Annotated in this window: 54 protein-coding genes (2 of these 54 running past the window's edge); 30 read left to right on the forward strand and 24 right to left on the reverse strand. The window is 57.2% G+C overall.

Features of this window, described 5'->3' with window-relative positions:
- Positions 1 to 228, reverse strand: the 5' end (the start) of a protein-coding gene (gene scpB, locus IEW09_RS11215) for an SMC-Scp complex subunit ScpB (protein WP_188554205.1). Its footprint begins 801 nt before the window's first position; the window shows 228 of its 1,029 coding nt (coding positions 1-228); the start codon lies at positions 226 to 228; its stop codon lies beyond the left edge, outside the window.
- A 76-nt stretch (positions 229 to 304) separates the two neighbouring features.
- Between scpB and IEW09_RS11220 the strand changes: the two genes are divergently transcribed.
- Positions 305 to 811: an O-acetyl-ADP-ribose deacetylase gene (locus IEW09_RS11220; protein ID WP_188554206.1), complete on the forward strand. Its 507-nt coding sequence runs from the start codon at positions 305 to 307 to the stop codon at positions 809 to 811.
- Positions 812 to 941: 130 nt separating this feature from the next.
- Positions 942 to 1,943 carry a choice-of-anchor A family protein gene (locus tag IEW09_RS11225; protein ID WP_188554436.1) on the forward strand — a complete coding sequence of 334 codons (1,002 nt, stop codon included), beginning with the start codon at positions 942 to 944 and terminating at the stop codon, positions 1,941 to 1,943.
- 61 nt (positions 1,944 to 2,004) lie between these two features.
- Here the strand turns inward: IEW09_RS11225 and IEW09_RS11230 are convergent, their stop codons facing one another.
- Entirely contained in the window at positions 2,005 to 3,609 is a 1,605-nt protein-coding gene (locus IEW09_RS11230; protein ID WP_188554207.1) for an inorganic phosphate transporter, read from the reverse strand.
- A 175-nt stretch (positions 3,610 to 3,784) separates the two neighbouring features.
- Here IEW09_RS11230 and IEW09_RS11235 point away from each other — a divergent pair, with 175 nt between their 5' ends.
- Positions 3,785 to 4,489, forward strand: coding sequence for a hypothetical protein (locus IEW09_RS11235; protein WP_188554208.1), 705 nt, complete (start codon positions 3,785 to 3,787; stop codon positions 4,487 to 4,489).
- 22 nt (positions 4,490 to 4,511) lie between these two features.
- On the opposite strand, the gene IEW09_RS11240 is transcribed toward IEW09_RS11235, so the two are convergent.
- Together IEW09_RS11240 and IEW09_RS11245 are read right to left on the reverse strand one after the other, a co-directional pair.
- Entirely contained in the window at positions 4,512 to 5,876 is a 1,365-nt protein-coding gene (locus tag IEW09_RS11240; RefSeq protein ID WP_188554209.1) for an MATE family efflux transporter, read from the reverse strand.
- A 66-nt stretch (positions 5,877 to 5,942) separates the two neighbouring features.
- The gene (locus IEW09_RS11245) at positions 5,943 to 7,025 is read right to left on the reverse strand and encodes a pyridoxal-phosphate dependent enzyme (RefSeq protein ID WP_188554210.1); all 1,083 of its coding nucleotides are present in this window, start codon (positions 7,023 to 7,025) and stop codon (positions 5,943 to 5,945) included.
- Positions 7,026 to 7,062: 37 nt separating this feature from the next.
- On the opposite strand from IEW09_RS11245, the gene IEW09_RS11250 reads away from it, so the two are divergent.
- The 12 genes from IEW09_RS11250 to IEW09_RS11305 all read left to right on the forward strand — a co-directional run bounded on the left by IEW09_RS11250 (position 7,063) and on the right by IEW09_RS11305 (position 18,821).
- Entirely contained in the window at positions 7,063 to 7,989 is a 927-nt protein-coding gene (locus IEW09_RS11250) for an HAD-IIB family hydrolase (RefSeq protein ID WP_188554211.1), read from the forward strand.
- 57 nt (positions 7,990 to 8,046) lie between these two features.
- Complete coding sequence (locus tag IEW09_RS11255) at positions 8,047 to 8,775, forward strand: lytic transglycosylase domain-containing protein (RefSeq protein ID WP_229739248.1); 729 nt, start codon at positions 8,047 to 8,049, stop codon at positions 8,773 to 8,775.
- 42 nt (positions 8,776 to 8,817) lie between these two features.
- Complete coding sequence (locus IEW09_RS11260) at positions 8,818 to 9,876, forward strand: lysylphosphatidylglycerol synthase transmembrane domain-containing protein (protein ID WP_188554212.1); 1,059 nt, start codon at positions 8,818 to 8,820, stop codon at positions 9,874 to 9,876.
- Between the two features lie 76 nt (positions 9,877 to 9,952).
- Positions 9,953 to 10,426 (forward strand): transcriptional regulator NrdR, encoded by a 474-nt coding sequence (nrdR, locus tag IEW09_RS11265; RefSeq protein WP_188554213.1) that lies wholly within the window; start codon positions 9,953 to 9,955, stop codon positions 10,424 to 10,426.
- 12 nt (positions 10,427 to 10,438) lie between these two features.
- Complete coding sequence (locus tag IEW09_RS11270; protein WP_188554214.1) at positions 10,439 to 11,479, forward strand: isocitrate/isopropylmalate dehydrogenase family protein; 1,041 nt, start codon at positions 10,439 to 10,441, stop codon at positions 11,477 to 11,479.
- A 26-nt stretch (positions 11,480 to 11,505) separates the two neighbouring features.
- A complete protein-coding gene (locus IEW09_RS11275; RefSeq protein ID WP_188554215.1) occupies positions 11,506 to 12,315 on the forward strand; it encodes a carboxypeptidase regulatory-like domain-containing protein in 810 nt (269 codons plus the stop codon).
- Between the two features lie 112 nt (positions 12,316 to 12,427).
- Positions 12,428 to 13,537, forward strand: coding sequence for an aspartate-semialdehyde dehydrogenase (gene asd, locus IEW09_RS11280; protein WP_188554216.1), 1,110 nt, complete (start codon positions 12,428 to 12,430; stop codon positions 13,535 to 13,537).
- Between the two features lie 26 nt (positions 13,538 to 13,563).
- Positions 13,564 to 14,967, forward strand: a complete 1,404-nt coding sequence (gene lysC, locus IEW09_RS11285; RefSeq protein WP_188554438.1) for a lysine-sensitive aspartokinase 3 — start codon at positions 13,564 to 13,566, stop codon at positions 14,965 to 14,967.
- 10 nt (positions 14,968 to 14,977) lie between these two features.
- Positions 14,978 to 15,664, forward strand: a complete 687-nt coding sequence (gene dapB, locus IEW09_RS11290) for a 4-hydroxy-tetrahydrodipicolinate reductase (protein ID WP_188554217.1) — start codon at positions 14,978 to 14,980, stop codon at positions 15,662 to 15,664.
- 23 nt (positions 15,665 to 15,687) lie between these two features.
- Positions 15,688 to 16,953, forward strand: coding sequence for an aminopeptidase (locus IEW09_RS11295; RefSeq protein WP_188554218.1), 1,266 nt, complete (start codon positions 15,688 to 15,690; stop codon positions 16,951 to 16,953).
- 56 nt (positions 16,954 to 17,009) lie between these two features.
- Positions 17,010 to 17,930, forward strand: coding sequence for a 4-hydroxy-tetrahydrodipicolinate synthase (dapA, locus tag IEW09_RS11300; protein ID WP_188554219.1), 921 nt, complete (start codon positions 17,010 to 17,012; stop codon positions 17,928 to 17,930).
- 39 nt (positions 17,931 to 17,969) lie between these two features.
- Positions 17,970 to 18,821 (forward strand): 2,3,4,5-tetrahydropyridine-2,6-dicarboxylate N-succinyltransferase, encoded by an 852-nt coding sequence (locus IEW09_RS11305; protein ID WP_188554220.1) that lies wholly within the window; start codon positions 17,970 to 17,972, stop codon positions 18,819 to 18,821.
- A gap of 98 nt (positions 18,822 to 18,919) precedes the next feature.
- On the opposite strand, the gene IEW09_RS11310 is transcribed toward IEW09_RS11305, so the two are convergent.
- From IEW09_RS11310 to IEW09_RS11340, 7 genes are all read right to left on the reverse strand, one after another.
- Positions 18,920 to 19,810 (reverse strand): undecaprenyl-diphosphate phosphatase, encoded by an 891-nt coding sequence (locus IEW09_RS11310; RefSeq protein ID WP_188554221.1) that lies wholly within the window; start codon positions 19,808 to 19,810, stop codon positions 18,920 to 18,922.
- A gap of 43 nt (positions 19,811 to 19,853) precedes the next feature.
- Complete coding sequence (locus IEW09_RS11315; protein ID WP_188554222.1) at positions 19,854 to 20,348, reverse strand: GNAT family N-acetyltransferase; 495 nt, start codon at positions 20,346 to 20,348, stop codon at positions 19,854 to 19,856.
- A gap of 53 nt (positions 20,349 to 20,401) precedes the next feature.
- Positions 20,402 to 20,953, reverse strand: a complete 552-nt coding sequence (locus IEW09_RS11320; RefSeq protein ID WP_188554223.1) for a DinB family protein — start codon at positions 20,951 to 20,953, stop codon at positions 20,402 to 20,404.
- 86 nt (positions 20,954 to 21,039) lie between these two features.
- Positions 21,040 to 22,077, reverse strand: coding sequence for an outer membrane protein assembly factor BamD (locus IEW09_RS11325; RefSeq protein ID WP_229739249.1), 1,038 nt, complete (start codon positions 22,075 to 22,077; stop codon positions 21,040 to 21,042).
- Positions 22,078 to 22,157: 80 nt separating this feature from the next.
- Positions 22,158 to 23,804 (reverse strand): sensor domain-containing diguanylate cyclase, encoded by a 1,647-nt coding sequence (locus tag IEW09_RS11330; protein WP_188554224.1) that lies wholly within the window; start codon positions 23,802 to 23,804, stop codon positions 22,158 to 22,160.
- A gap of 175 nt (positions 23,805 to 23,979) precedes the next feature.
- Positions 23,980 to 24,966 carry a threonine ammonia-lyase gene (locus IEW09_RS11335; protein WP_188554225.1) on the reverse strand — a complete coding sequence of 329 codons (987 nt, stop codon included), beginning with the start codon at positions 24,964 to 24,966 and terminating at the stop codon, positions 23,980 to 23,982.
- A gap of 16 nt (positions 24,967 to 24,982) precedes the next feature.
- The gene (locus tag IEW09_RS11340; RefSeq protein ID WP_188554226.1) at positions 24,983 to 27,211 is read right to left on the reverse strand and encodes a patatin-like phospholipase family protein; all 2,229 of its coding nucleotides are present in this window, start codon (positions 27,209 to 27,211) and stop codon (positions 24,983 to 24,985) included.
- Between the two features lie 157 nt (positions 27,212 to 27,368).
- On the opposite strand from IEW09_RS11340, the gene IEW09_RS11345 reads away from it, so the two are divergent.
- Entirely contained in the window at positions 27,369 to 28,031 is a 663-nt protein-coding gene (locus IEW09_RS11345) for a DUF6629 family protein (protein ID WP_188554227.1), read from the forward strand.
- Between the two features lie 525 nt (positions 28,032 to 28,556).
- Positions 28,557 to 28,781: a hypothetical protein gene (locus IEW09_RS11350; protein ID WP_188554228.1), complete on the forward strand. Its 225-nt coding sequence runs from the start codon at positions 28,557 to 28,559 to the stop codon at positions 28,779 to 28,781.
- Between the two features lie 74 nt (positions 28,782 to 28,855).
- Here IEW09_RS11350 and IEW09_RS11355 read toward each other — a convergent pair whose 3' ends face one another.
- Together IEW09_RS11355 and IEW09_RS11360 are read right to left on the reverse strand one after the other, a co-directional pair.
- Entirely contained in the window at positions 28,856 to 30,520 is a 1,665-nt protein-coding gene (locus IEW09_RS11355; protein WP_188554229.1) for a ribonuclease J, read from the reverse strand.
- Between the two features lie 166 nt (positions 30,521 to 30,686).
- Positions 30,687 to 31,151, reverse strand: a complete 465-nt coding sequence (locus tag IEW09_RS11360) for a PA2169 family four-helix-bundle protein (RefSeq protein ID WP_188554230.1) — start codon at positions 31,149 to 31,151, stop codon at positions 30,687 to 30,689.
- Positions 31,152 to 31,502: 351 nt separating this feature from the next.
- On the opposite strand from IEW09_RS11360, the gene IEW09_RS11365 reads away from it, so the two are divergent.
- Complete coding sequence (locus tag IEW09_RS11365; RefSeq protein ID WP_188554231.1) at positions 31,503 to 34,142, forward strand: DNA translocase FtsK; 2,640 nt, start codon at positions 31,503 to 31,505, stop codon at positions 34,140 to 34,142.
- Between the two features lie 12 nt (positions 34,143 to 34,154).
- Here the strand turns inward: IEW09_RS11365 and IEW09_RS11370 are convergent, their stop codons facing one another.
- Entirely contained in the window at positions 34,155 to 35,441 is a 1,287-nt protein-coding gene (locus IEW09_RS11370; protein WP_188554232.1) for a DUF3999 family protein, read from the reverse strand.
- On the reverse strand, positions 35,438 to 37,267 hold the full coding sequence (locus tag IEW09_RS11375; RefSeq protein ID WP_188554233.1) for a DUF2339 domain-containing protein: 1,830 nt from the start codon (positions 37,265 to 37,267) through the stop codon (positions 35,438 to 35,440). Before IEW09_RS11375 ends, IEW09_RS11370 begins: the two co-directional genes overlap by 4 nt.
- 70 nt (positions 37,268 to 37,337) lie before the next feature.
- On the opposite strand from IEW09_RS11375, the gene IEW09_RS11380 reads away from it, so the two are divergent.
- The 4 genes from IEW09_RS11380 to IEW09_RS11395 all read left to right on the forward strand — a co-directional run bounded on the left by IEW09_RS11380 (position 37,338) and on the right by IEW09_RS11395 (position 40,203).
- Positions 37,338 to 38,078: a response regulator gene (locus IEW09_RS11380; RefSeq protein ID WP_188554234.1), complete on the forward strand. Its 741-nt coding sequence runs from the start codon at positions 37,338 to 37,340 to the stop codon at positions 38,076 to 38,078.
- Positions 38,079 to 38,112: 34 nt separating this feature from the next.
- Entirely contained in the window at positions 38,113 to 38,820 is a 708-nt protein-coding gene (locus tag IEW09_RS11385) for a response regulator transcription factor (RefSeq protein ID WP_188554235.1), read from the forward strand.
- A gap of 41 nt (positions 38,821 to 38,861) precedes the next feature.
- Positions 38,862 to 39,875, forward strand: coding sequence for a YpdA family putative bacillithiol disulfide reductase (locus IEW09_RS11390; protein WP_188554236.1), 1,014 nt, complete (start codon positions 38,862 to 38,864; stop codon positions 39,873 to 39,875).
- A 79-nt stretch (positions 39,876 to 39,954) separates the two neighbouring features.
- Complete coding sequence (locus IEW09_RS11395; protein WP_229739250.1) at positions 39,955 to 40,203, forward strand: hypothetical protein; 249 nt, start codon at positions 39,955 to 39,957, stop codon at positions 40,201 to 40,203.
- A 20-nt stretch (positions 40,204 to 40,223) separates the two neighbouring features.
- Here the strand turns inward: IEW09_RS11395 and IEW09_RS11400 are convergent, their stop codons facing one another.
- The 4 genes from IEW09_RS11400 to IEW09_RS11415 form a co-directional block, all read right to left on the reverse strand.
- Positions 40,224 to 40,997, reverse strand: a complete 774-nt coding sequence (locus tag IEW09_RS11400) for an SDR family NAD(P)-dependent oxidoreductase (protein WP_188554237.1) — start codon at positions 40,995 to 40,997, stop codon at positions 40,224 to 40,226.
- 69 nt (positions 40,998 to 41,066) lie between these two features.
- A complete protein-coding gene (locus tag IEW09_RS11405; protein WP_188554238.1) occupies positions 41,067 to 42,677 on the reverse strand; it encodes an OmpA family protein in 1,611 nt (536 codons plus the stop codon).
- 156 nt (positions 42,678 to 42,833) lie between these two features.
- The gene (locus IEW09_RS11410; protein ID WP_188554239.1) at positions 42,834 to 43,571 is read right to left on the reverse strand and encodes a GvpL/GvpF family gas vesicle protein; all 738 of its coding nucleotides are present in this window, start codon (positions 43,569 to 43,571) and stop codon (positions 42,834 to 42,836) included.
- A 558-nt stretch (positions 43,572 to 44,129) separates the two neighbouring features.
- The gene (locus IEW09_RS11415) at positions 44,130 to 44,288 is read right to left on the reverse strand and encodes a hypothetical protein (RefSeq protein ID WP_188554240.1); all 159 of its coding nucleotides are present in this window, start codon (positions 44,286 to 44,288) and stop codon (positions 44,130 to 44,132) included.
- Between the two features lie 42 nt (positions 44,289 to 44,330).
- On the opposite strand from IEW09_RS11415, the gene IEW09_RS11420 reads away from it, so the two are divergent.
- A complete protein-coding gene (locus IEW09_RS11420; RefSeq protein WP_188554241.1) occupies positions 44,331 to 45,536 on the forward strand; it encodes a DUF481 domain-containing protein in 1,206 nt (401 codons plus the stop codon).
- A 95-nt stretch (positions 45,537 to 45,631) separates the two neighbouring features.
- Here IEW09_RS11420 and IEW09_RS11425 read toward each other — a convergent pair whose 3' ends face one another.
- On the reverse strand, positions 45,632 to 46,177 hold the full coding sequence (locus tag IEW09_RS11425; RefSeq protein ID WP_188554242.1) for a c-type cytochrome: 546 nt from the start codon (positions 46,175 to 46,177) through the stop codon (positions 45,632 to 45,634).
- A gap of 139 nt (positions 46,178 to 46,316) precedes the next feature.
- On the opposite strand from IEW09_RS11425, the gene IEW09_RS11430 reads away from it, so the two are divergent.
- Positions 46,317 to 47,003 carry an outer membrane beta-barrel protein gene (locus IEW09_RS11430; RefSeq protein WP_188554243.1) on the forward strand — a complete coding sequence of 229 codons (687 nt, stop codon included), beginning with the start codon at positions 46,317 to 46,319 and terminating at the stop codon, positions 47,001 to 47,003.
- 108 nt (positions 47,004 to 47,111) lie between these two features.
- On the opposite strand, the gene IEW09_RS11435 is transcribed toward IEW09_RS11430, so the two are convergent.
- Complete coding sequence (locus IEW09_RS11435) at positions 47,112 to 48,512, reverse strand: aspartate ammonia-lyase (protein WP_188554244.1); 1,401 nt, start codon at positions 48,510 to 48,512, stop codon at positions 47,112 to 47,114.
- Positions 48,513 to 48,617: 105 nt separating this feature from the next.
- Here IEW09_RS11435 and IEW09_RS11440 point away from each other — a divergent pair, with 105 nt between their 5' ends.
- Positions 48,618 to 50,147, forward strand: coding sequence for a fumarate hydratase (locus IEW09_RS11440; RefSeq protein ID WP_188554245.1), 1,530 nt, complete (start codon positions 48,618 to 48,620; stop codon positions 50,145 to 50,147).
- Between the two features lie 27 nt (positions 50,148 to 50,174).
- Here IEW09_RS11440 and pgsA read toward each other — a convergent pair whose 3' ends face one another.
- Positions 50,175 to 50,867 (reverse strand): CDP-diacylglycerol--glycerol-3-phosphate 3-phosphatidyltransferase, encoded by a 693-nt coding sequence (gene pgsA / locus IEW09_RS11445; RefSeq protein ID WP_188554246.1) that lies wholly within the window; start codon positions 50,865 to 50,867, stop codon positions 50,175 to 50,177.
- 268 nt (positions 50,868 to 51,135) lie between these two features.
- On the opposite strand from pgsA, the gene IEW09_RS11450 reads away from it, so the two are divergent.
- On the forward strand, positions 51,136 to 52,683 hold the full coding sequence (locus tag IEW09_RS11450; RefSeq protein WP_188554247.1) for an Ig-like domain-containing protein: 1,548 nt from the start codon (positions 51,136 to 51,138) through the stop codon (positions 52,681 to 52,683).
- 3 nt (positions 52,684 to 52,686) lie between these two features.
- Here IEW09_RS11450 and IEW09_RS11455 read toward each other — a convergent pair whose 3' ends face one another.
- On the reverse strand, positions 52,687 to 53,952 hold the full coding sequence (locus IEW09_RS11455; RefSeq protein ID WP_188554248.1) for a Glu/Leu/Phe/Val family dehydrogenase: 1,266 nt from the start codon (positions 53,950 to 53,952) through the stop codon (positions 52,687 to 52,689).
- A 157-nt stretch (positions 53,953 to 54,109) separates the two neighbouring features.
- Here IEW09_RS11455 and trpE point away from each other — a divergent pair, with 157 nt between their 5' ends.
- On the forward strand, positions 54,110 to 55,624 hold the full coding sequence (trpE, locus tag IEW09_RS11460; RefSeq protein WP_188554249.1) for an anthranilate synthase component I: 1,515 nt from the start codon (positions 54,110 to 54,112) through the stop codon (positions 55,622 to 55,624).
- 64 nt (positions 55,625 to 55,688) lie between these two features.
- A complete protein-coding gene (locus IEW09_RS11465) occupies positions 55,689 to 56,090 on the forward strand; it encodes a DUF1801 domain-containing protein (RefSeq protein WP_188554250.1) in 402 nt (133 codons plus the stop codon).
- Positions 56,091 to 56,126: 36 nt separating this feature from the next.
- On the opposite strand, the gene IEW09_RS11470 is transcribed toward IEW09_RS11465, so the two are convergent.
- Positions 56,127 to 56,363 carry a hypothetical protein gene (locus IEW09_RS11470; RefSeq protein ID WP_188554251.1) on the reverse strand — a complete coding sequence of 79 codons (237 nt, stop codon included), beginning with the start codon at positions 56,361 to 56,363 and terminating at the stop codon, positions 56,127 to 56,129.
- Between the two features lie 92 nt (positions 56,364 to 56,455).
- Between IEW09_RS11470 and IEW09_RS11475 the strand changes: the two genes are divergently transcribed.
- Both IEW09_RS11475 and queA read left to right on the forward strand, forming a co-directional pair.
- Positions 56,456 to 57,082: a lysophospholipid acyltransferase family protein gene (locus IEW09_RS11475; protein ID WP_188554252.1), complete on the forward strand. Its 627-nt coding sequence runs from the start codon at positions 56,456 to 56,458 to the stop codon at positions 57,080 to 57,082.
- A gap of 92 nt (positions 57,083 to 57,174) precedes the next feature.
- Positions 57,175 to 57,209, forward strand: partial view of a tRNA preQ1(34) S-adenosylmethionine ribosyltransferase-isomerase QueA gene (gene queA, locus IEW09_RS11480; protein ID WP_188554253.1) — the beginning only. 1,069 nt of this gene lie beyond the right edge of the window; only the first 35 of its 1,104 coding nucleotides appear in the window; it begins with the start codon at positions 57,175 to 57,177; its stop codon lies off the right edge, out of view.

Raw genomic sequence — 57,209 nt, forward strand, 5'->3', positions numbered from 1 at the left:
GCTCGCCTCGACCGTGGCCTCTTGCTCCTGCTCCGGCTCGTCGAGCACCTCGCTGTTGAGGGTCTCGGCATCAGACGGGACCTGCTCTAAATCAAGCGATTGCTGGGCCGCCTCAATCTGGTCTAACTCGGCCTGGGCTTCCTGCCCGAGCAGGCCGACGAGTTGGGCCAGTGTGACTGGCTCTTCCGAGGCATAGATGACGGCTTCGATCTTGGCTTTAAGACTCATAATTTATCCACTAAGCATACCAACGCCGCGCCCACTTGCCGGTATCTCAATATTATGTTTTAGTCCGGGAGGCCAAATGGCTCAGCTCGAGGTCTTTCGCGGCGATATTACGAAGCTCCAGGTCGATGCTATCGTCAATGCAGCCAACACTTCCCTGCTGGGCGGAGGCGGCGTCGACGGAGCCATCCATCGGGCAGCAGGCAAAGATCTACTGCGTGCCTGCGAGAAACTAGGAGGTTGTCCTACTGGCTCGGCCAAGGCCACTCCTGGCTTCAACCTTCCGGCAAAATGGGTCTTCCACGCCGTTGGGCCAGTCTGGAACGGTGGCTCCCATAATGAAGCCGATCTGCTGGCCGGTTGCTACCACGGTTGTATGGAGCTTGCCCGCGAACACAAGGTGAAGTCCATCGCCTTCCCGGCCATCTCCACCGGGGTCTATCACTTTCCCCGACAGCAGGCTGCGGAGATTGCTGTTCGGACGGTTCGGGAGCAACTACCGTCCAGCGGCGTGGAGAGGTTGATCTTTTGCTGCTTTGATGAACCTACGGCGCAGATCTACGAGAAGATTCTTGATCGAGAGTAACCAAGTGGCAAAATTTTGCACTCAGGGAAAAACCTTGCCCACATTTCCGGTCCGACACGGTATCAGGGTAGAAAAATCTACCTTCTTCTCGGTATTTTCGTTTGGCATGCAAACTGCTTCGTAGTTTGGCATGTTCCTCAAAAAGTTTCTTCTCCTCTCAGCTAGCCTGTCGTTCTTCGCCGGAGTATGCCATGCCGAATCGATGCCGTTCGGAGTCGCCAGCGCATATAACCTGGTTGCCTTGGGTACTGTAGATGCAAACGGCAACACGCTGATCGCAGGAAACATCAGCACTAACGCCGACATCACCGGCCGCGTCGCCGCTGCCAATCAAATTACCGTCAGCACCACCATCGGCAGCAACCTCAATGCCGACCCCTACGGCTCGGCAGCAACCTACGACTTCGTCTCCACCAATGGCCTTAACCCCGGCGAGCAGTTCAACCTCAACAGCCACGGCAACGCCTATGCTCCAGGCAGCAACGGCAATTTCAACTTCAACGGCGGGGGCACCCGCGTCACCACCGGTTCGTCGGGCATCGACTTCAACTCCTTGCGGACCTCGCTCGACGCAGAAACCCTGACTCTCGCGGCACTCACCTCTACCGGCAGCGTCCTCGGCACCAACCAGCCCGGCGTCAACCCCTCCTTCTTCGTTCTGAAGGGCACTGACCCCACGCTGAACATCTTCAACATCACCGCTGCCGAGTTCGCCGACACTAACCACCCCATCGACATCCAGGCACCCGCCGGTTCCACCATCATCGTCAACGTGGCTGGAACCAACGTAACACTGGGAACCGGGCTCTACTACAACCAGAACCAGATCTCCGGCGACAGCGCAGCCGACGCCGACATCCTCTTCAACTTTTCCACTGCGCAGACGGTCACCATCGATGGCCAGTTCAGCGCCTCTATCCTCGCTCCGTTCGCTGTCTTGAGCGGAAACAGCCAGATGGCCGGCAACTTCATCGCCGCGCAGATCGGCCAGACCGGCGAGGTCCACAACGTCGAATTTACCGGCACGCTTCCCGATGGCCCCAGCGCCGTCACGCCGGAACCAACTTCGCTGATGCTGATGGGTACGGGGATGCTCGGCTTTGCCGCCGCGCTTCGCCGCAGACTAAGCTAGTAGGAGGCAACAGCACAAAGAGCCCCGGCTTATGGCCGGGGCTCTTTTTTGTTCTTTCCTTTTACTTTGTGAAGGTGCTGAACAACCAGTAAAGCGCGCCGGATAGAACCGCCGCTGCCGGCAGAGTAAATACCCATGCCAGCGCGATGTCGCGAATTGTCGACATCTGCAGCCCGCTCTTGTTCGCCGCCATGGTTCCAGCAACGCCTGAAGAAAGCACGTGGGTTGTACTGACCGGTAACCCGTACCCGTCAGCGGCCAGAATCGTAAACATGGCGACCAGCTCGGCGCTCGCACCCTGCGCATAGGTCAGGTGAGTTTTACCGATCTTCTCGCCAACGGTGACAACGATGCGCTTCCATCCCACCATGGTTCCCAGTCCAAGCGCCAGTGCAACGGCTACCTTGACCCAGGTAGGAATGAACTTGGTCGACACATCCAGAAAGCCTTTGTAGTTATCGAGCACCTTCTGATCGTTGGCGCTGATCTTGGGGCCGTACTTCGGCAGAAGCCGCAGCGTCTCGCTGGTCAGATACATCTGATTTCGCACGTTGGCCTGCATCGCTGCAGGAACCTTACCCAGTGAACCGTATCCCACTGCCTCATTGCGAATATCACCCACCATCTGCTGTAGAGCCAACATTGTCGATGGCTCGAACTGGTGCGAACTGACAAAGTGCTCCAGCTCCGCACCATTATCAGCAACAACTGTCCCCGGAGCCACATAGCTCTCCACCGTATTGACCACCTGCTGCGACACCGCCGCGAACGTCTGCGTCTGCCGAGCACTGACAGCGTGATTCAGCGCATAGGCCGTCGGTACTGTACCCACCAGGATGAGCATGATCAGTCCCATGCCCTTCTGCCCATCGTTGGAGCCGTGGGCAAAGCTGACGCCCGTGCAGGTAAGGATGAGCAGTGCGCGAATGTAAAGCGGCGGCGGCTCCGTGCCCTTGGGAGCCTCATACAACCGCGGATCGCGCATCACAAGTTTGAAGAGCAAAAACACCAGCGCAGCTAAACCGAACCCAACCACCGGAGAGAACAGCAGCGCTTTGAACACCTTCGTTGCCTGTCCCCAGTCGACACCGCTGGTTCCGTTTACTCCGTTCATTAACTGATTGGCGAAACCTACTCCCAAAATCGAGCCGATCATGGTGTGCGAGCTTGAAGCCGGCAGGCCGCGATACCACGTAGCCAGATTCCAGATGATCGCCGCCACCAGAAGAGCGAACACCATTGCGAAGCCCGATCCCTTGCTCACCTTCAGGATCAGCTCCACCGGCAGCAGTGAGATCACGGCAAAGGCGACCGCTCCCGAACTGGTCAGGACTCCCACAAAGTTCCACAGTCCTGACCACGCTACCGCGAAGTGCGGCTCCAGCGAGTGGGTATAGATCACCGTCGCCACGGCGTTCGCTGTATCGTGAAAACCGTTGACAAACTCAAAGCCAAGGGCAATCAGGAGCGCCAGACCTAGCAGGAAATAAGGAAAGACGCTGGCAGTGTGGACCACCGAAAGATCGCTGACGAGCTTGGTGACAATGTAGCCAAGCCCCCCAACCAGCATTAGTCCAAAGATGATTGCGCCGATCTTTCCAGGGGAAGATTTCTTCAGCTTTTCGTCAAGTACGGAACTCGGGGGCAGTACAGCGGGTGTAGCCATAAGCAAGTCACCTTGGCGCGCGAAATGGGGGAGGTGATGTGAACGATAGGGAAGAAATGCGAATTCCGGGTTACAGCCATGTGAAATATGAGCGATTATCAACCGTTTCTGCCCAATGGCACGGGCTATGATGGACGCGCCCCGAAAAGACGATATCGAAGATCGGAACTAGCAAATGCCAGCCACGCCAAACCTTGGCAAAGCAGCCATCCTAAAGCTTCTCGCCATCTGCCTTATATTCACCGCAATAACTACCGCTCAACCCGCAGCCACAGTCCGCCTGGTCGGAGTCCGGGCCACCTTGGACAAGTCCCTCGATGCTCGAAGAGCGAAGGAAGGGGACGTCGTCACGGCCAGACCAGAGGCAAAGGTTGAAATCGGCGCAAACCTCGACATCGAGACCAGCAGCCGTCTGCTCGGGCGAGTAGACGCGGTGCAGCCTTCAATTGGCAAAAGCGACTCCGTCATCACAGTCACCTTCGACAAGGCACAACTGAAGGATGGGCGCCAGATTTCAATCAAGGCAACGATCCTTTGGATAGGCCAACCGCCCAGCCTGCTCAACCCGACCGAGATCTCCGCACCCGCCGATAGAACCACGCCCGGCGTTGGAGTAGGAGCCGGAATGAGCGGCACGCCGCCTACCCAGGGCTATCAAGGCTCAGAGATCGCAGGGCTGCCGCATCGCCACCACGACCCATCCGTCTCCGCGCCACCGCCAACAGGAGTCTTCTCGCAGAAGGACGCTATCCCCGGCGTTAACTTCTCGAGCGACATCCGCAAGCCTGAGTCCGGCTCCTTTACCGCTGCGGGCCATAATGTGCGCATCGACGGGGGAACTGTCTTCGCCTTCGCACTCGCCATCAAACCAGCGCCGTAACAAACATCGCAAACAGAGCGGCTTATCCACGAACGGTAACTCGTTCGATGGATCGGGAGGTTCTGCGCCAGATCGTGGTGAGCGTCAGACCGGCTACTACCAATCCAGCACAGAGGCCCAGCCAGAGCCCTACCGCTCCATGGTGCCAGTGAAATCCAAGGAGATATCCCACGGGAAGCCCGATCACCCAATACCCTACAATCTGGACAATCAGCCCCGCATGGGTATTGCCCGCTCCGCGCAGAGCGCCCGTAGCCGTAATCTGCAACCCATCGAAGAACTGAAAGGCCGCCGCAACCAGCAGCAGCGGAACCGTTGCGGCGATCACAGTCCTGCTCTCTGTAAAGGCGTGGGCGATGGCGTGAGGAAACAGGAGCAAGACTGCCGAAAAACAGGCCATGCAGCCTGCGCCCAGCAGGATCGCCGCCCATCCGGCGGCCGAAGCCTCCGCCGGGGCCTTTCGCCCAATCGCCTGCCCTACCCGCACGGCTGCGGCCGTCGAGATCGCGAACGGCACCATGAAGGTGAAGCTGGCACAGTTCAGGGCAATCTCGTGCCCTGCCAGTGGGAGCGGCCCCATCGTTCCTATAAGGAATGTGACCATGCCGAAGATGGCGATCTCGACAAAGATCTGACCTCCAGCGGGCGCTCCGAGAACCACTAGCCGCTGCAAGCGCGAGGTCTCGATGTGCCGCAGCATCGACCGCAGGCCATAGTTGTGGCGATGCTCCACCCGCCACACGGTGGCCACCAGAAACAGCGCAAGATAGAGCCGCGCAACAGAGGTTGCCAGACCCGATCCCGTCACTCCAAAGGCGGGGATGTGGATCGGCCCCCAGGTGTGGCCGTAGATCAGCAGCCAGTCGCCCAGCGCATTGAAGAGATTCGCCGTGATCAGGGCCACGGCGATGGGGCGAACGTGATTGAAGGCCTGGAGATACCGTCGCAGGGCAAAGTAGAGAAAGAGAGATGGTGTTCCCCAGTTCAACGCGCGAAGAAACGCAACCGCTCCCACCAGCACTCCATGATCGATCGGCAGACGGAGCAAAAGGAATGGCGCCAGTGCGACGATGATGTAGAGCAGTGTCGCCAGCACGGCGGCAAGGATCAGGCCATGGTAGAGCCAACGGTTGGCTTCATCGAACTTTCCTGCCCCGTGCGACTGGCTCAGGTAGGTGTCCAGTCCTAGCAATACACCGGCGATTCCAAACGCCACAGTGTTATAGAGCACTTGTCCCAGAGCTACGGCTGAGATGGTGAGCGCAGGCGAGTCCATGTGGCCCACCATCATCGTGTCCACGATGCCCATCGTCATCCAGCCCAGCTCGGCCGCCACCAGCGGAACGGCAAGTGTGAGCATGGGCGGGATCTGGCGGCGAATCGACATCTTCAATGGATGCAAATCAGACACAGATCAGTGCAAAAACAGACACACCTTTATTCAATCGGCTCTCTATTGAGGGGTGATGATTCCACCGACCGGCAGGCTCGAGGGCAACTTGGGACGCAGCCGTAATGCCCGGGCGATGACCTCGGCGTAATTCAATCCCCTGCTGCCATTGATCAAAACCACCCTGTCCGTAACCGCCACTTCACCCGAAGCCAACAGGGCCTGATAGGTCTGCACGCCAGCCGCACCCTCTGGTGAGAGCAAAATGCCCTCATGCCTCGCCCAGTCAAGAAGGGTCGCCAAAGCATCGGTGCCTTCCACCACACGTCCACCCGATGCTTCCAGAACACCGCTTTCAAAAGAGCCAGTGTCGCTGCCACTTACATAAAGCCGGGGTCGTCGCCCAGCCACCCATCCCAGTTGCTCCATCTCCTCGAATGCCTTCCAGATAGCTACAGCCCCTATGCCTGCTGGGCAGATCACGCCATCGGGATAGCTCCACCCCATCTGCTCCACCAACTCATACGCTATGGTCTTGGCTCCCTCCAGGCGGAAGGGTTCTTTCAACTCCGAAAGATTGAAGCCATTTTTTGCCTCTTGCTCCAACTTCCGTTCGCAATCACGGATCGAGCCTAAAACAACGGTGACCTCCGCTCCAAAGGCCACGCACTGCAGATGGCTCGGCATCGGGACATCCTGCGGCAAAAAGACCCGCGCACCGATGGCCACAGCGTTGGCATAGGCAGACAACGAGGCTGCGGCCTCACCTTCCGCAGCGATACTGAGTTGCTGAACTCCATAGTGTTTCGCTGCAGCAACGGCAAGCTCCATCCCCCGGTCCTCAAACGAGCCGGTAGGGTTGCGCCCCTCGTCTTTCACCAGAAGCCCTGCAAAGCGGCGGCTTGGGAGCAAAGGCGTTCCTCCCGATCCAAGGCTCGATGCAGCAAATTCCGGCAGCACGGCGGCGTAACGGCCGATCCCCGCGCCCAGACTACCGGCATCGGGCCTCCTTCGAGAGCGCTTGATCTCCTCCATGTCATAGCGAACAAAGAGGAAGCCATTGCAAGCCGGACAAACCGTCCGAGCGGAATCAGAATCGACGTGATGGTGGCAGCGGGAGCACTCAAGCGAGGTAATGCGAGGCATGGATACGATGGTACTGGATTCCCTGTAAGGTGAAGCAATGCAAGATACAAGCCACCCCACCCGCATGATTGCGGTCGATATGGACGGCACGCTGCTTGGCCCGGACGGCCATGTAAGCCCCGGTAATCTCAGCGCGTTGCAGGCAGCCGAAAACGCGGGCATCGAGGTCGTCATCGCCACCGGCCGCCGTCACTGCTATGCCATGCGGCAGCTGCGGGGGCTCGGCTTGCGGGAAGAGAATGCCCTGATCAGCTCCAACGGCACGGTAACGCGGACTATCGGATCGAAGCTGCTGGAGCGGAAGCTGATGCGCCCGCAGACTGCACGCTGGCTTTGCAGCCATATCGACGAGTTTCGGAACGCGCTGGTGATTACCTTCGACATGGTGGGGTCGGATGGAGAGGATGCGCGCGGTTCGCTGGTGGTAGAGCAACTGGAAGAACTGCATGGGAGCATCGGCAAATGGATGGCTGCGAATGAGCCCTACATTGCGCACGTCGTTCCCATCGAGAAAGCGCTCGAGACCGAATCGCCAATCCAGATGATGCTGTGCGGCACGAGGGAGCGGATGCGCCGCGCAGAGGCTCACCTGCTGGAGCATCCTGGCGTCTCCGCGGTTGGCGTAAACCCGCAGGAACACGCCTCTGCCGAGATCGCCCTGCACCGGACGGAGTATCCCGAACGAAATCTCAGCATTGTGGATATTCTGCCCGCAGGTTGCAGCAAGGGAGCAGCACTGTTGCAGCTTGCCGACAGACGGGGGCTTAAAACAGGGGAGATCCTGGCGATCGGCGACAACTGGAACGACGTCTCCATGCTTGAAGTGGCCGGGCGTAAAGTGCTGATGGGTAATGCTCCCGAGGATCTGAGGCAGAGCGCTCTCGAGCGGGGATGGACCATGGGCAGAAGGCACGACGAGGACGGGGTAGCCTATGCGATCGAGACGGTATTGGCCGGGACATAAGCGACGCCGGCGGTTGTTGTAGGTGCTTTGTGGCCAGTGGCCGATGATAGGCTTTAGATGATGCAGCGAAACGTGTTTCAACGTGGGTTGATGATGCTGGCGATTGTGTGGACGGTATGTCCGCTAGCCCATGCAATGGAACACATCACTCTTCGAAATGGTTTTGAGCTCGATTGCGTTCGCCGCGAGACCGTGGGCAACAAGGTTCGGCTTTATCTTCCCGCGAAAGATGCAGCCGTCTCGGACACATCCGCAAATACGGCCAATTACCTCGAAGTCGCCGCAGATGCCATTGTCCACGTAGAGACGGTGGCCGATCTGCCTCAATCCATTGCTCCAACTCCAACGCTCGCCGCCCATGAGAGTGCGCCCACGCAGGCTGAGATACATGAGATGCTGGCTCACTCCGGCGCTGCTCGCGATATCGATACTGACCTGCTGGCAAGCGTGATGAAGGCTGAGAGTGGAGGCCAGGTACGCGCTGTATCGCGGACCGGGGCGCGAGGCCTGATGCAGTTGATGCCGGCGACAGCTGCCGAGATGGGCGTCGAGGATGCCTTCCGTGCGGACGAAAACATCGCGGGAGGGACAGCATATTTAGATGAGTTGCTCACCCGGTATCGTGACAATATCGCGTTGGCGCTGGCTGCCTATAATGCCGGACCGGCGGCGGTCGATCGCTACCATGGAATTCCTCCTTACCGAGAGACGAAAGCATATGTCGCGCGGGTCATCCGCGAGTTCAACCGGCGAAAGCGGATGGAGCTTGTGGCACAGTCGCGATAGACCTTTCGGAATACTTACCCAATTAGCCAGAGAGAGCAGACGATGAAAAAGCGTAGTGGAATCGTGTGGATCGCAATCGTTGTCGTGCTTGCGGCAGTTGTCATCGTGTTTCGGGGCAAGGTGCACTTCGACTGGAAGATGTTCTGGCATCAGTTGAAGCATGTGGCGTGGATCCACATCTGGGCGGGCATCGCGCTTATCTACGGCACCTACTGGCTGCGCTCGATCCGCTGGGCTGTCTTTCTATCTCCCACCAAGAAGGTCCCTGCTCACTCTCTGATTGGATCGCAGTTTATCGGGTTTACAGCGGTGGCACTCTTTGGTCGCCTGGCTGACCTGACCCGGCCATACCTCGTGTCGAGACGTGTCGCGTTGCCGCTGAGCTCGCAGGTTGCGGTGTATACGATCGAGCGGATGTTCGATCTCGGGGCAGCAGCAATCATCTTCTCGAGCGCGCTGGCGTTTACGCCCAAAGATCTCCCCCATCACAAAGTCTTCGTGCACACCGGCATGCTAAGTCTCGCCTTGACGCTGGTGATTGCTGTCTTTGCGGGAGTCGTACGAGTGTCGGGAGGAGTCGTCGCCGGGTTTGCGCGAGCCACGTTAGGCCGACTTTCAAAGCCTGTGGGAGAAAGTATCGCCTCAAAGATCATTGGATTCCGCGATGGGTTGAATGCGTTGTCGTCGAAGCGCGACTTCGGAATCGCTGTTCTCCTTTCGCTGGCGATGTGGGGAATGATCGGGTCGGCCTATATGCAGACGGCCCATGCGTTTGTGCAGACACCAGAGCTGGCCGGGCTTACCTTTTCGCGAACAATGCTATTGATGGCGGCGAGCATCGGCGGCTCGCTGCTGCAGCTTCCGATTATCGGATGGTTTACCCAGATTGCAGTGACAGCGGCGGCAATGCATGAGTTTTATGGCGCTCCGATTGAAGCGGCAACGGCGTGCGGTGCCTTGCTGCTGCTGGTCACCTTCCTCTGCATCATTCCTACGGGCCTGGTGTACTCGCGGGTGGAGCATGTGAACCTGAAGAAGATTGCAAGCGAGAGCGAAGCTGCCGGACATGCGCCAGAAGCAGCCGCAGAGGCCGGCAACTAACGCCTGTCGCTGGCTCGTGCGTAATCAGCAACAGCCATACAGTAGTGGATTCCGCTGCTAGAATCGAATTATTCCGATGAAGTGCCCCTACTGTGGTTTTGCCCAGGATCGAGTTGTTGATTCACGAGAGAGTAAAGATGCGGACTCCATCCGTCGCCGACGCGAGTGTGAAGGTTGCCACAAGCGGTTTACTACCTACGAGCGCATCGATGAAATTCCCTACATGGTCGTCAAAAAGGATGGCCGCCGCGAGAAATTCGACCGGCAGAAGGTATTAAGCGGTCTGCTCCATGCCTGTGAGAAGCGCCCGGTCTCGGCTATAAAGCTTGAGCAGATTGTGGATGAAACAGAAGCCTATGTGGTCGACTCGCCGGAGCGTGAACGCTCGACCAGCGAGGTAGGCGAACTGATCATGTCGCGGTTGAAAGACATTGACACGGTGGCTTACATCCGCTTTGCCAGTGTCTATCGGGACTTTAAAGACGTGCGCGAGTTCAAGGCAGAGCTGGAAGAGCTGTTGAACGGCAAAGATCAGAAGAAGCGACGATAACAAGAAGGACGCATGGCAAAGACTCACAAGATTACGTTGATCCCGGGCGATGGCATAGGCCCGGAGGTCTCAGGCGCAGTGGTAAAGATCGTCGAGGCAGCAGGGGCCGCTACAGGCATCGGCTTTGAGTGGCATCGCTATGCGGCAGGAGCCGAGGCGTTCGAGACAACCCGCGAGTACATTCCGAAGGCACTCTACGACTCCATCGAAGAAAACCGTGTCGCATTGAAGGGACCAGTGACGACGCCGATCGGCGGCGGCTTTGCTTCGATCAACGTGACGCTGCGGAAGAAGTTTGAGCTGTTTGCCAACTTCCGGCCCGTCAAGAGCCTGCCCGGACTGAAGACTCGCTATCCCGACATCGACCTGATCATCGTGCGCGAGAACATGGAAGATCTGTACGCCGGTCTGGAGCACGAGGTTGTTCCCGGGGTGGTGCAGGCTCTGAAGATCATCACTGAAAAGGGCTCTACGCGAATCTCCCAGTTTGCATTCGACTACGCCCGCAAGCACAACCGCAAGAAGGTCCACGCAATTCATAAAGCCAACATCATGAAGCTCTCCGACGGACTTTTTCTGCGCTGCGCGCGCAAGGTTGCCGAGGAGTTTCCCGAGGTAGCTTACGCGGAACACATTGTGGACAATACCTGCATGCAGTTGGTGATGAACCCCTACCAATACGACATTCTGCTGACAGAAAACCTGTACGGCGATATCTTGAGTGATCTGTGCAGCGCGTTCGTCGGTGGGCTGGGCCTTGTACCCGGAGCGAATCTGGGCAAAGAGTGCGCCATCTTTGAGGCGGTACACGGCTCGGCCCCTGACATAGCCGGGAAGGATATGGCAAACCCAACTGCTCTGCTGCAAAGCGCGGTGCTGATGCTGCATCACATTGATGAAAGCGCAACGGCGAACCGTATCCAGACGGCGCTCGAGCAGGTCTATCGAGAAGGCAAGACGCTGACGAAGGATGTCGGCGGAACAAGCGGCACTAAGGCGTTTGCGGATGCAGTATTACAGGCGATGGAGATGCCGCAGACAGTATCGGCGTAAAAAGTGATCACAGGAGCGGGATTGGCATGAAGCAGATGTTGGGTTGGCTGGCAGCTGGCATGGTAATAGGTGGCATGGTAGTTGGGCTCGCAGGCTGCAAGCCGAAGACACCAGCTCAAACGAGTTCTGAGACCGCTCAGACAAATGCAACTCCTTCTCAACCAGCCGCTCCGCTTGATCCTGCAACGCTGGGGGCGGTAAGCGGAACAGTAAGTTTTGGGGGCAAGGCTCCGGAACGTATCCGCATCGACATGAGTCAGGACCCGGTGTGCTCCATGATGGGCGGCGACAACTTCGCGGAGCAGTATGTCGTTCATGACGGCAAGCTGGCCAATGTCTATATCTACATCAAGAGCGGCCCCGCGGCAGCGATGTCTGCTCCTGCTACCTCTGTAGCTCCCGTTGTTCTGGATCAGGTTGGATGCAAGTACGTTCCTCATGTGATCGCTGTTATGCGAGGAGGATCGGTTGAGTTCCGTAACTCCGATGGAACGATGCATAACATTCACACCATCCCCGCAGCGGGAACAAATAAAGAGATCGACATCTCTCAGGGACCGAAGGGGACGCCCGAGGTGAAGAGCTTCTCCGAGCCTGAGATTATGATGCCGGTTCGCTGCAATAACCATCCCTGGATGAATGCATTTATCAATGTCTCCGCCACGCCATTTTTCGCTATAACCGACGGGAATGGCCACTTTGAGATCAAAGGTTTGCCGGCCGGCACCTATACGATTGCGGCGGTGCACGAGAAGATGGGGGAGCAAACCATGACCGTCACGGTTAAGCCCCATGCAACGGAAGCAGCAAATTTTACCTATTCCATCAAGAAATAGAACAGGGTGATTGACCTGTCTCTCAGCCTGATTCTCCCGAAATGCGCTTAAAGGGTAGTGAACAGCCAATGTCCGGTGACGGTAATGGCCACGCCGCGTTATTCTTGAATATATGGAACGGCGCAAGGTCGGAATTTTGGGCGCGACCGGTATGGTCGGGCAGCGATTTATTCAATTATTGAGCAATCATCCGTGGTTTGAGATTGCGTGGCTGGCGGCGAGCGATCGCAGCGCGGGCAAAACGTACGGCGAAGCCTGCCGTTGGAAGCTGGACACCCCACTGCCCAAGCATATTGCTGCCATGACGATGCAGCCGAATGTGCCCGAAGGCACGGTTGGAGAACTGCCGAAGATTATCTTCGCCGCTCTCGACGCGGACATCGCCCGTGAACTGGAGCCGAAATTCGCCGCCGTGGGCTGTGCCGTTATCTCAAACTCCAGTGCGTTCCGCATGACGCCGGATGTTCCTCTTGTCGTTCCCGAGGTCAATGCAGATCACCTCTTCCTGATCGAAGTCCAGAGCTCGCGCAAAGAAAACGGCGGCAAGGGCGGTTACATTGTGACCAACCCGAATTGCAGCACCATTGGCCTGGTAATGGCACTGAAGCCACTGGAAGAGCGGTTCGGAGTCGAGAGCGTCTTCGTGACAACGATGCAGGCAGTGAGCGGCGCGGGGTATCCCGGTGTTCCTTCGCTGGACATCCTGGGCAACGTAGTGCCGTTTATTAAAAACGAAGAAGAGAAGATGCAGGAAGAGGTCGGCAAGCTGCTTGGCACGCTGAGCGGCAAAAAAGTCGAGATGCTGGACGCTAAGGTAAGCGCCCACTGCAACCGTGTTGCAGTTGAGGATGGCCATACGGAGTGCGTCAGCATCAAGCTGCGCAAGAAGGCCACGCGAGAAGAGATTCTGGCTGCGTGGAGCGAGTTCCTTCCGCTGGAAGGGCAACATCTGCCGACCGCACCCTCTCAGCCGGTGGAGTACGACGCTGCAGCAGATCGACCGCAACCCCGGCTGGACCGGATGCGCGGCAACGGCATGACCGCAACTGTCGGCCGTCTGCGCGAGTGTAGCTTGCTGGACTGGAAGTTCGTTGTGCTCTCGCACAATACGATCCGCGGAGCCGCAGGAGCGGCTGTGCTGAACGCAGAGGTTCTTGCGTTGCTGGGCAAGTTGGACAAGTTAAGCGTGGCTGTATCGCCTGCTGTGGCGGTGATGGCTTGAGCACAGTACGCGAACAGTTAGTCGTAATGAAGTTTGGCGGAACATCGGTCGAAGATGCAAAAGCGATCGAGCGGACGGCGGCAATCGTCCGTGGACGCCGGGATCGTAATCTGGAAGCGGTCGTCGTCGTCTCGGCGATGGCAAAGGTCACCGATCAATTGCTGGCTGCGGCTGCCGCAGCGGGACGCGACGATAAAGCTGGCGCGTTGGCCATCAGCGCAAGGCTGCGGCATCGGCATATCGATACGGCAGCTGAACTCTTGGACGGCGAACGCTTTGTCCATCTGCAACCGGCGATCAATCATGAGTTCGATGCGCTGGACGATCTTCTGCGCGGTATCGCTGCGGTCGGCGAATTGACAGCACGTACGAATGACCTTGTAGTGAGCTTTGGCGAGCGGCTGTCGAGCCGCATGGTCGCCGCAGCCTTCGAGCAGCGTGGCCTTCAGGGCGCACACGTTGACGCTCGCACGTGCATCGTGACCGATGGCAACTATGGCAAAGCTGTCCCGCAGGAAGCTGCAATTGAAGCGAAGCTCGCGGAACTGGTTCTGCCATTGATTCAAGCGGGACAGACGCCAGTCATGGGCGGCTTTATCGGAGCGACCGCAGAGGGCATTACAACCACTCTGGGACGCGGCGGCAGCGACTACACCGCTGCTCTGGTTGGCGGCGGAATGCACGCAGGAGCCATCGAGATCTGGACGGACGTCAATGGCATCATGACCACCGATCCTCGAATCTGTCCGGATGCGCTGCGAGTCAAGACGATCAGCTTCGAGGAAGCAGCAGAACTGGCATACTTCGGTGCAAAGGTGTTGCATCCGGCCACGATCCTCCCTGCGGTCCAAAAGAGCATTCCTGTCTGGGTACTGAACTCGCGCAATGCGGAGAACGAAGGCACCAAGATCACGGCGCTGGCTCCCAGATGCGCCAGTCCCTTCAAGAGTATTGCGGCGAAGAAGCGACTTACCATCATCGACGTCGTTGCCAGCCGCATGCTGATGTCGCATGGATATCTCAAGGCCGTCTTCGACGTCTTCGACAAGTACAAGTGCGCCATCGACATGGTTTCGACCAGCGAAGTGAGCATCTCGCTGACGGTGGACTCGAACGAGAAGCTGCCGGAGATCTGCGAAGAGCTGGGCAAGATCGCCGACGTGAAGTATGAAGGCCGTAAGGCTCTGGTGTGCCTCGTTGGCGAGGATATTCGCGGCCACAACGGCATCGCCGGTCAGGTCTTCAGCGCAGTCAGCCATATCAATGTGCGGATGATCTCTCAGGGCGCAAGCGAGATCAACATGAGCTTCATGATCGACGAGGAAGATGTCGAAGAGGCCGTGCGCAGCCTGCACAAGCACTTCTTCGTAGATCCCGACGAGACCGTGTTTGATGTAGCGGCTCGTGTTCCAGTTGCAGTTAAAGCATAGAGAGGAACACATGCGGATATTGGTCTTAGGACAAGGGAAGACAGGCAAGCTGGTAGCCGCCATCGCGGCGGAACGCGGTCATGGTGTCCATGTCCTGGATGCCAAGGAAAATGCGAACGCGTCCGCGTTGACTCCACCGTTTGTCGCGGGGTTCGATGTCGTTATCGACTTCACAGCACCCGAGGCTGTAATTCAGAACATGCGCGCGTGCTTGGCGACGGGAGCGAAGATGGTCGTCGGTACCACTGGCTGGTATGACAAGCTGCCCGACATGAAATCTTTGGCCGAACGCAAACAGGCTGGCCTGCTCTACGGAACAAACTTTTCTATCGGCGTTCAGGTGTTGTTTCAACTGGCGGCAAAGCTGGGCGATTCGCTGAAGAATGCAGGCTACCGGTTTTCGATTGAAGAGACCCACCACGTTACAAAGCTGGACTCGCCCAGCGGAACCGCGATTACGCTGGCTACGGCTGTCGAAACGGCGTCCGGCTATCAGAGAGTGCCTATCGAATCGAAGCGTGAGGGCGATGCTCCTGGCACCCATATTCTTGTGGCAGAGAGCGATGCTGACAGGCTTACGCTGACGCATGAGTCGTTCTCGCGGCGTGGGTTTGCTGAAGGCGCAGTGCGCGCGGCGGAGTGGCTGGCCTCCCGCAAAGGCTGCTACGACTTTCAAAATATTTATACGCAGATTTAGGTTTGCAGCAAACGGGGATTGCCATGAGCACGATGGGAGCAGTAACAACAAAGTTTACCGATCTGGCCTTCGAGGACAAGCTCGATCGATTGGCTGAGGTAGCCGTGAAGGTCGGTCTTGGACTGCGTGCGGGCCAGGAGCTGATCATGTCCGCTCCGATGGAGGCGCTTCCGTTGGTGCGACTAATTACGGAGCACGCCTACAAAGCTGGTGCGTTGCTGGTGACGACGTTCTACGCTGATGATCCGTCTACGCTGGCCCGTTTTGCCTATGCTCCGGACGCCAGCTTTGACTACGCTCCAAAATGGCTGCAGGATGGAATCGCCGAGGGATTCCGAAGCGGAGCCGCGCGGCTCGCGATTGCGGGCGCCAATCCTGCGCTGCTGGCGAAGGAAGACCCCGCAAAGGTAGCACGAGCTAACGTCGCAGCTTCCAAGGCTGGCAAGCCCGCAATGGAGCTGATTACACGCCATGAGATCAACTGGACGATCGTTGCCTATGCGACCCCTGCATGGGCGAAGCTGGTATTTCCCAACGATCCTGAAGACATTGCAGTAGCCAAGCTGTGGGATGCGATCTTCGTCTCCTCGCGCATCGATGCGGACGACCCGGTCGTCGAGTGGCAGCAGCATGGTGAACGTCTGAAAAAGCGCGTCGATCTGCTGAACGCAAAACGCTTCTCTGCCCTTCACTTCAAAGGGCCCGGGACCGACCTGACAGTAGGTCTTGCCGACGATCATCTCTGGGCCGGTGGCGGAACGACCGCTGGGAACGGCGTCTACTGCCAACCCAACATCCCCACCGAAGAGTGCTTCACGACTCCACACAAGGATCGCGTTGACGGCACGGTGAAAGCGTCGAAGCCGCTCTCTCACCAAGGAACCCTGATTGAAAATATCGCCGTGCGGTTTGAGGGTGGAAAGATCGTTGAAGCTACCGCGACGGCTGGCGAAGACGTGCTCAACCGGCTGATCAGCACGGACGACGGCGCTCGACGGCTCGGAGAGGTCGCACTGGTGCCTCATTCTTCACCCATTGCACAGAGCGGTGTGCTCTTCTGGAACACCCTGTTCGATGAAAATGCTGCCAGCCACATTGCGCTGGGGCAAGCCTACTCGACCTGCCTGATTGGTGGCGAGAAAATGAGCGCGGAAGAGTTGGCCAAGCGTGGTGCGAACGCCAGCCTGATCCACGTCGACTGGATGATAGGTTCCGGCGCGATGGATGTGGACGGTATCGCTACGGATGGAACGGCTGAACCGTTGATGCGTAAGGGCGAGTGGGTGTAGTTGAGACCCATTCACAACAGCAGCTACAAGCAAAGACAAGGTAAACTGCAACCACTATGGAACTGATGGGATGTGGAACGGCGCTGGTCACTCCTTTTCGCAAGGATGGCGGTGTAGATGAGCCTGCGCTTCATGCGCTGGTGAACTGGCAAATCGAGCACGGAATTGATTTTCTGGTTCCCTGTGGCACCACCGGCGAGGCTTCGACACTGACGGAAGCCGAGTGGCTTCGTGCTGTCGAGGTGGTGGTTGCGGCCGCGGCAGGGCGCGTTCCGGTATTTGCCGGATGCACGCATAACGCCACGCACGAAGCCGTGTCCAAGGCACGGAAGCTGGCACAGATTCACGGCCTTACCGGAATTCTGACGGCAAACCCTTATTACAATCGCCCAGGACAAGAGGGCCAATATCAGCACTTCAAGGCAGTCGCGGAGGCAGTGGACCTGCCGGTCCTGCTCTACAACATTCCAGGGCGAACGGGCGCGAACCTGGAGCCTACCACCGTGTTGCGGCTGGCAGAGCTGCCGAACGTCATCGGAATCAAGGAGTCTAGCGGGAACCTCGCACAGATCACCGAGTTGCTGACTACAGCTCCGCGAAATTTCAAGGTGTTTGCCGGAGACGACGGTGTAGCGCTGCCCGTAATTTCTCTGGGCGGAAGCGGCCTGATCTCGGTAGCCTCGAATGCCATTCCAGGGCAGATGTCGCGGATGGTTGGCGCAGCCATGGAGAACGATTGGATGAGTGCAAGACGCATCAACCGGCACTTTTATCGGCTGATGCAGGCGCATTTCTGGGAGCCTAACCCTGCGCCCATCAAGGCTGTGCTCTCCATGCTCGGGAAATGCGAGGACGTTCTGCGGCTGCCTATGGTGCCAGTTTCGGCGGCTACGAGGCGCAAGCTAGAGTGCATGGTGGGAGAACTTGGCCTGTTGGTCGGCGTTCCGGGAACCGGCGAAGACCTCCGGATGTTCTAAAGCTTCCTATCAATCAACATTTTAAGAAAAAGGTGACAAGTGAGTCTGGACGGAACGTTGCAGGAGCGGATTGAGCATTGGTTTGCGCAGGGTGCGGCTGCGATAGGAAACAAAGAGGCCGAGACAGCCTTTCTTGAGTTGAGGCAGGGGCTGGAGACCGGCGAGCTACGCTCGGCAGAGCCGGATGACTCCGCGCTTAAGTGGCGCGTTAATGCCTGGATCAAGAGAGGAATTCTGCTTGGGTTCCGGCTGGGAGCATTGGCACAGATGGGGTCGACCGAGGGACTTTCTTTTGTGGACAAAGCGACCTATCCGGCGCGACGTTTTGCCGTGGAAGATGGGGTGCGCGTGGTTCCGGGGGGATCCAGCGTAAGAGCAGGAGCCTATGTCTCTAAAGGGGTTGTAGTAATGCCTCCGGCCTACGTCAATGTGGGTGCGTATGTGGATGAGGGAACGATGGTGGATTCTCATGCCCTGGTGGGAAGCTGCGCCCAGATCGGAAAGATGGTGCATCTGAGCGCCGCGGCGCAGATCGGCGGAGTGCTGGAGCCAGTGAACGCTAGCCCCGTCATTATTGAGGATGACGTGCTGGTAGGTGGAAATACCGGAGTCTATGAGGGCACCGTTGTGCGGAAACGCGCGGTTCTGGCGGCTGGCACGGTGTTGACCCGGGGAACTCCGGTCTACGATCTGGTGCGGGGAGAGATCTACAAGGCGACCGCCGAGATGCCGCTGGTAATTCCTGAGGGCGCCGTGGTGGTTCCGGGCTCACGCGCTGTGAATAAGGGCAAGGGGCAGGAGTGGGGATTGAGTATTTCGGCTCCGGTCATCGTCAAGTATCGCGATGAAAAGACAGAGCTTTCACTGGTCTTGGAGGATGTCCTGCGGTAGCTTTGCATAGCGTGTTTCGGTCAGATGAAAAGAAGCCTATCCTTCGCTGAAGGATAGGCTTCTTAGTTTGCTCGCTTATCGGAAGGTAGGCGTAACTCCTACAGATGACGCGGCCCGTAGTGGAGATAAAAGACTACGGCTGACGCTACCAGGCAATAGATCCCAAAGAGATACCATCGGCCCTGTTCCAGCCAACTGCTGAGCCATTTCAAGGCGACCAGACCGGCCAAGAAGGCAAAGACCATCCCCAGCAGGCTCGCCATCACGCTGCTGTGCAGGTCAATGGGCGTGCCGCTGGCGGCGGCTTCGTGCGTCGCCTTCAACAACCGCATGGCTTCTTTGCCGATGGCGGCGGGAGTAAGGATAACAGCGAGGGCAAAGCTGAAGCGCTCGGCTCGGTCCTTGCTGGCCCCGGTCAACATACCAGTTGAGATCGTCGCACCAGAGCGCGAGAATCCGCGGAAGGGCAGGCAAAGTCCCTGAATCGCGCCGATCCAACCAGCCTGACGCATGGTGACACTGTCTCCGTAGACCTGCTCATGTGCGCCCATACGGCGGCTTTCAATCAGACCGGCGATCAGGATAAGGATACCTGCCGCGGCGAGTGCGGGGGCTACAAGATCGAGCCGCCCAAAGAGGGATTCGATCTCACCCTTGCTCGCTCCGGCAAAGGCGGTCTTCTCGATGACCTTGATGATGGGGTAGCCAATGATCGCGGTCAGGATAGAAGCCCAGATGGCTCGGATGGCAAAACGCTTAAAGGCATCGGAGCTGGAGAAGTAGGTCCGCTTCCACTGGCTCCAGAAGTAGACGATAACGGCGAACATGGTGCCGGTGTGCAGCATGACCAGCAGCAGCGTCATGGGCGGCGAGGAGGGGTCGAGACCCAGCAGCTTCTCCGCAACGACGACGTGGGCGGAGCTGGAGACGGGCAGAAGCTCGGCGAGACCCTGCACGATGGCAAGAATGATCACTTGAAAAATTGGCATAGTCCCATCCTAAATGGCGTCTCGAAGATATAGCAGCCGGTACTTACGAGAGCATCTTCTCGAACACTGCCCAGGTTTTAATACGCTCGAAACCTTCGCGGAGATAGAATCGGTGCGCATCCTCGCGGGCAATGCGGGAGGTAACGCGAATCTTTGCGACACCCTGTTCCCTGCTCCATGCCTCGACTTCGGCACACAGCCGCTTGCCGATTCCCTGGCTGCGATAAGCATCGTTGACGACAAGTCCGGTGATGAGCGCGAAGGATGGCGACTGCAGCTCATGCATGATGGTGACTTCGATCCAGCCTATGACTTCATCGGCTTGCATGCTTTGCATGCAGGTGACAAAGGCCGCATGGCTACCGGTATGGGAGGACATTTGTACGATGCGCTGCGCGATCGCTTCCGAAGATGCCTGATAGCCGAGTTGGGCGCTAAGCACTGATATCTCTTTGGCGTCTTCGAGCAGCATTGGGCGCACAGTGAAAGTAGGAGCATGAGAAGTGACCTTAGGATGGCCAGCCAAAGAATCGCTCATGCCTCCATGCTCGCACAATTGAACAACTGCCAGTGGAATTCTGGCCTGCCGGGCTAAGAACTGTGGCCGTGGCACTGCAAAACTCCTAGGTACGCGCTCCATGGGCCAACCGTGTCGCGGTATTGATGAGCCATCACACGGGAGAGCTGGTGCAGGTGAGTAAGATCGTGAACAGCCCACGTCGATAAGAGTTCCGATAGCGTGACCGAACCAAAGGCAGGATGTCTTCCTTTGCGAGCGAGGTCTTCAGGCTGCAGATTAAGAGCATCAAGCGCGGCCAGGTTTTCCTTCCGCAGATGGGCAAAGTCATCAAGCAACTGCTCGAACGATCTATCCTGACTCGCCTTTAGCTGAGCAAAGCGATCAAAGGGTTCGAATGACCGGGCCTCGCTGCTCTCAAGCGTCATACGTACCCTGGGCATCCAGTCGGTGCGCTCGGCGAAGGCCAGATGGCCCACAATATCGAATGCGCTCCAGGTTCCCTCTCCTTCGTTGCGGCATACCCAAATATCGGGCAGGCCACGCAACAGTGCATCGAGCGCGCTGGGCGTGCGCGTAAGGATTGCGATGATCTCAGGCAGGTTGTGTCGGTTCTGTGTCTCCATGGCTCCATAGATACATGGATCGCGCTTTGAACTCAAGCGATAGAGCGAAATGACTAGAACCACGAGCTTTCAAAAGATGGTGGTGCTTAATCGCGGTCGTCGCCGAAGATAGGTATCTGTTGCTGCACTTTGTAGGCGATAGCGGCAGCGCGCGCGGCGTAATCCGATTGCGGATACTTTTCTTTGAGCTCCTGCGCTAATGCGATAGCCCGTTGTCCGGCCTCCTGCGAGCGCTTTCGATCGTCCTGCACGGTGTACATGGTGCTGGCTACACCCTGACGATAGGTCGCGTTGTAGAGCGCTTCTGCTGCTTTGGGGCCATCGGGATAATGTTGTGCGTACTTCTCATAGAGACCGGACTCCATCTCAGGACACTTGGGCAAACCCTGCCAGTCTCCACAGAGCTTGTTGTCGAGCAGATCATAGGCAGCGAGAGCGGCGTACTTCGTGTCGGGGTACATCTTCATCACTTTCTTCATCTCGCCGTCGTAGAGCTGGGGCCGCAGATAGGCCTCCTGCTCCTTGGCACTGGGAAGGGTGCTGATGTCCTCCTTCTCCAACTGCCAGCGAATATCTGCCGCCCGCCATGCTGCTGCCGGGGCAAAGGGAGACTGAGGAAAATAATCGGCAGCGCGTTCATAGAGCAGATGTGCCGCCTGCGCTGCCCCCTTCGGTGCATGAGGTTGCGCCGCTTCGTCCTCGAAGTTTGCCGCAGCGCCGTACAGGATCGCGTCACCACCAGGAGTAGACGGTGTCACTACTCCCTTATCGCGGATCCAACCCGAGGCCGGAGTGACGGTGTCGCTGTCGTCGGTAAACTCGGGCTTATTCTCGTCGTTGGTATCCTCGACGTCGGTGTTGGCGAAGACCTGGATCCAAGGGCCGTTGCGCTGAACGATGACAACCTCGTGTCCGGGAGTCACCACGGAGAGCTTCTGCGCGTCGGCATCGGCAGTGACATAAACGTTGGCCTGATGCAGCACGGTGGCACGAGCGGCGCGGTCATAGCCCGATTTGTCCTTCGGCTTCTGCGCTGCCGCAACTCCTGATGCAAACAACAGAATTGTCGATACCGGAAGGATCAATCGTTGGCGAAGAGTTCGCTGAAGCAATAGAGCACGCATAGACGATTATTAGACGCTCCATTCAGGGTATGGGGAGAGCCCATGCGCCATGATAGCGGCTGTTGCAAGGAAAGTGCAGTTCAGGCGCTCACGGATTCGCGGGCAACATGGACCCGGTCGCGGCCAGCGTGCTTGGCATCGTATAGCGCACGATCAGCCAGACGGACCAGGTCCGTGGCATCGTGAGCGGGAGCGGGATACATTGCGACGCCGATAGACACCGAGATCTGGCGCAGAGTCTCTCCCTTGGACCGTACACGCAGCTTACCGACGGCTTCACGGATCAGCTCCGCACGCTCAATGGCGGTCTCTTCGTTCGTCTCTGGAAGGATAATAATGAACTCTTCGCCACCATAACGGCAGACCACATCTTCGCTGCGTACCGACTGGCGGAAGCATTCGGCGACTTCCCGAAGAACAGTATCGCCTGCCTCGTGGCCAAAGGTGTCGTTGAAAGCCTTGAAGTGATCCACATCGATCATGAGAATGGCCAGAGGAGTTGTGCTGCGAAGAGCGCGATGCACCTCGCGCTCGAGAGCGATTGCCATAAAGTGGCGATTGAAGAGCCGCGTGAGGCCATCGCGAATGGATTGATTTTCAAGCTTTGCGCGCAGGTTGAGGCTGGCGATAGTCATCGCTGCCAGCTCAACCATCTCGTTGACCTGGAGGATGCGACCGCGCGCGAGGTCTGCAATCTCTTGCGTGGGAAAGGTGAGATAAACAAAGCCGAGGGTCTCCCCCTGCGCAGTCAGGGGGATGCAGACATAGTTTTCCGGCGGCTCGCCGGTGAAGTGGCTGCAGTTGATAGCGGAGTGGCCGGGAGAACGCCACCGCAGATGCCCAGCCCGCAACCCGCAGCAGGCATCGGGAGCGAAGCCATCAGCCAGCGAGGCAGGGCTATTCCATGTGGCTGCGATCTCCAGCATGCTGCGCGAATTGTTAATGATCAGGGTTGCGCCGCTGCTCCCGGGAACAAGCGCCTGGAGATGACGGCAGGTACAAGCCTGGGCCTCGGCTGACGTAACGCACAGATGCAGTTCGTCGCGCGTCGTCTTCAGAAGAGCGGCCTCCGCTCCACGACGTTCGAGCGCTTCAATCGTGGCTTCAAGATTGTCGTTCGCAACCGATAATTGCTTCTCGAATGACCGGCGGCGCAGCGCGTCGCGAATGAGAAACCCGAAGAGGACAACCAGCACCAACAGTAAAAGCCCAAGGTAGCCAGCGCCAGCGAGCAGGCTTCGAACGCTGCTGTCCTGCGACTCGTTAGAGCGCTGCGTTAACAGACCGCGCTCCTCTTGCTGAATCACATCGAGAACGTTGTGGGAGGCCTGGAGCTGCCGATCCGGAACGGCTCTCGATTGCCGGGCAGTCTCTACCGCACGGGCCAAATCGTCAATCGAGGTCTCCAGCTCATCGACGTGACGCCGCTGCGAGGCGTTGTCCTGCAAGAGATTTTGCAACGTAGAGACACCGCTCTGGGCAGCAGCCAGGGAGGACTCTGAAGCGCGCAGATAATTTATGTCTCCGGTCGCCTGGAAGAGCTGCATGCTCGAGCTGATCCGGTCAAGCCGTTGCGACTCTAACTGGAGGGTGCTGAGAACGGTCTGAGAGTGATCCAGCCAATTCCGAATCTCGATCAGATGCCGTGTATTCGAGTAGACGATTAGACCGCCACCGACAGTAAAAACAAACGCTCCAATGGCAGACAGGAGCAGAAGAGGGATCACCTTACTTGGTTTAAGAGGAGCGTGCCGAGAGGAGGAAAGTTCAGTCAATTTGAGGGGTCCAAGACACGTATCTTCAGTACGACTCTCACTTAGCGTACCGCAACTCTACCTGAACATGCTGATACGAAAGTGGTAGTGCAATCCGGGGTGATTACACCCGACGCAGCCTTGAGTGTCAATTCAACGTCTTTCGCAGCCCCGGCTCCAGGTTTCCTCCGCTCAGCACCAGAGCCACCTTGCGCACGCGCGGCAGCTTGCGAGCATGGTACAGCGCCGCGGCAAAAGCTACGGCTCCGCTGGGCTCGGGCACCAGCTTGGTGGCCAACAGCATCGTCCGCATCGCCGACAGAATCTCGTCCTCGGTTATAGTGACGATCCCATCCACGTAGGCCAGAATGTGCTCGAAGTTGAGCGCGCCAAGGCTCTGAGTGCGGAGACCGTCGCCTATCGTCCGGGTCGTCTTCTCCGCAGGCCACCGGATCAACCGCCGTGCCTCGAAGCTCTCTTTTGCGTCCGCCGCCAACTCCGGCTCTGCACCCCAGACCTGCACGGACGGCATGGTCAGCTTTACGGCTGCTCCGGTTCCGCTCAACAGCCCACCGCCGCTTACCGGCGCAATGATGAGGTCAACACTGGGAAGCTGCTCCAGAATCTCCATCGCACAGGTTCCCTGTCCCGCAATGATTGCAGGATGGTCATAAGGTGGAATGACGGCATAACCAAACTGTGCGGCAAGCTCTTCGGCCTTGGCCTGACGCTCGGAAGATGCTAGACCAACGATAACAATCTCGGCACCGAGCGCTTTTGTCGCCGCCATCTTGATCTCCGGGGTGTTGTCGGGCATGACGATGACGGCCTTTGCGCCGAGTGCTCGCGCAGCATAGGCAACGCCCTGGGCATGGTTGCCGCTGGAGTAGGTGATGACGCCGCGCTGCAATGCCTCTGGCGACAACTGCGCCACCATGTTGTACGCTCCGCGCAGCTTGAAGCTGCCGATGGGCTGCTCGCTCTCTGCCTTGATATAGATATCGAAGTCCGGCTCAGGCAGCTTTGCCATCCGCAGGCGGGCACGCTCCAACCGGTAGAGTGGGGTTCGCACGGCCACGCCGGCGAGCCTCTGCTTCGCTGCGCGAATCTCATCGAGCGTCACCAGATTGCTCATCTTCCTTCCTCAATCGTCAAAAAATTCGGCCCAGCCCGAAGTACCACTTGTAGTGTCCGCTACCGCCGATGCTGCCGCCTCCATAGACAGGGCCGATCAACGTCTTCATCACCACAATCGCGGTCCCATCGTTAGGCACGGAGGGCGTGTTGGCATTAGCTCCGTTCAGCTTGGCGATCTCATAGAAGCCACCTGCATAGATTGCATCGCCAAAGATAGGGTTCAGATGCGACAGTCGAACCAGATAGCCGGCCTGCCCGAGAAAATAATCGTCGCTCAGCAGCTCCCCACGATCATAGGCAGTCAAGCGCAGAGGACCGCCCAATGAAAATCCGGCAAGCCCAAGATTCGATGCGCCAAAACTTGTGCCTCCGCTGGCAGTGCCGAAGAGGATGCCGCGTTTTCCTGACGGGATAAAGTGCTCCGTCGTTATGTTCAACTGCGAGAGTCCGCTATTTGAATTGGGCCTCTGAGTGTAATAGCTGAAGTTCGAATATACCTCCGAGCCCTTCGTTGGCAGCATCACCTCATCCTGGCCCAGATATTGAAACCGTACCGAAGTAACCAGAGGAGTAATGTTGAACTCCTGCCCTATTGTATTTCCAACAATACGGCGCTCGCCGAACCACTGGTAGTCTTCGCCTGCGCGCAGCTCGGTCCGTGCATTGAACTGATAACCGATATCGGCACCAAGCCCATTCCTACGCTGCTTGAACTGTGCCAGTTGATCGCTGCCTGAGTAGTAACCGGTCTCCGAATGCGTCACATAAGCATGCGGAGCGACGAACCATCGCGAGGTCAGCGTCAGCGGCTTGTAAAGCTCCGCATCGAAGCCTGCAACCTGCCCTACCATTCCATCAATGCGCAGCTCTGAACGAGGACCGGCGATATCCAGAAATGTGGCCCTTGCGCCGAACCCAAGCTGAATATCATTTGAATCGTTGGATAGAAGAGTCAATCCCAGGTTCAGAAATGGCGGAGCATAGTCTTTCGTTCGAGGCCGAATCAACAATCCCGGCTTGCCGTTCTCGTCTATCAGGTTGTAGTTGATGATCGAATAATTTCCCGTACCTTCGAGGTCTGAGATAGTCCGCTCAATTGCCGTTGTGTCGACTGGCTTGCCAACAAATTTTTTAAACGACGCAGCAACCTCAGATTGCTCTGCGCCCTTCAACCCATAGACGTCTACAAACTGAGGCACCGGCACTTTGGTACGCCGCCGTGAGTTGCGGTTCGCGAGATATGCATTCCAGTCAGCGTCGTCGAGAGCATATTTTTCAAGTGCCCCAGCCTGCGCCTGTGCGGCCTCCTGACCCAGTGGAATAATTTCGGCGCTCTTATCAAAGTCCGTTGCGCTGAACTTACTGACGTCCGCCTTGATCAGCACAGTGGCATTCTTCATGCTGGCCTGTTCATTCGCTGCCACCATGATTGACACATTTCTGCCGGCCACAGCCAGCGGAGAACTCAGACTCTGCGACTTAACCGGCCCTGTATCCAAATACACTGCAATCACAATGTCCGCACCCATGTCACGCGCCACGTCTACGGGAAGATTGTCGACAGCGGCTCCATCGGAGTAAATTTCGTCGCCATGCTGGACGGGAGCGAACATGCCGGGAATCGACATCGTTGCACGCATTGCCTGTGCCAGTGAGCCGTCTTCGAAGACATGCTTCTTGCCAGTCACAATCTCGGTTGCGACACAGCGAAAGGGGATAGGAAGATCGTCAAAGCTTTGCAGATCGTAGTAGGGCATCAGAGTGCGGTCAAAGAGCAGGCCCACTGCCGCGCCAGAGTTCAAACCCCTCGGTACGCTGATTCCATGCTTCAGCCCAAGCTCTAACCGATTGGGATATGCCAGCCTGTCTTCTTTTCTGCGATAGCTCAACGCCTGGAACGGAACCTGGCCGCTCAACACTCCGGGCCAGTGAATGCGGCCCACGAACGACTTGATGTCATCGGGATTGTTGCCCGCGGCATACAGGCCGCCAACCAAGCCGCCCATACTGGTTCCGGCTACGTAATCAACCGGAATGTGATGAGCCTCCAGCCACTCGATTGCGCCGATATGCGCAAAGCCCAGTGCCCCGCCACCCTCAAGCACCAGCCCAATAGTGGGTCGCTTCGGAGGAATGATCTTCGGCTTTTGTGCCGCTATGGCCGATACCCCCGACAGAAGAGTCGCACAGCCTAACCCAAGAAGAATGCTCCGAGAAAAAGCGCTCTTTGTGAAAGAGATCATCTGCAGATAAATCTATCAGCAACATCTCTTCGATGGACGCTCGCAGGTGCCTTCGTCGATTACACCGTAGTTACACTTTGTCTGCATCAAAAGAAGCGACCGGTTGTTTCTCATCCTTCCTGACGTATGATCCATCAGTCATAGAGGAGTAATACAGATGTGCTTTTCAGCCAGCGCAAATTTCACAGGGAGCGCCATCCTGGGAACGATCGGAGTCGCAACCTTAGCCGAGGTGAAGCACCGGCGCGCATTTATGTTTGCAGCCATGCCTCTGCTGTTTGCCGTGCATCAGTTCATCGAAGGATTCGTGTGGCTGGGAATCGACAATATTCTGCCCGCGTATGTTGCCCACGATGCCGGTGCCGCATTTGTCCTGTACGCGCAGGGCTTGCTTCCCTTTCTGCTGCCCCTGAGCGTGTATCTCATCGAGCCGACACGCAACCGGCAAAAGCGAATGCTCTGGTTCGTGTTGCTGGGCGGCTGCCTGGCGTTGTACATCCTTTGGGGATTGACCGCCTATCCTCTGCAAGTCTCCGCGCGCGGTCACAGCATCGTCTACTTCAATCCAGTGACGACAACGACCGTGGTTGCCGTGCTCTATGTCATCGCAACCTGCGGCGCTCTGCTCTTTTCAGGATTTCGCTACCTGATCGCACTCGGCATCGCCAATATTGCAGGGCTGCTGGTAGTGATGATCGTGATGCGTTACGCGTTTACTTCGATCTGGTGTGCTTATGCTGCAGTGATCAGCGTTCTGATCTACTTTCATTTCCGCCGAAGACGTCGCATGCCACCCGTGGTCTATACGGCCACCGCGTAAGCCGTATTTTGTTTTGCCTTCTACACTCGAAAGGGCTAAGCTCGCCTACTGTACCGAAGTCCTGGAGGATTCATGCATTCACGAGCACTCCTATTGAGCACGATCATTTTCTTCGGCTTATCCACAGCGTATCCGGCTGCTTCGCAAGACCGGTCCAATAATCCTCAGAATAATACCGACAACAGAGGTAACCAGGGCAGACCCGGTGGCCCACAAACGAAGCCCAGCCCAGGCGGCGGCAATGCGCGACCCCAACCTGGTCGGCCTAACCCTGGTGGTGGAAATCAGAAGCCACAGCCGAGTCGTCCGCAACCTGGCAAGCCGCAACCAAGCCGTCCCCAGCCATCTCGGCCAAATCCCGGTAAGCCTAATCCCAGCCGGCCTAGTCCAGGGCGGCCAAATCCTGGTCGTCCTAATCCCGGCCGACCGGGTCCTAGCCGACCGCCGCAGTGGGGACACCGCCCATCAAGGCGTCCGTCGTACAGCTTCCGTCCCAATGATCGTGCCTATCTACACCGCTACTATTTGAGCCGTCTTGCCGCAATTAATCGCGCCAATCGGATACGCTTCGTCATTGGTGGGTTCTTCCCGTACGCTTATATCCCCGACATCGCTCCTCTGCCGCCGGATGTGTATGGATACCTCCCTCCACCACCCCCTGGCTATGCGATGGGTTACTACGACGGTTATGTCGTCGTCTACGATCCTGTCACCTATTACATTGCCAATGTCATCGACCTGTTGCAATAACCGTTCTTTCCGCTCGACTCAAATAAAAAGGCGCCCCGCGAAGGGCGCCTTTTTGCAGCTTTCAAATCGAAAGATCAGATCTCCAGAATGACTGGCATAATCAGAGGACGGCGACTGGTGCTCTTCTGGATATACCGCTTGAGGTCGGTGCGAATCTTTTCCTTGATCACACCGTAGTCAGCCTTCTCCTCTGGGCTGGAGTTGTCGAGCGTGCGCTGCACGATCTGTCGTGCCTCTGGGATCAATCCTTGCTCAGCCACAGCCATGCCACGCATTACGATCTCGGGTGCATTCTCAAGCAGCCCAGTCCGTTTGTTGATAGCAATGATCGGCAACACAATTCCATCTTCGCTGAGGTGTTTGCGATCGCGGATAATCAGGTCTCCAACAACATCGTTCGAAGCGCCGCCAGAGTCGATGCAAACGCGACCCACAGTTACCTTGCCGGTCTTGGTGGCCGAGTTCTTATCCAACTCCAGAACGTCGCCATCTTCTAACAGGATCGTCTTCTCCACGACGCCCATCGAGCCAGCAAGTTCCACATGTCGCTTGAGGTGGCGATAGTCGCCATGCACAGGAATAAAGAACTTCGGACGAACGAGGTTGATCATCAGACGCAGCTCTTCCTGGCTACCGTGTCCGCTGACGTGGATCAGTCCCGAAGCGCCATCATCGTAAATAACCTTGGCGTCGCGACGCTCCAGATGGTCGATGACGCGATAGATAGACTTTTCATTGCCGGGGATGACACGCGAGCTCATCAGCACGGTATCGCCTGCATCGATGTGCGCGAACTTATGGTTATTGACTGCCGCCCGACTCAGAGCGCTCATAGGCTCGCCCTGTGTTCCACTGATCATGATGCACAGCTTGTCGGCTGGATGGTCCTTAATATGGCCGGGATTGATTACCAGCCCCTGCGGCAGGTCGAGGTAGCCAAGGTCCTGAGCGATCTCGGTCGAGTTGTCGAGCGAACGGCCGATAATTGCCACCTTGCGGCCATGCTGGTGCGCCAGCTCCATCGCCAGCCGAATACGGTGAATCGAAGACGAGAAGCAACTGAAGAACAGCTTCTTCTTTGCCTGGGCGAAGATCTCATCGAGCCTCGGCCTCACAGCGCGCTCGCTCGGCGTATATCCGTGACGGTCAACGTTGGTCGAGTCCTGCAGAAGCGCGAGAACTCCCTGCTTGCCCAGCTCGGCAAAGGCATGAAGATCGAACGGCTTTCCATCAGGAGGTGAGAGATCGACCTTGAAGTCGCCCGTATGCAGAATGACGCCCACGGGCGTATGAATGGCAAGCGCAACGCAATCCACCAACGAGTGCGTCACGCGAATGGGCATGATTGAGAAAGGCCCCAGCGTGAAGCGGCGCCCCGGCAGCATCTCGATCAGATCAGCTTCGTCCAGCAGGTTATGCTCTTCGAGCTTGCCTTCGACATAGGCCAGAGTAAACTCGGTCCCGTATACGGGCACATTCAATTCGGAGAGAATCCAGGGCAGGCCGCCGATGTGGTCTTCGTGCCCGTGGGTCAAGAGAATGGCGCGAACCTTATCCCGATTTTCCGTCAGGTAACTGATGTCCGGAACGACGATGTCCACACCCAGCAACTCTTCTTCGGGAAACATCAGACCGGCATCGATGACAATAATGTCATCCTGCCAACGGAGAGCCATGCAGTTCATCCCGAACTCGCCCAGGCCCCCCAGCGGAATCATCTTCAATTTATCAAGTGTCATCAACCTTCAATCTTAGCATCGCTAATCGATACGGCCGTTTTACACGCCCCCTGTATAAAACTGCACTTCGGACTCGCATCCCATGCGAATACGAGGCCGAAGTACAACATGGTCATTGCCGGGGAGATATTGGTATTCCGGTGACTTTCAGCGAGTGGCTGGACTCTTATTTTGCTGCAAGGGCATCGCGATGGCTGCGAACAAAGTCGTGCGAGGCAAGGATATGAGCCTGCTGGTCGGCCAATAGCTGCCGAATGGGCAGTGGAAGCTCCTGATTCAGAGCGTCTGCATAAATTTTTTTCGTTTCGTCTTCGCTGCTTTCGGCGGTTTCAAGCAGGCCATGGTCGCCGCTGCCGAGCTTTGCCTTCAGATCGCCCCAGACGCGCTGCAGCGTTCCAACCGCAGTTCCAGTCTCCTTAATGTCGTGGACACCATGTTGGTGCAGCGCCTCTTCGAGGTCACCGCGAAAGCTGGCTCGCTTGAGCGACTCGGCAAGAAAGTAACGCTTGAGCGACTCGACCTTTAGATGTTCACCGATGTCGGCAAAGCCCTTCTGGCTGTCCTGAAGACTGTTGATAACTGAGAGCAGAACGCGCTCCATCTCGTGCTGCTTGCCTGAATCGCTTGACATAATATCCTCGGAAATCAGGTTATGAATCGAATCCGGATGTCGGTTAAGGCAGGGTCCGCCGGCTGTTTGCGATTCTCCTTTACCGGCGGCAAACAGGAGAAATCGCGAAAATCCCGTTCCCCTGCCCACCGTTTACTAAGGTCCGCCGGATGCTGCACCCGGCGGCGAGTATGCAGGAGTAGATGCATGGATCGGCTTGTGGGTTTGCATCCAGATACCCCGGGGGTAAGGTTTTCCAATTTTGTTCGCCGTTTTGGGATAATCGGAGATGCTCTGGTGGTTCACGGCCTTGCAGACCGCCCGGTGTGCGAGACGCTGCGCCGGTGCAGGAGAGGTCGCGCGTAACCACTGATGAAGACTCTGAGACTAGTTTCTACTCCGACCCGCAACCGGCGGCTCAACGAGATTATCGGGCTGACCGTTCTGGTTGGTGCCGCGCTGCTTCTGCTCGCGCTGGCGACCTATACCCCCTCCGACCCTTCGTTCAATACTGTCGGCGCCTATGTTACCGGCCGCCCCGCGCATAACTGGACTGGAATCATCGGCGCCTATGTGGCAGATGCTCTGCTCCAGGTCATCGGCGTCGCCGCGTTCTTTCTGCCACTGGTGCTGGGTCGATTGGGCCTGTGCTGGATGTGGTCACGTCCGGCAGGCTCTCCACTGGCAAAGAGCATCGGCTTGGGACTTTGGATAGTCTTTGGCCCGGCAGCGATTGCATTGTTGCCCGGACACATCCTCTGGCGTCAAACACTGCATATCGAGGGAGTCAGCGGGCGTCTGCTGGCCGATTCGATGGTGCAGTATCTCAACCTTCCGGGTGCATGTATTGTGGTTGCACTGATGGTGGCGCTCTCGCTCTACCTCACCACAACATTCACCTTCAATACGGCGCGTGAGTGGAGTCTGATTCACTTCTCCTTTGCGCAGTCCATGTGGGAGCGATGGGCACGCTGGCGGAGCAACCGGAAGACTGCAAGCATCGCTGCAGCGAAGGAGTCCTACGGCAACAAGCGCGAGCAAGCCGAGTTGAAAGCGCAGCGCGCCCGCGAACAGGCCGAGCGCAGGAGCAATCGCGCGGAGAGCAACACCCTGTTGGGCAGCTTGTTCCGCTGGTGGGGAAAGAAGCGAACAGAGCCAATCTCTGTCGATCCCCCACAAGAGGGTGTACCCGAGCCAACTTCCATGTGGCAGGCGATGCCACGAACGTTTGTGGATGCGCCGCCCGTAACTCCATTTAGTACCGCTGCAGCCGCGGCTGCTCCATATGCGGATGCGCTCGCAAAGGCTGCTGCACCGGGTCATGCCCTGGATGATGCCTCAAACTTCGAGGACCACAACGAGGAAGCACCTCGGCCTACTCCGATTCGCGCAGTCAAGCGAGCAGAAGAACCGAAGGCTACATCATTTACGCCAATTCCAGCCGCTCCTATCCCTGCCGCAGTTCATGCGGGAGTCGAGGATGATATTTCCTTTGGCAAGCGTGCCGATGCGGACATCAAAACCGTAACCATCGTTCCCAAGAGCGTACGAGGCTACAAGCTACCGCCCTCTTCCCTGCTGCATCGCAGCGAGGAGCAAGCCGCCGTGCGTGAAGATGCTCTGCGCGAAGAGGCGCGCGTGTTGGTCGAGAAGTCTGCCGAATTCGGCGTCAATGGGCAGGTCACGCAGATCAATCCGGGGCCCGTGGTCACTACGTTTGAATTTCGACCAGAGGCCGGCGTTAAGGTTGCCCGCATCACCGGGCTGGCCGACGACCTCTGCCTCGCCATGGCCGCCGAATCAATTCTGATTGAGCGAATGGCAGGCAAGAGCACGGTTGGCATTCAGGTGCCGAACAGCGAGCGTGAGACCATCTGGCTGCGCGATGTCGTCGAGTGCGAGAGCTTCGCACAATCGAAGAGCAGGCTTTCGATTGCACTGGGCAAGGACATCAACGGTCGTATCGTAACCGCTGACTTGGCTTCCATGCCGCACGTGCTCATCGCCGGATCGACTGGATCGGGTAAGTCCGTAGCCATCAACGCGATGATTATGAGCGTGCTCTTCAAGAACACTCCCGAGCAGGTGAGGATGATCCTCGTCGATCCGAAGCGCGTTGAGCTTGGCATGTACGAGGGCATTCCTCACTTATTCACGCCGATCATCACCGAGGCAAAGCTAGCCGCAAATGCACTGCGAAACGCCGTGCGCGAGATGGAGCGGCGGCTGAAGCTGCTCGCTGCCAACCACGTTCGCAACATCGACCAGTTCAACAAGCTCTTCGACCATGGCAGCGACTACCTGTTCGAGGACGTGAATCAGGAGCCGCTGCCCTACATCATCATCATCATCGACGAACTGGCCGACCTGATGATGCTCGACCGCTCAAACGTAGAAGAATCCATCACGCGACTGGCCCAAATGGCGCGCGCCGTCGGCATCCACCTCATTCTCGCCACACAGCGTCCTTCGGTCGATGTCATCACCGGCTTAATCAAAGCCAACGTGCCCACCCGCATGAGCTTCCGCCTGGCGACTAAGGTAGACTCGAGAACCATCATCGACTCGAACGGTGCCGAAAGTCTGCTGGGGCGAGGCGACATGCTTTACCTGCCACCGGGAACAAGCCGCGTGCAGCGTGTTCACGCGCCATTTGTCACAGAAAAAGAGATCTCCGCCGTAACCTCGTTCTGGAAGGCGCAGGGCGAGGCTGAATATGTGCACGGCTTCCTCGAAGGGCCGAAAGATGAAGCTGGTAGAGACATCGATGGCGACTCCGACAGCGAAAACGACGACCCCATGTATGACGATGCCGTGCGGCTGGTCTTCGAGTTTGGCAAGGCCAGCACCTCCCTGCTGCAACGCCGCCTACGCATCGGCTATGGCCGCGCTGCCCACCTGATCGACCTGATGCACAGCGATGGCCTGGTTGGACCCGCGGATGGATCGAAGCCAAGGGAGATTTTAAAGTCGCCCGACTGGATCAGAGAAGTCGATGAGGCGATTCGATAAGAATCAGCCGCGTTACCGATGGACCTTTCGGGCCGAGTGTAAGGCGACGACAGCAAGAACGCAAATGACCGCAAGTAGCGCTATCCAGAGCAGATCAGGATAGCGCTCTGTGAGAGGGCGTGTGTCCGGTCGTGGACGGTAGGTGGGATTGGACTGCTCAGGGCCAAGCTGCGCTGAGTTCGCATGCGCAACCGCAGAGAAAAGACGAGCATAATCGTATTCCGGTGCATCCAGTCCGGCGTCCCCATAGAAGAGGGTTACGTCCTGCGCCGTCGGCGCGGAGAAACAAAGCTTGCGCTGACGCATTTCAAGCCGAATGGCGGCAATGGGAAGCGGAATGTCGTCGCCGTTGTCGACAGCAACCTCCACCGTCGCCGGCCCCTGTAAATTAGCGCCGAGAATCGCAGGGATGCTCAGTTGTTGCTGACGGATCTCTCGACCCGCCTGTGTGAGATGTATACGGAGGATGGTCCCGTCAATGGTCTCCGCCGCAGACTTCGGCGTGCCCGCCTGTCGATCGGAGATGTGTACATCGCGGCTGAAGTTTCCCTTGAAGCCCGGAGCAAGAACAAAGCTTACCTGCTCAACAGGGACTCGCTCGCGCAGGGAAAACTCAGCAACGCTCTGGCGTCCTTGTTGTGCGATAGTCGTAGTCTGGTCAGCGATGGTGTAAAGAGACTGCGCCTCGCGGCTGGGAGGAACAGTGACGCCTCTGACCATCGCTGGAGTTACGGTAAAATCGCGAGCGCCAGGCGCGGAAGTAACAGTAAGAACAACATGCAGATAGTGGAAGCTGGATTCCTGGAGGTGGAGCGTCGTGCTATGGGAGAGGTGCTGCGAAGTCAGGTCGAAGAGCGTGAACTCGCCAAGTTGCGTAGCCGTGGAAGAGTGAAGCGTATCGAATCCAGTAACAGTCGCGGTAGCAAGATAATCCTGACCCGCAAGATCGAGATCGACGTCTGTATAGGGGCGATCCGTCATCTCGATATCGAAGACAATGCTGTGTCCACGCGTGCCGAGGTTTAAGATGCGCGCCGCTGCGCTATCGACCTGCACGGGTTCGCTGAGCGTGATGGCATACGGCAACTCCTGCTCGTTTTGATAGAGGCGAACATCTTTAAGAGATGGAGCCGCGTGCGGAAACATCTGCGCGTCAATCACGGCGCATGTCTGCCCAGCTCCGGCTGGAAGTGCAATCGACCGTTCGTAACGCGAATACTGCCGCACATCGGGCGATAACTTTGGCGCCACCCCCGCGGCCTGCCAGAAGATTAGGAGCGCCAGCAGCGCTGACTTCATCGTTCCGCTCCTTTGTCACTCGACTCGGCGTCTCGTAAGGACAGCCAGTCTTTCTGGTATGCAAAGCTGACAGCCATGAGCAGCGCTCCAAGGCCAAGGAAGCTGACGACGCGATAGCCCTGACTGAGGTTACGCATGTCATAAAGAAAAGTCTTGACAATAGTAAAGACAATCAGAATCAACGCCTGCCAGCGAATGAAGGCGCTACGTCTCCAGAAACCGACAGCCAGCAGCACCGCCCCATAGATCATAAGAAAGGATGAGACAGCGAGCGCCTTCTGCAACTCAGCTTCGGAATGAGCTACGGTCTGGCCCCAGATCGTGTCCAGCTCACGAACACACGCAACAATCGAGACGAGATTAAGTGCAATGATGGAAGCCCCTGCAATGTGCAGCCAGCGAGGCTTCCCCTCGTTAGCGTGACGCGCATGAAGAGAGATCCATGCCGAGCAGCCCAGAACCGCGATTCCAAAGAGCACCGTGGCAAAGCGGCCATTGAGAAAAGCTTCGGAGACTGGCTTGGCGAACCATATGGGCTGCAGCATGAGACCACCGAATCCCAGAGCAAGCGCGGCCACCGCAAGCGACCGAAGAATGCGATGCGCGCTCGCCGAAGCTTCATCTGCCGTTGCAGTCTCAAGCCGCGCAGAGACCCACAGCAAAGCTACAGCCTCTGCAAACCAACCTATGGTAATCCAGCGACCACTCGCCTTCAATGGAATGGCGATGGTAAGAAACACAATTGCCAAAGACAGATGAATAGCCGAGGCAATACTCGTCTGCGACAGTTGCAGCAGTCCAAGATAGACAACGGCAAAGAGCACCATCAGCCACGGCAGCAGGCTATGATGACCTGCATCCTGCAAAAGCGAGTAGAGTGCAAGCGACGCAAAGATGGCGTTGGCCAGAGGAAGAAAGATCTCAGTGATGCGAAACGCACTCTGCTTCGTCACTCCGGCAGGCTGCTCGCTCTCGCTCCAGCTAATAGGAACCGATGCAAACACCCCAAAGAAGAGGAAGACGAAGAGAGCTGTTGGTACGAGCGACGCGGCAGAATTGAACGCAATATACCAGCCGATGAAGTAGGCGACCGTGGCTGGAAACGTTCCCAGCAGCAGTCTCGGCCAAAGCTTAAGCCGAAGAAGAACGATCACAGCCACATCGATAGCAAGAATATAGCTAAAGAGGAACAGCTCGTGATTGCCCCCGGTAGAGAGCAGCAACGGCGTTGCCATGCCTCCGGCCAGAGCATAGGCTGCAAGGATTTCGCTATCCTGCGACCACGCCATGAAGGCGTTCCACGCTGTAACCAGAACCATCGCAGCAAGAGCCGCCGAAGCCGGCAACTGATGGTAAAGCTGAAATGCTGCCCATAGCGAAAGATAAAGCGCGCCACTGCCAATCGCCTTGAGCGCCCACGAAAATGCCTTGAATCCCTGCCCACGAAACCGCTCCGACCATACGATCAGACCAACACCGGCAATAAGCCCCACAAGGATGCGGCCCAGAGGACCAATCCAGTGGTTGTCCATCGCGAGCTTGAGAAACCATGTCGCGCCAATGAGCAGAGCGACAATCCCAATACGACTGAAGAGTTGCGAGCCGATGCGGTTCTCGAGAGATGCACGCGAAGTATTCGCAGCCTCCACGTGGGCTGCTACCAAAGGCGGTGGCGGAGCTTTGGCCACTGGAGTCTTTGCAGGCGCGCCCTCGCGCAACTGGGCAATCTCGCGCTCCAATACCTTTACCCGCTCCGACAGAGACGCCAACTCATTGGCAAAGCGATCTTCACTATCCTGCTGCGCGGATTCTGCCTCTTGTCCCATTGGCAATACTTTACCGTCATTACGGCAGGGTTTGGCAGTTGAATCTCTCAATTTGATACTCTTTGCCCTGATGAAGAATGAAACTGGGCCGCTGCGAATTCTGGTTGTGGATGACGATGCGCTGAGCCGCGAGGTGCTTGCGCTTCTGCTCGATCACGCCGGATATGTGGTCGGCACAGCGGACTCCGGCGATGCGGCAGTACGCCATCTCAGCTCGATGACCGCCCCCCTGCCCCATGTCGTGCTGGCCGACGTACAAATGCCTGGCACCACCGGAAGTGCCTTAGCCCGCGCATTGCGCGATTGCTGCGGAATACACTCGACACTACTGGCCATGAGCGGAAGCCGGCCCGACGCCGATATCATTCGCGCGTTCGATGGATTGTTGCTCAAGCCCTTCACCATGGAAGAGCTGGCTGCTGCCATTGCGGCTACGAACCGGCAGGACAACGTTATCGATGATGTAAGCCGTCGAAATCTAACCCCTCTGAATGAACCCACTTATGAGAAGCTCGCGGCTTCGATGCGGCCAGATCGCTTGCAGCAGCTCTACGATTTGTGCCTCACGGATGTGCAAGAGCGGATCACACGCATGCTACAACTTGCATCTAATAAAGACGATGCGTCCTTCCGAAAGGAGGCTCATGCCATCAAGGGCGGTGCTGGCCTGGTTGGAGCAGTCGAGCTACAGAGACTGGCCGAAGCTCTGGAAGATGATGGTATTCAAGCTAATCATGTAGCTTCTCTTAATGAATTGATGATTTGCTGTGGCCGTCTACATCGTATTCTGATGGCGCGAAAGAACATGTAGGAAATTTGCACTGCATAATGAGGAGAACGACCCTATGAACGACGCAGTGAAATCAGCCGCTAACCCCGCAGTCGCAGCGACACCAATCCGCATTGTCGTCGCGGACGATCATCCCGTAGTACGCATCGGCGTCAAAAACATGCTGGAAGATGAACTCGGCTTCGAAGTGGTGGGGCAGGCCGAAGACGGCGACGACGCCATTACGCAGACGCTCGAGTTGGAGCCGGACATTCTTCTGCTCGACCTGCAGATGCCGCGCCTTCCCGGCCTCGAGGCGATGCGGGCCATCATGAGCAAGTCCCCTCGGGTCAAGATCATCATGTTGACGAGCACCATCTCGACTCAGCAGGTCATCGAAGCCCTGCAGATCGGCGCGCGTGGCATTGTGCTGAAGGATGCCGTCGCCAGCGATCTTGCAACATCATTGCGGGCGGTGCTCTCAGGCGATTACTGGATCGGTGGCGAGCGCGTCGCCAACCTGCTGACCGCTTTGAATGAGCTGATGAACAAGGCAGCCGCTGTACCTGAGCGGAAGACGTACGGCTTGACCCCGCGCGAGCTGGAGGTCACCACATGCATCGTCGAAGGATGCAGCAACAAAGACGTCGCAAAACAATTTGCGATTAGCGAAGAGACGGTAAAGCGTCATCTCTCGAATATCTTCGACAAGACTGGCGTCTCAACTCGGCTGGAACTTGCGTTGTTCGCCATCGCCCATAAGCTGGTCATCCTCAACGCCTGAGGTCGCATCAAGCTTAATCACTCTTCAGTAAGATGAAAGACATGAGCGACGGTGCAGCTTCAGATAAGGTTGATTTACTGGTAGTAGGTGCCGGGCCCACTGGCTTGGCCTGCGCCATCGAGGCGCAGCGCGCTGGGTTCTCCGCGATGCTGGTGGATAAGGGCTGCCTCTGCAACTCTCTCTTTCACTACCCCGCGCACATGACGTTCTTCACGACGCCGGAGTTACTGGAGATCGGCGACATGCCCTTTTCCAGCCCGAATCAGAAGCCGAATCGCAACGAGGCACTGGAGTACTACCGCAAGGTTGCGGAGCACTATCGCCTCGACGTCCGCCAGTACCAAACCGTAGACAGGGTCGAGGGTAGCGATGGTGACTTCACAGTTCACATCACAGACCGCTTTGGCCGCACTCTGACACACCGGGCACGCAAGCTGGCTATCTCGACCGGCTACTACGATCTGCCCAATTATCTTGATATCCCCGGCGAAGAACTGCACAAGGTCCGCCACTACTATCACGAACCCCATCCTTTTTACGGCCTGGATGTCGTCGTCATCGGCGGCAAGAACTCGGCAGCCATTGCAGCGCTTGATCTCTGGCGGCATGGGGCCAGGGTAACGCTCGTCCATCGCGGCGCACAGATGCACCGCCACGTAAAGTATTGGATTCTGCCCGACATCAACAACCGCATCAAAAATGGAGAGATCACAGCGTACTTCAACAGTACTGTGGCCAATATCTCCGAAGACGATGTGACCCTCCAAACACCGGAGGGCAATGTGACGCTGCCGAATCACTTCGTCTTTGCTCTCACCGGCTACCACCCCGACTTTGACTTCATCGAGCGGCTGGGGGTGCATCTCGACGAGACCAACGATCGCTGCCCCATATGCGATCCGGCTACGCTCGAAAGCAATGTGCCCGGAATTTATCTTGCCGGTGTCATCGTCGCCGGAGAACGCACCAACGAGATCTTCATCGAGAATGGACGATTTCACGGAAAGCTCATCGCTGAGGACCTGCGCGCAAAACGAGTCGGCACGTTGGCATAAGCGATTGCGTTGATGCATCGAGGGGGGCTTCCCCTTCAAATGCCGCTACAGATAGATGTTGCGGCGTAAAATGAATATTATGTCGCGAGGATGGGAGAGTAAATCTGTGGAAGAACAACAATCACAAGCCGCTGCTCCGCCGCCGGATCCCGCAAAGGCCAGCGCTGAAAACGCCGAGCGTAAACGCAAACGGCAGGCGCTGGAGCTACAGCGGGAGCGCGTTCTGTCGGAACGGACATCCAATCCGCACCGGCGGTCCGCACTGGAACTCGCCCTGGCCGATATCGAAGAGAAGCTCTCCGAGCTCGGCTGGACGATCCATATGTAGTGGCGCTAGCTGTGACGATGTTAACTATGGCGATGAAAGACCGTTGAGTTTGCCTGGTCGATGCTCGTCATCAGGATGTTGTGAATGTTGACGTGTGCCGGACGACTGGCGGCCCAGACGATGGCGTCTGCCACATCCTCGGGTTGCAAGGGCGTAATGTTCTGGTAGACCTTCTCCGCTCGCTGCTCGTCTCCGCGAAACCGCACCGAACTGAACTCCGTCTCCACCATGCCCGGGTCTACCGAGGTAACGCGCACAGGGGTTCCCATCAGGTCAATCTTCAGTCCCTGGCTGATAGCCTTCTCCGCTGCCTTGGTCGCGCAATAGACGGCACCGTTGGCATAAGTAATGTATCCCGCTGTCGATCCAAGATTGATGACATGCCCACGTTCACGTGAGACCATCCCCGGCACAATAGCGCGGGTGACGTAGAGCAGACCCTTGATATTGGTATCGATCATCTCTTCCCAATTTTGCGGATCGTCCTCTTGCAGCTTGGTCAAACCGCGGCTCAGTCCAGCATTATTGACCAGCACATCAATCTCCTGCCATTCGGAGGAAAGCTCCCTAAGAGCCTTCTCGACGGCTGAGCGCTTCTGAACGTCGAGGGCAAAAACATGCACCTCCGGCGCTCCCGCTTCAACCAGTGCTTGCCTGAAGTCTTCCAGTCGCTCCAAACGCCGCGCACACAGCAAAAGTCTGGCGCCCTCGCGGGCAAAAGCCAATGCTGTTGCTCTACCGATTCCCGAGCTTGCCCCTGTAACGAAGACGGTCTTTCCCTTTAAGGATTTCATAGCTTTCTTATAGCAAAAAGCGAGGTGCCGCGTTGAACGGCACCTCGCTAACATTAGTCGATCAACGTCCTATTGCGGATTAGAAGTTCCAGTCTCATTAGGAGAGGCTGCTGGCACAGGTTGGGCAGTCGCCTCAGGACTGGACTCCTTGACGCCAATGGCATCGCCAGAGACGACAAGCTGTACGCGGCGATTTTGCGCACGCCCCTTTGCGGTGCTGTTATCCGCAACCGGATTGCTCTTGCCATAGCCGGTAGACGTAATGTTGTCCGGCTGGACGCCTTGAGCGATAAGAAACGACTTGACGGCATCGGCACGGTTCTCCGAAAGCTTTTGGTTCATCATGTCGCTGCCAACGCTGTCGGTGTAGCCTTCCACCTGCAGTTTCAGTCCCGGATACGCCTGAAGAATTCCTGAGACCTTAGCAAGACTGATCTGGGTCGTCGGCTTCAGAGTGTATTTGCCAGTGTCGAAGAGCACATCGGACATATTGACGATCAAGCCGCGCGCAGTCTCGCTGGTGGCAAGCACGCTGTTCAACTGGCTGCGTAGCCGCTCCCTCACGGCGTTTGCATTCTCGGCGTTCTTATTGGCCTCTGCCGCGCGAGCACGCGCCTCGGCAGCTTCGGCATCAGCACGCGCCTTCGCAGCCTGGGCACGCTCCGCATCGAGTTGGGCCTGCTGTGCCTGTAATTGAGACTGCTGTGCTGCCATCTGTGATTGTTGCGCGGCACGCTGCGCATTCAATTGACGCTCTTCATCTTTTTTGCGCAGAGTTACCAGACGAGCATCTTCGGAGCGCTGCACAGCCTGGCGCGCAAAGGTGATCTCCATCTTACGATCGCCCTTTTTATTGCTTTGAATATCGGCTGCATTCTGAAGATCCTGCTTTGCCTCGTTCAAGATGTCAGTGGCGTACCTGTCCGCACCATTCGCCTGGGCAATACGCACGGCGTTATAGGCCTGATACAGCTCCAGAGGAGCCTTCTCGTCACGAGTAATCGGGTTGTCATTCGTTTTGGAGCCGTCCGTCGGCGCATAGAAGCCGCGTGGCAGAAGGGCGTAGTGCGCATTGACCTTCTCTAAAACGCCGTTCGTCTTATCCTGAATGATGTCGTTTTGCAGCACAACCACATCGCTGGGTACGGTAACAGCAAAGTAAGGCTCGGCGGTAACGATCATTCCAAACGACTGAAGAGGAGTCGTCACATGGATATTGTTTTTTGTGCCGGCCGGCAATACCTCTCCAAGATTCGTTGCGCGGCCGTCAGGCGTAATCGCCCAGAGAACATAGGTCAGATACCCGGCGCCAAAGCCGTTGGCAGGAGTAAGGCCCTTGAAGTTGGCGTCGATGGTGATGCGACCACGTTCACTCTGAACCTTGGCCTCCCCTTTGGCATTGGGAAGGAGCGAAGTTCCTCTGAAGCCGATCTTTGTGCTGCCGCTGCGATGCAGATAATTGACGGCATCCAAATCGCGATGCACGACCTTGACCTGGTAGAAATAGATCCCGTTTTTCTTGGTAATCGTGGTCGAGTCCTGCGTGGGGCTGGTCGTCTCAGTCGTTGTCGTCGTTCTGGTCGTCTGGGCAAAGGCAGTGGGCATGACAGACAACGTGACACCGGCAAATAAAAACGCGGACAAGGCCCGCGTGGAAAAGCTTTCTATCGTTCGGTTCATGATCTCTCCTGGCGTTCTGGAATGTCCTGTCGGAGACGTGAAAGAAGGCATTCTCTCCTTGCTTTTCGATGCCCGACGTCAGGGAAAGGTAGTCCTATGAACGCAGAACTGCCCCATTTTCTTCGATCTAGCAGAAAATGGGGCAGTTTGAGAGAACTAAGCCGAGTGTTGCTGTGTAGCACCGGAACGGTGCACGAAGTGGTAAGGAGGCCATGGGCCGGAAAGCTGCATACGGCACTCCTTCAACTGCACCGAGGCCGAAGAGTACTTGTTTTGATAACGCTCTACCGTCTTGTTATCGATGAGATGGGCGATATCCAAAAGCATCTTGCCCGAGTCCATACGCTTGCAGGTAATCTCTTCGGCAATGGGAAGGAACATACGATGCATCTGGACGGAGAGAGCTCGGGCCTTGGACTGGCGCTCCCGCTGGCGGCTGGCGCTCTCGCGCAGACTCGTGAGGTACTGCTGGCCGACCGTCATGTCACGCGCAGAATTACCGGGGCAGGTGTCGTCGACGAGAACCTTGAGGTGCATCTCGGCTTTGCCGCGAAGACGTTCAACATTAGCCTGGAAATGGCGTTGATTGGAGCGAACGGAGCGACGAAGCGCATCGTCATCCTGAAAGGTGGTACCGAAGCGGAAAGGCAGAACGGTTGAGAGCTTGAAGCAGTCCGCGATCACGCGGGCATGGTCTTTTGCAGCTTGCTGGTCGAGCCGCGCATGGTCTTCGGCGCTATGCTCGGAGACGATGACAGCTAAATCACTGGCGGGAAACAAGAATGCCTGATTACCGAAGAGGCCTGAGACTCCGGTAAGGGGCATTGGACGACGGTGCCGGCAAAGTTCCGGGAACGACTGCCGTTCTGCGATGCAATAGGCGTACCATGCCATGTCTTTTACCTTCCTTTTGCACACTGAGGGGTCTAACTGCCCCATCAGGAAGTTGGGTTATGGAACTCATACTGATTCAAAAGTTTGTTTGAACAGTCTCTGCATTTCGAACGCTTTCGCTTCAGACCAGATGCGCGATTAGCGACCTCGACTGAATGCGAAACGGATAGTATGCCTATTGGAAGACGATTGGCAAGAATTTCTTAATCTTTTAGCTAACCTATTGAATCTAAATAAGACAAACTCGTGCAATTTTGCAGCAAGACATGAAGTTTTTTCTTACTCGTCCTTTTGTCCACGTTTACAAAGACATAGGCTCCAGTGCGAATTTTTAAATAAGTTCAATATATTCAATTATTTACCAGAATTTTTCTTATCCCACTCTGCATTTCGAATGAGAATTCGCACTGAAATCACTCTTTCTAAAGGAGTAGTTTCGTAAGCGCTGCCACTGCTTTTGAAAAAATCCGAAGCAGAAATTCTGCTTTACTACTGCGAATTTTCTCTCTCCGATAACTGGTAAAGACAGGCAACCGCGCATGGAGTCCAGAGAAATTTTTAGCTTGAACGACGCTCTGAATCCTCAGGATTGGGCGGCGTCTGATCGCGCCACGAGGGAGGATCCGCCGTCGTCTTGGGCTTCGGCAGATTATCTTCCGGGCTGGAAATCCCTACCATACGCAACATCTTTCCAATGACACGAACAACTGGATTCATAGCATCCCTCCCTGGGCTTGAGGCCTACGTTATTTTAAAGAAATGAGCACATCCAACAATTTCACTTGCAGGGTCCAGCGAATCTGGAGTTTAGGCGTTCTCTGCCTGGTCACAAGCATCATCGCCCACAGCGGCGTTGCCGTGGCGCAGGACAAGGCAGCTCCAAAGTCCGACGTGATTATGTTTACCAATGGCGACCAGTTGACTGGAACCATCGAACGCGGCGTGGGCGACAGTATCGTCTTCAAAAGCGATACAGCCGGCGAAATTACAGTTCCTCTGAGCAAGATCAAGGAGTTGCGCTCCCATGGCAACTTTGTCGTCATCCAGAAAAATGAGAAGTCCACAAAGGTCACTCGACATCCGGGCGCGCTCACCTATCAGGACAGCACCGTAACCATCGAGAGCCCATCAGGCACTCCCGAGACGATACCGACGAAGAATCTGGCCTACATCATCGACCAGACGACCTACGACAAGGAAGTGGCACACAATCCGGGCTTCCTGCATGGATGGAATGGCTCCATCTCCGGCGGAGCGACGCTGATCCGCTCGACGCAGACGGGAACCAGTTTTAACGCTGGCATAGCCTTGATTAGAGCGATCCCTACGGTGACTTACCTGCCGCCCAAGACACGTACCACCTTCAACCTGCTCGAGAGCTACGGCAAGTTGACCCAGCCGGTGATTCCGCAGACCACGCCACCGACGCCTCCTTCCGAGGCCAAGACCAGCATCTTCCACACCGATGCCGAACATGACATCTATTTCAATCCCCGCTTCTACGCTTTGGGCGAGCTCTCCTTTGACCACAACTTCGCCCAGGGCCTGAATCTGCAACAGATCTATGGCGGCGGTTTTGGCTGGACTCCTCTCAAAACCCCGGTGCAGCAGCTTGATCTGAAGGCAGACGTTCATTACGAGATGCAAACCTTCATTCAGCCGAACCCGATTACCGTAGACAATCCGCGCGTACCCGATCAGAACCTGATCGGATCGACGTTTGGCGAGGCCTATCACCGCAACCTGCCTGGCAAGGTCGTCTTTACCGAGAGCGCCAGCATTCTACCGGCGTTCAATAATCCGGATGCCTATTCGGCAATCGCAGCAGCCGGACTTGCTCTTCCCACCTACAAGCGAATCAGCCTTGGGCTAAATGCCACGGACAACTACCTCAACATGCCGGCGGCTGGCTACAAGAAGAACAGCTTCCAGTTCATCACCTCCATCGTCTACACGTTGAAATAAGAAAAAGCAGACAATTTCAGGCATAAAGAAAACAGGCGGTCTCGGCCATACTCGGCCACGACCGCCTGTTTTCTTTAACTCTTTCCGCTTCGTTCCTATTGCGTCAGAATTTGCGTCACCGGCAGCGGCAACTCTGTGTTCGCGCTCTTCAAAAGAAGGCTAACCTGCCACATTTGCGTATCGGTCAGAACGTGGTTAAAGGCGGGCATACCGGTAAGGCGGATGCCATTGGCGACCTTCCAGTAGGTCTCGCCTGCTGAATCATCGCTGACACCGACCACGCCGGACTTTCCATGCGCCTTCCAGAGCTGAGGTGCCCGGGGATACATATAGCGTGCATAATCTACGTCGTGGCCGGGAACGCCATGGCAGCTTGCGCACTGGGCACGATAAACATGTGCTCCGGCCTCGAATACATCTTCGCTGGTACCGAAGGGCGGCGTTTTAACCTCGCGGTCGATCCGGGCGTTCATGGGCATTCGAACAATCTGCTTCTCATAGGGGAACGGCGCGTCAGCTACGGCGACGGGAAGCGGCCCAAAGTGAAGGTAAAGAAACAGACCGGCTGCCACCGCGCCAATACCGATCAGAAAGCCTAAAAAGATCTTGCCAAAGCCGCCACTGCCGCTTTTTTTTGCCATCGGATGCACTCCTTCGCCGGTAGCCGCCCCGGAAACGGCGGCGGATGTTCTAATAAGGGATGGCCGCGGCTGGGATTGCCAGCAGCGCGCTCCAAGATTCAACAATAGCAAAGCGCAGCTTGTGCGGGAGTAACAGTTGATGTTCGGTTTGAAGTTGAAGGAAAAGTGTGTAGCGGTTACGTTGCTGGCGGGACTGATCGTCAGCGGAGCAGGCACCATGCAAGCGCAGTCGATGCGGCGGACACGGCGCGAAACCAACGCCAACCGCCAGGCGAGAATCGCGCGCATCGTCAAGGACACCTACAGCCATAAATGGGAAGTGGGCGGCGGCGGCGGCTATCTGCGCTATCGTTCAGGCGAGGGCCTGCAGCGCAACAACGAAGTCACCTTCTGGCTGAGCGGGACACGCTACTTCAATCCGAAGTTCGGCGTCGAGGCTGACGTCCGCGGCGCGTTCGGCAATGCGAAGATCGGCACCAACGACTACCTGAAGTTCAACCCGCAGATCTCACAGTACGCCTTTATGGCTGGTCCGTCCTATCGCTTCTACGCGAAACAGAAGATTGCAGCGAGCGTATTTGGCGTAGGCGGCGCAGGCGTAGGCAAGTTCGACACTGGCTCGAAGGGAATCCCCTCCTCCCTGCTGGGAACCTGGCCTTCCGAAACCCGGGCTGCCTTCTCCGTCGGGCTCAATCTCGACTACAACATCTATCCCAACCTGGCACTCCGGGTTACACCGACCTACCTGGGAACGACCTTTGGAGGAACCGTGCAGAATAACGCCGGCTTCAACATCGGGCTTCTCTATCGCTTTGGAAGAAACTAGATCACTTTAGCTTTCGTAACGCGCAGCTTTATCGCGCGGCGTAGCGGAGAGACCCCTGTATTTGTCTTTCTTTCAGCGCAGAAAGTTCAATAGACGGAACCACAGCAGTCAGAGTTTTCTGGCGTGTGGTTCCGTCATGCTTTTGGGGTCCAGAATCTCCGCGATCTGCTCTTCGGTAAGCAGATTCTTCTCACGCGCCAACGCTACGATACTCCGTCCCGTAGCGACCGATTCCTTTACCAGCGCCGCAGCTTTTGCATAGCCGATATAGGGATTCAGCGCAGTGGCCAATGCAATCGTGCTGCCCGCATAGTGAGCGCAGCGGTCCCGGTTCGCAATGATGCCGCGGATGCAACGATGGTCCAGCTCGCGCAACGCATTGGTCAAAATCGCGACCGATTGCAGCGTATTGTGCGCCATCGTAGGCATCATCACATTAAGCTCTAGCTGCCCCGCCTGGACTGCGAGCGCCGTGGCAGTATCGTTGCCAATAACCTGAAAAGCCACCATCGCAGTCAGCTCCGCCAGAACGGGATTCACCTTGCCCGGCATAATGCTCGAGCCAGGCTGCAGGCTGGGAAGATGAATCTCATCAAAGCCCGTATTTGGCCCGCTAGACAGCAGACGCAGGTCATTCGAGATTCGAATGAGCTCGAGCGCAAGGCTGCGCAGCGCAGCGGAGACATCAGCCATCACAGCATTCGACTGCATGGCATAGCGGAGGTCTTCGGTAGAAGTTAGCTCAAAACCGGAGATGCGGCCGAGGCCCTCAATGACGCGCTGACGATAGTCGGGATGAGTGTTGAGCCCCGTCCCGACGGCAGAGCCGCCAAGGCCAAGCTCGCGAAGTGACGCCGCGGTCCGGGCTATGTGCTGGTGGCACTTTTGAATCGCCACAGCATAAGCGGCAAACTCCTGGCCGAGCGTAATAGGCACAGCGTCCTGCATATGAGTCCGCCCAGCCTTCAAAACGTCTTTGAACTCTCGACCTTTGTCCGCGAGACTGGCTGCAAGCTCGTTCAGCACAGGATAGAGCTCTTCGAGCGCCAGCAAAGTTGCGAGGCGCATCGCGGTGGGAAAGACGTCGTTGGTGGACTGTCCGTAATTAACGTGATCGTTAGGATGGATTTTTTTGTAGGTGCCGAGCGGTTCACCAAGAATCTGTCCAGCACGGTTGGCGATGACCTCGTTGGCGTTCATATGCAGGCTGACTCCGGCCCCGGCCTGAAAGACGTCTACGACGAAGTGCTCATGGTGCTGGCCATCGATGATCTCTTTCGCCGCCTGCCGGATCGCGCTTCCCTGCTCCGGTGTGATAAGGCCAAGGGACTGGTTGGCCTCAGCAGCAGCATGCTTAATCATCGCAAGCGCGAGGATAAGGAAGGAACTAGCCTTAAGCCCGCTAATGGGAAAATTGGCGATGGCCCGCGCGGTCTGCGCTCCATAAAACGCCTCCGCAGATACCTCGACAGGGCCTAACGAGTCGGTTTCGGTGCGAGTATCGGACATGATCTTCCTCAACATTCCCTGAATATAAGATGCCGCGATCTCTAACGGCGCGCCGCAGGGACAACAGCATGTCAGACATCCTAGAATCAATGCTGAGAGATCAATATGGCAATCATCAAGCAGGACGATCTAATTCAGAGCGTGGCGGACGCTCTGCAGTACATCAGCTACTACCATCCGGTGGATTACATCACCAATCTGGCACAAGCCTATGAGATGGAAGAGAGCCACGCAGCCAAAGATGCGATCGCACAAATTCTTATCAACTCGCGCATGTGCGCCGAGGGTCATCGCCCCATCTGCCAGGACACCGGCATTGTCACCATCTTTCTAAAAGTAGGCATGGAAGTCATCTGGCAGGGACCGAACGGTGGACCTACCACATTGGACCTGCAACAGATGTGCGACGCGGGCGTGCGTAAGGCTTATCTCGACCCCGACAATAAGCTGCGCGGCAGCATCCTCGCCGACCCGGCATTCACACGCAAGAACACGAAGGACAACACACCGTCGGTCGTCGAGGTCTCGCTGGTTAAAGGCGGCGACGTAGACGTCATCGTCGCAGCCAAGGGCGGAGGCTCCGAGGCAAAGTCGAAGTTCGTTATGCTAAATCCTTCAGACTCGATTGTTGACTGGGTGCTGAAGACGGTGCCAACCATGGGCGCGGGATGGTGTCCACCGGGGATGCTCGGCATCGGCATCGGCGGCACAGCAGAGAAAGCGATGCTGCTGGCGAAGCAGTCGCTGATGGACCCCATTGACATGCAGGAGCTAAAGGCGCGCGGGCCAAAGAACAAGATCGAAGAGCTGCGCATCGAACTCTACGACAAGGTCAACCGGCTCGGCATCGGAGCGCAGGGGCTGGGCGGGCTAACGACAGTGCTCGATATCAAGATTCTGGATTATCCGACGCACGCGGCCAACCTCCCCGTAGCGATGATTCCCAACTGCGCCGCGACGCGCCATGCCCACTTTCATCTCGATGGCAGCGGCCCTGTGATGCTCGAGCCGCCACCGCTCGATGCGTGGCCAAAGCTGACCTACGACGTCAGCACCGCCCGCCGCGTGGACCTGAACACCGTGACCCGCGAAGAGGTCAAGGCGTGGAAGCCGGGTGAGGTTATCCTTCTCAACGGCAAGCTACTTACTGGGCGCGATGCCGCACATAAGCGCATGACCGACATGCTCAACCGCGGCGAAAAGCTGCCCGTCGACTTCACCAACCGCTTCATCTACTACGTCGGCCCAGTGGATGCCGTGCGTGAAGAGGCTGTAGGACCCGCCGGCCCCACGACCGCGACGCGCATGGACAAGTTCACCCGGCAGATGCTCGAATCCACCGGCCTGCTGGGTATGGTTGGCAAAGCCGAACGCGGCCCAGCCGCCATTGAAGCGATCCGCGACAACGAAGCGGTCTACCTGATGGCCGTCGGCGGCGCAGCGTACCTCGTCTCAAAAGCGATCAAGAGTTCCCGCGTGCTCGCCTTCGAGGACCTCGGCATGGAAGCGATCTACGAGTTCGATGTCAAAGACATGCCGGTAACCGTGGCCGTAGATTCACAAGGAACAAGCGTCCACAACACAGGGCCTGCGGAATGGTCACGACGGATCGCAGGAGTTCCGATCCTGCAATGAATTTGAACTTGGCTTAGATCACAGACACTAAGAAATTCGTGAAGGGTGCTCCGCTGGCGGGGCGCTCTTCTTTTTGCGGCTCAAGACGAAGCTGCGGCGATTCCGCCGTTTATCGCTGGCATGGTCGATCTTCTTCCAGAAGCCCACAAAGTAATCCACCGCAGAGATGATCGAAACGATCACCATCCAGTAGATCGCCGTCACTGCGATGAAGTGAACGCCGACGATAAATCCGCCCCAGTTCCAGTAGTCCCAGCGATGCGCCAGAATAGCGGCGACAACGGAGACGATCTGAATGACAGTCTTGAGCTTGCCAATCTCACTGGCCTCAATGGTGAAGCCCTCCGTGGCGGCAATAGAGCGAAGCCCGGAGACAAGAAATTCTCGCCCTATAACCAGAACGGCGATCCACGGCGGAACAACCCGCGGATTATAGGCGACCAGAATGATGAAGGCCGCGCTGACCATGAGCTTATCGGCCAAAGGATCGAGCAACATTCCCATCGTCGTGATCTGCTGGCGCCGCCGGGCAAGATAACCGTCGAGCCCATCGGTAATGCTCGCCAGAATAAAGACGATAGACGCAATAACTTCCTGCTCGCCCCCGCGCAGGCCCACGGCTCCATGCCCGCCTGTCCATGGAAAAGCAGGCGAAAGTATCCAGATGAGAAGGGGCACGCATGCAACGCGGCTCATCGTGATGGAGTTGGGCAGATTCATATGCTGACGATCCAGGACGGCGTGGGAGGGCGCACCACCCAATGATAGTAATTCTGCCACATCGGTGATAGCGGCCGCATAAACGCTGCCCGGGCTTCTTCTCTGAAGACGACTCTCGCACGAAAATTGTTGCCCTTTTCACCGATTTTTCCCCTGAATCCGCCGCCACCTCGGCACTAAATCTTCTGCATGCAACACGCGCTCTCGATTTCGGCTCGAGATGCCGATAAAGAGACCGTCCGTCACGACGGCTCAAAGAGTGCTCCAAATGTCGATTCAAAGTCTCGCCCTCAAGACAGCCACCCTGATCGCTCTGATATCCGTGGCACTCCCGGCGCCGACACAACAGCTTTCGACAAACCAGACCGTGAAAGACGGAGATAAGCCTGTTGCAACATTACAGACGGCGACCGTCCCTACCACCATCGTCCTGACAATTTCTTCTGCATCTCCCCTCTCCTATGGCGAGGACGTTGGCGGTTATGCGCTCGTCAACTCCAGCGATGGAACTGCCTTATCAGGGACGGTGACGTTTTACGACGGAGCTACAAATATCTGCACGATCCCCGTGACGCAGACAACAAGCTGTCCGGCCAGCGCGGGAACAGGATTCGTAACTGGAACTCATATGCTGACGGCAGTGTATTCCGGTGACGCAACCCATCAAGGATCGACCTCGAATGGTGTGCCAGTCGTGGTTTTGCCCGATGTAACCACTCTGAGCCTGGCCAGCTCTGCCAATCCAGCAGGCTATGGAGGCGCCGTGACATTTACCGCTACGGCGCAGGGAGACCATGCAACGCCTACCGGGCAGATCGAGTTTCTCGATGGAGGAAATCTCATTGCAACCGCAACGCTGAGCCCGGGCGGCGTTGCGTCCATCGCAGAGTCGGCATTGACGCTGGGAACTCACCCGATCACCGTCAGATACGCAGCAACGCAAAACTTCGGAGCCGCAGAGAGCGCCGTTCTTAACGAGGTAGTTCAAGCCTCTTCGGCGATGGCAACGTCGACAACGCTGGCCTCGAGTGCGAACCCCGCGTCCGCCGGGCAGAGCATCACCTTTACCGCGAATGTTGTGACCGTGGGACAGACGCTTGCGCCTTCAGGAACAGTCACATTTCTGGATGGAAGTTCAGTCCTGGGAATGGCGCCTTTGAATGGCGTCGGACTGGCTACTTTGACTACTTCTTCCCTCGCACCCGGCAGTCATACGATATCGGCCAACTATGCTGGCTCTGGGGCTACCGCTGCAAGTTCCTCCGCTCCATTGACAGAGACAGTGAGCGGCACATCGACATTAAGCCCCGCTCCATTTACATTGACCGTTGCAGGAACGCCGAACGTCATTGCAGGAGAAGGCGTGAACCTTGTGATTACCGTAGCTCCGCGAGCCGGCACCATTCAGCCGGTGCAGCTCACTTGCGATGGGCTTCCGGCGGAATCTGCATGCACCTTCGGTACGGCAACGCTTCCAGCGAACGGCGGCACCACCACCCTCCAGATCAGCACCATGTCTCCGCATAGCTGCGCCTCGGATACACCATACTCACAGAACGCAGGAATACCTCTCGGCGCACCCGTACTTGCCGGTTTCTTTATCCTGTTTCTTCCACGTCGTGGGCGCAGGTCGATGAAAAATCTCCTAATGGTCCTGATAGCGACCTGCGGCATCGCTACGCTCATGGGCTGCGGAAACTGCAGCGATCTGGGAACGCGTCCCGGCGACTATACCGTCCAGGTTGTCGGTACCTCCACCGGAGCGATCACCAGCAAAGTGATCACGAAGATCGCGCTGCACGTAACCGTCCCATAGCTCCTACGCATACATACCGCGTTGCTTGGTCGTGTAAGCCACACGATCGATCGCCAGCATATAGGCTGCGATGCGGTTGTTGACGTTATGGGCCTTCGCATAGGCAAGCACGTCATGGAAGCTGTCGGCCATGATCCGGTCGAGCCGCTGGTTCACCTCGGTCTCGGTCCAGAAATAGCCCATCCGGTCCTGCACCCACTCGAAGTAGCTGGTCGTCACTCCACCGGCGTTGGCGAGGATATCGGGAACCACGAAGATCCGTTTGTCAGCGAGTATCTCATCGGCAAGCGTCGTGGTCGGCCCATTGGCCCCCTCGCAGAGAATGCGGCAGCGCAGCTTGTCTGTATTGCGGCTGGTGATGACATTCTCTGTCGCCGCAGGGATCAGAATCTCGCACGCATAGGTCAGCAGCTCTTCCTTATCCACCGCCTCAGCCTCAGCGAAACCATTGATCGTACCTGCCTGTTGGCGGTGCTCAACCAGTGCGGCGATATCGATTCCATTCGCGTTGTACAACCCGCCATCGTATTCGGCGATGCCGATGATCTTGTAGCCCTTCGCCGCAAGAATGGCCGCCGCATTGGAGCCGACGTTGCCAAATCCCTGCACGATCACCCGGCAGCCCTCAACCGACATGCCCAGATGTTTCAACGCCTCATCACACACAACCGAGATACCGCGCCCCGTAGCCTCGCGCCGCCCCCGCGAGCCGCCGATGTTGACCGGCTTGCCCGTCACCACAGCGGTGCAGGTCTGCCGCGTGTGCATGGAGTAGGTATCCATAATCCATGCCATCGTCTGCTCGTTAGTGCCCATATCGGGTGCGGGAACATCCTTCTCCGGCCCGATGAACTCCATCAGTTCGGCGGTGTAGCGCCGAGTCATCCGCTCCAGTTCGCCCTGCGACATCTTTCTGGGGTCGCAAATGATGCCGCCCTTTGCCCCGCCAAACGGAATATTGACGACAGCACACTTCCAGGTCATCCAACTGGCCAGTGCGCGCACCTCGTCGAGCGAGACGTTCGGTGCATAGCGCACACCGCCCTTACCGGGGCCGCGCGCAATCGAGTGCTGAACACGGTAGCCGGTGAAGACCTCGATCGATCCGTCGTCCATGCCTACAGGGATGTAAACCGTAATCTCGCGCACCGGCGAGCGCAGGACCTTCATGATCCCGTCATCAAGATTGAGCTTTGTAGCGGCAATATCGAATCGAGCGGCTTGCGCCTCCCACGGGTTGGTCTCCTGCTCGATAGTAAGCGTCTGCATGGCCGTAATCCTCTCCTTGGCTGGCAATCTCAGCGTTACTCCAGCCAAACCCCGAGGAGTATAGGCTCGGTCGCTGAAGTTGCGCAATCCAACCAATGATTAGACGCAGGTTCAAGGCAAAACACAAAAATCAACCGCAGTTATGATGGAAGCAGCCATGCCCATTGCCGATACCAATTCCCTGCCCTCCGCCAGCGACTTTCTAAAGCTGAGCCGCAAGCACTCGCTCGTTCCCGTCTACCGCACGGTGACGGCAGACCTCGAGACGCCGGTATCGGCCTTTCTGCGCATCGCAGCCGAGGAGCCGGAGGCATTTCTGCTGGAATCCGTCGAGGGCGGCAAACACGTCGGCCGCTACACCTTCATCGGCATCCAGCCCTACAAAAAGATCGTCTCGCGCGGCCAGCAGATCACCGTGCAGGAGGGCCGCCGCCAGCGCACCTTTACCGGTGACATCTTTCAGCAGCTCAAAGACGCGCTCAGCGGCCATACCCCGGCAAAGCTCCCCGGCCTTCCACCCTTCACCGCAGGCGCGGTAGGCTTCTTCGCTTATGATGTCGTACGTCAAATAGAAAAACTGCCCTCGCTCGCCAAGGACGACCTCGGCGTTCCCGACGCCTGTCTCATGTTCTTCGATCAGGTACTCGCCTTCGACCACGTCAAGAAAGAGATTCACCTGATCGCGACGGTCGACCTCACGCGCGAGTCCCGTGACGGCGCCTACCAGCGCGCAGTCCGCCGCCTCAACCGCATGGAGCGAAGCCTCGCAAACGCGCTGCCCGCAAAGCGCAAAAAGAAGCCCACCGGAAAGCTCGTTCTCGCCCCGCAGACATCCAAGACCGCATTCATCAAGTCCGTCAACAAAACCAAGGAGTACATCGCCTCAGGCGACGTCTTCCAGTGCGTCCTGTCTCAGCGCTTCGATTGTGTACCCGGTGTCGATGCCTTCGAGGTCTACCGTGCGCTGCGCATCGTAAACCCTTCGCCCTACATGTACTTTCTGCGCTTCGGCATGGATGCCAAACCCGGAAAGAAACCAACCGCAGCGCACATCGTAGGCTCTTCGCCTGAACTGCTGGTGCGCGTACATGGCCGCGAAGTCGAGTATCGTCCCATCGCCGGGACCCGTCCCCGCAGCGCCGACGAGGTTGAAGATGCCGCGCTCGAAGCCGACCTTCGCTCAGACACCAAAGAAGTCGCCGAGCACATCATGCTGGTCGATCTCGGACGCAACGACGTAGGCCGCGTCAGCGAGTTCGGCTCCGTCAAGGTAAAAGATCTGATGTACGTCGAGAAGTACAGCCACGTCATGCACCTCGTCAGCACGCTCGAAGGAAAGCTCAAGCCTGAGTTGGAGCCCATCGACGCCTTCCGCTCCTGCTTCCCCGCCGGAACCCTCAGCGGAGCGCCGAAGATCCGCGCCATGGAGATCATCGAAGAGCTGGAGCCGACACGGCGCGGTGTCTACGGCGGCAGCATTTTATACGCCGACTTCAACGGCAACCTCGACTCCTGCATCGCCATCCGCACCCTCTTCATGAACGGCGAACAGGGACACATTCAAGCCGGTGCAGGTCTCGTCGCCGACTCCATCCCCGAAAAAGAATTTGAAGAATGCCGCAACAAGGCACAAGCCGTCGTCCGTGCCATCGAGCGGGCACGGAACAATTAATCCACGGGCTCGAAGTTGCAATAAGGTTGTGGTCGCCGATCATTGATCCTGACGGGGAACGACAATGAAAGATCAACTACTGCGATTCAACGGAGCAGTCGAGCGAGATCCCGCCATCGATGCGTGGATGAGAGAACATGCAGGTGAATTGGGAGCGATCGCGCATCACTGGTTTGAGATGATGCGAAAATGCGGGGACGAAGTCCGGGAACTCTTACATGACGGCTGTCCGGTGGCATGTCTGGGTGATGCGCCCTTCGGCTACGTCAATGTATACACATCCCACGTCAATGTAGGGTTCTTTCACGGTGCAACGCTGCCCGATCAGGCTCGCTTACTGCAAGGCACTGGCAAGTTCATGCGCCATGTGAAGTTAAAACCTGGAATGACCACAAACGCCGCAGCGCTAAGCCAGCTCATCGATGCAGCCTACTCTGACATAAAAGAGCGCGTCGAACACGGCTGACTCAAAGAACCCCTGATAGAACGCAGCGACAAAGCGCTAATCGTCTTCCCTCTCGTGATACAGCGCCCACCAGACGCCGCCAATAATCTGCGCTGCTCCGATAGCGCGCGTCAGATTCGGGTTGTCCTGCAGCCGATGCATCAGCCTTCGCCACGGCTTCGGGCCACGCTCCCAGGCCATAGCATCGTGACGAGGACAGACGACCGCCATGACACCATCTCCGATCAGAGCCATGGCAGTGAAATGTTTCCAGCGTTTTGGCGTAAGAAGCATGCGAATCACCTCTGCCGTTAGATGTTGCACCGCAACCGCTTGTTGTCCGGATTCTGGATTCCGTTTAAGTCCGTAAAGGTAAACTCATCCTTGTGGACTCTCCGTACACGCTAAAGCAGCGCATCGCGCTCGCTATTGTTCCCCGCCTTGCGAGCGCCGTCATCTGCTGCCTCGGCGCTACGCTGCGCTATGAAGACGTCTGCGATCCCGGCACGCTTCCTGGCTACGATACCCCGCCTCCCGCCATCTACGCCTTCTGGCACCGCTGCCTGCTCGCCTCCGCATGGCGATTCCGCAACCGCGGCGTCACCATCCTCATCAGCCGCAGCTTCGACGGCGAACTCATCGCCCGCACCGTCGAGCGTCTCGGCTTCATCGCTGTCCGCGGCTCCAGCTCGCGCGACGGCGCCGCTGGCCTGCGCAATCTGCAACGCGCCTATGTCGCCGGAAATTACTGCGCCATCACCGCCGACGGTCCCCGAGGCCCCGCACAGGTCGCCAAACCCGGCGTCGTCCAACTGGCCAGACTCGTCAACAGCACCGTTGGAGCATTCTACGTCCACCCGCACAGCGCCTGGCAGGCAAACTCCTGGGATCGCTTCCTCATCCCAAAACCTTTTTCCCGCGTCACCGTAGCGTGGACCTCTCAGGTCCCCGCAGACCAAGCCGCCGTCCAGGCCGCGCTCGATCACTCCGTAGAACTAGCCCAACCCAAATAGATCGGGTGCCCCATGTCCCCATTCTGGGACATGGGAGATCGTGCGAAGCGCGATCTGTTTTGCTCAATCTCTACGCAACTAGAATAAGAACAGTGCGCGTAACCGACTTCCATTTCGACCTCCCCGA

The sequence above is a fragment of the Edaphobacter dinghuensis genome, from assembly GCF_014640335.1.
In the GTDB taxonomy this organism is placed as follows: Bacteria; Acidobacteriota; Terriglobia; order Terriglobales; family Acidobacteriaceae; genus Edaphobacter; species Edaphobacter dinghuensis.

Coding starts and splice junctions, on each gene's coding strand:
- IEW09_RS11220 (WP_188554206.1), top strand. CDS start 305: ATGGCTCAGCTCGAGGTCTTTCGCGGCGATATTACGAAGCTCCAGGTC.
- IEW09_RS11225 (WP_188554436.1), top strand. CDS start 942: ATGTTCCTCAAAAAGTTTCTTCTCCTCTCAGCTAGCCTGTCGTTCTTC.
- IEW09_RS11230 (WP_188554207.1), bottom strand. CDS start 3,609: ATGGCTACACCCGCTGTACTGCCCCCGAGTTCCGTACTTGACGAAAAG.
- IEW09_RS11235 (WP_188554208.1), top strand. CDS start 3,785: ATGCCAGCCACGCCAAACCTTGGCAAAGCAGCCATCCTAAAGCTTCTC.
- IEW09_RS11240 (WP_188554209.1), bottom strand. CDS start 5,876: ATGTCGATTCGCCGCCAGATCCCGCCCATGCTCACACTTGCCGTTCCG.
- IEW09_RS11245 (WP_188554210.1), bottom strand. CDS start 7,025: ATGCCTCGCATTACCTCGCTTGAGTGCTCCCGCTGCCACCATCACGTC.
- IEW09_RS11250 (WP_188554211.1), top strand. CDS start 7,063: ATGCAAGATACAAGCCACCCCACCCGCATGATTGCGGTCGATATGGAC.
- IEW09_RS11255 (WP_229739248.1), top strand. CDS start 8,047: ATGATGCAGCGAAACGTGTTTCAACGTGGGTTGATGATGCTGGCGATT.
- IEW09_RS11260 (WP_188554212.1), top strand. CDS start 8,818: ATGAAAAAGCGTAGTGGAATCGTGTGGATCGCAATCGTTGTCGTGCTT.
- nrdR (WP_188554213.1), top strand. CDS start 9,953: ATGAAGTGCCCCTACTGTGGTTTTGCCCAGGATCGAGTTGTTGATTCA.
- IEW09_RS11270 (WP_188554214.1), top strand. CDS start 10,439: ATGGCAAAGACTCACAAGATTACGTTGATCCCGGGCGATGGCATAGGC.
- IEW09_RS11275 (WP_188554215.1), top strand. CDS start 11,506: ATGAAGCAGATGTTGGGTTGGCTGGCAGCTGGCATGGTAATAGGTGGC.
- asd (WP_188554216.1), top strand. CDS start 12,428: ATGGAACGGCGCAAGGTCGGAATTTTGGGCGCGACCGGTATGGTCGGG.
- lysC (WP_188554438.1), top strand. CDS start 13,564: ATGAAGTTTGGCGGAACATCGGTCGAAGATGCAAAAGCGATCGAGCGG.
- dapB (WP_188554217.1), top strand. CDS start 14,978: ATGCGGATATTGGTCTTAGGACAAGGGAAGACAGGCAAGCTGGTAGCC.
- IEW09_RS11295 (WP_188554218.1), top strand. CDS start 15,688: ATGAGCACGATGGGAGCAGTAACAACAAAGTTTACCGATCTGGCCTTC.
- dapA (WP_188554219.1), top strand. CDS start 17,010: ATGGAACTGATGGGATGTGGAACGGCGCTGGTCACTCCTTTTCGCAAG.
- IEW09_RS11310 (WP_188554221.1), bottom strand. CDS start 19,810: ATGCCAATTTTTCAAGTGATCATTCTTGCCATCGTGCAGGGTCTCGCC.
- IEW09_RS11315 (WP_188554222.1), bottom strand. CDS start 20,348: ATGAGCGATTCTTTGGCTGGCCATCCTAAGGTCACTTCTCATGCTCCT.
- IEW09_RS11320 (WP_188554223.1), bottom strand. CDS start 20,953: ATGGAGACACAGAACCGACACAACCTGCCTGAGATCATCGCAATCCTT.
- IEW09_RS11325 (WP_229739249.1), bottom strand. CDS start 22,077: ATGCGTGCTCTATTGCTTCAGCGAACTCTTCGCCAACGATTGATCCTT.
- IEW09_RS11335 (WP_188554225.1), bottom strand. CDS start 24,966: ATGAGCAATCTGGTGACGCTCGATGAGATTCGCGCAGCGAAGCAGAGG.
- IEW09_RS11340 (WP_188554226.1), bottom strand. CDS start 27,211: ATGATCTCTTTCACAAAGAGCGCTTTTTCTCGGAGCATTCTTCTTGGG.
- IEW09_RS11345 (WP_188554227.1), top strand. CDS start 27,369: ATGTGCTTTTCAGCCAGCGCAAATTTCACAGGGAGCGCCATCCTGGGA.
- IEW09_RS11355 (WP_188554229.1), bottom strand. CDS start 30,520: ATGACACTTGATAAATTGAAGATGATTCCGCTGGGGGGCCTGGGCGAG.
- IEW09_RS11360 (WP_188554230.1), bottom strand. CDS start 31,151: ATGTCAAGCGATTCAGGCAAGCAGCACGAGATGGAGCGCGTTCTGCTC.
- IEW09_RS11365 (WP_188554231.1), top strand. CDS start 31,503: ATGAAGACTCTGAGACTAGTTTCTACTCCGACCCGCAACCGGCGGCTC.
- IEW09_RS11370 (WP_188554232.1), bottom strand. CDS start 35,441: ATGAAGTCAGCGCTGCTGGCGCTCCTAATCTTCTGGCAGGCCGCGGGG.
- IEW09_RS11375 (WP_188554233.1), bottom strand. CDS start 37,267: ATGGGACAAGAGGCAGAATCCGCGCAGCAGGATAGTGAAGATCGCTTT.
- IEW09_RS11380 (WP_188554234.1), top strand. CDS start 37,338: ATGAAGAATGAAACTGGGCCGCTGCGAATTCTGGTTGTGGATGACGAT.
- IEW09_RS11385 (WP_188554235.1), top strand. CDS start 38,113: ATGAACGACGCAGTGAAATCAGCCGCTAACCCCGCAGTCGCAGCGACA.
- IEW09_RS11390 (WP_188554236.1), top strand. CDS start 38,862: ATGAGCGACGGTGCAGCTTCAGATAAGGTTGATTTACTGGTAGTAGGT.
- IEW09_RS11395 (WP_229739250.1), top strand. CDS start 39,955: ATGTCGCGAGGATGGGAGAGTAAATCTGTGGAAGAACAACAATCACAA.
- IEW09_RS11400 (WP_188554237.1), bottom strand. CDS start 40,997: ATGAAATCCTTAAAGGGAAAGACCGTCTTCGTTACAGGGGCAAGCTCG.
- IEW09_RS11405 (WP_188554238.1), bottom strand. CDS start 42,677: ATGAACCGAACGATAGAAAGCTTTTCCACGCGGGCCTTGTCCGCGTTT.
- IEW09_RS11410 (WP_188554239.1), bottom strand. CDS start 43,571: ATGGCATGGTACGCCTATTGCATCGCAGAACGGCAGTCGTTCCCGGAA.
- IEW09_RS11415 (WP_188554240.1), bottom strand. CDS start 44,288: ATGAATCCAGTTGTTCGTGTCATTGGAAAGATGTTGCGTATGGTAGGG.
- IEW09_RS11420 (WP_188554241.1), top strand. CDS start 44,331: ATGAGCACATCCAACAATTTCACTTGCAGGGTCCAGCGAATCTGGAGT.
- IEW09_RS11425 (WP_188554242.1), bottom strand. CDS start 46,177: ATGGCAAAAAAAAGCGGCAGTGGCGGCTTTGGCAAGATCTTTTTAGGC.
- IEW09_RS11430 (WP_188554243.1), top strand. CDS start 46,317: ATGTTCGGTTTGAAGTTGAAGGAAAAGTGTGTAGCGGTTACGTTGCTG.
- IEW09_RS11435 (WP_188554244.1), bottom strand. CDS start 48,512: ATGTCCGATACTCGCACCGAAACCGACTCGTTAGGCCCTGTCGAGGTA.
- IEW09_RS11440 (WP_188554245.1), top strand. CDS start 48,618: ATGGCAATCATCAAGCAGGACGATCTAATTCAGAGCGTGGCGGACGCT.
- pgsA (WP_188554246.1), bottom strand. CDS start 50,867: ATGAATCTGCCCAACTCCATCACGATGAGCCGCGTTGCATGCGTGCCC.
- IEW09_RS11450 (WP_188554247.1), top strand. CDS start 51,136: ATGTCGATTCAAAGTCTCGCCCTCAAGACAGCCACCCTGATCGCTCTG.
- IEW09_RS11455 (WP_188554248.1), bottom strand. CDS start 53,952: ATGCAGACGCTTACTATCGAGCAGGAGACCAACCCGTGGGAGGCGCAA.
- trpE (WP_188554249.1), top strand. CDS start 54,110: ATGCCCATTGCCGATACCAATTCCCTGCCCTCCGCCAGCGACTTTCTA.
- IEW09_RS11465 (WP_188554250.1), top strand. CDS start 55,689: ATGAAAGATCAACTACTGCGATTCAACGGAGCAGTCGAGCGAGATCCC.
- IEW09_RS11470 (WP_188554251.1), bottom strand. CDS start 56,363: ATGCTTCTTACGCCAAAACGCTGGAAACATTTCACTGCCATGGCTCTG.